This is a genomic window from Thermosulfuriphilus sp., from assembly GCF_054026695.1.
Window position 1 is genome coordinate 1 of sequence record NZ_JBPMLP010000007.1, and the last position, 57671, is coordinate 57671.

Here is a 57671-nt window from a genome sequence, read left to right on the forward strand (position 1 = left end):
CCTGTGTACCCAGTGCCATTCCACTACCACCCAAAAAGCTAAGAAACCTTCAGCCCCTGTCCGCAGCAAACACCAACCGGCTGAAGATGGTGACTGCCTGGCCTGCCATCTTGGCCATGTCTCCCAAGAAAAACCCCTTTTGGCCAAGGAAGAGGGAAGCCTCTGTCTCTCCTGCCATCAAAGGATCAAGACCGGCCCTGTGGCCCATCCCCCCACTTCTCAGGGCAGATGCCTCAATTGCCATCTTCCTCACGAGGCTGCAGAGCCAAAGCTTTTGGTAGGTAAGGAAAAGGAGTTATGCTTTTCCTGCCACCAAAAAACAGCCAAAGAAGAAAATTTTTTTAGTCTTCACACCCCTTTTGGCAGTGGGCGCTGTTCGAACTGTCACAATCCCCACTACGCCCAAAAGCGGCATCTTTTACCAGAAGATGCCAACAAGCAATGCCTTTCATGCCACGAAAAACAGATCCAAGAGCTCAAAGGTCAAAAGATGCATGCCCCCTTTGGCCGAAAAGAGTGCCTCACCTGTCATGATGCCCACGCTGCTGAATACGCTTTTCAAATCAAAAAGCCTCTAGATACCATCTGCTATGAATGCCATAGCCAAGTTGGTCGCTCAGTCCGACGAGAGGCCGTAGTCCACCCTCCGGCAGAAAAGGGAAACTGCCAGCAATGTCATCGCCCTCATGGGGGGAAACGGCCCTGGTATCTCCGGGAGGATCTCAAAGATCTTTGTCTAGCCTGCCACCAAGACATATCCAGTTTTTGGCAGCAGGGAGTGGCTCATCCCCCGGCAGAAGAAGATCAGGGGTGCCTTATCTGTCATCAAAGTCACGCCGGTCCACGAAAGGCCTTACTCAAGGCCCCTTCGGGGACAATCTGTCTTAACTGCCATCAGATAGACCAGGAACTAATTACGGCCCACAATGACATCTCTCCCTCACCAGAATCTTGTACATCTTGTCACAATCCCCATGGAGCCCCAGATGAACGGATGCTCTGGCCTGTAGAGCATTCCCCTTTTGAGAAGGGACAATGTGCTCCGTGTCATGGAGGTGGCCGATGATTCGCTGGTGGATATTAAGCCTGATAATCATTCTATTTCCATATTCTGGGCTAAATGCCCAGGAGGTCTGTTTCAAATGTCATTCCCAAAAGCCTTTTCTTAAAGGGCGCCCCCATAGGCCCGTGGCTGCTGGAAAATGTGACCAATGTCATCTACCCCATGTCTCCCGTTATAAAGGTCTTCTAAAGGAACCTGCTCCAGGGCTTTGTTTTTCATGTCATGCAGAGCTCAAAAAGACCTTGGCCACCTCCGAGATCGTCCATCCCCCCGTCGCCAAGGGCTCTTGTCTTCGTTGCCATGAGGCCCATGCCTCGGCTCAAAAAGGCCTTCTTAACAAAGAGGCTAAGACGGTCTGCCTAAACTGCCACAAAGATCTGCGTCAGAAATTTAAAATCTCCCACCAACCATTTGCCCAGGGAAAGTGTTTATCTTGTCATGAGGCACACGCCTCTTCCGATCGTCGTCTCTTAAAAAAGACAGGGGCTGACCTTTGTCTCTCCTGCCATAAAGAAAGCTCTCGTCTGTCCCAAAGCCATCAAGGTAGGAGCTTTAAGAAGATGGATTGTCTTTCATGTCACAATCCCCATGGTAGTGACCGCAAAAATCTCATCCGAGAAAAAGGACACCCACCTTATGAAGAAAATGACTGCCAAGTCTGCCACCAACAGGGACCAAAGGGGGCTGAACTCTGCTTCTCCTGCCATAAAGACCGAAAGAAAAGCTTTGAGTACACCCATAATCATCTCCTGGGGGGCATCAAGGATAACCCCTGCTTGGTCTGTCACAGTCCTCATGTCTCCGACGCCAAGGCCCTTCTGAGGGATACTCCGGGAAGACTCTGTCAGGAGTGTCATCCAGAAACATCTAAACAAAAGGAAAAAAGCCTCTATGTCCACCCGCAGTGGGGTAAGTGCCTTGATTGTCATGTGGGCCACGGCTCAAACCATCCCGCCATGCTAAATGGCGATGGCAATGCCGCCTGCATCCAGTGTCATGAGACCCAAGGTGAGTTTACCCATCCTGTGGGAGAAAAGGTCATTGATCCCCGTAACGGACAGCCTGTTACTTGTGTTACCTGCCATGATCCGATGGGAACCAACTTTAAATACAATTTAAGATTGAGTGGAGAGGCGACCCTATGTCTAGAATGCCACAAAAACTATTAGTCATTGGTCTCTTCGTAAGCATTTTAACTGTTTGGGGAGATCAGGTAGGGGCTGTTTCCTTTAAACTAAAAGCCTCTTTAGAGAAAGACAGTAATGGAGTATCCCTTCACTATCCCCTGGCCCTTTACTTTGATCAATCTTCAGGGCGTCTTTACGTTACAGATACTGGAAATAATCGTTTGGTCTCTTATGATCGTAGCTGGAACCCCCTCAAGGAGTTTGACGCCGCCGGTCAGCTTAAGGGACCGTTGGCCATGGTAAGAGACAAAGGGGGGAGCCTCTGGGTGGTGGAAAGACCACTTAATAGCCTTACCTTTATCGATCTTAAGGCCCAACGTCTTAAAAGACACCAGCTTTCTTACCAAGGACAAACAGTCTTGGTCGATAGACTTTTAGTCTGGAAAAAGAATCTGGTCGTCCTTGATCGAGCTACAGGTCAAGCCCTCTTGCTCGGAGACACCTTGAAGATTATTCGCTCTGTAAGGCCCAAAAATAAAGATTTCAAGGGTTTTTTCGATATTAAGATCAAAGGGGATTGGCTCTGGGGGCTTGAAAATATCAGTGGCCGGATTTATGGCCTCAACCTGAAAACAGGAGAAGAAAGAATTATTACCCCTGAGAAGAAGTTTTCTCTTCCTGTGGCCATTGAAATCGATAAAGAGATGAATTTTTACATCTTAGATCGTTACTTAAAGAAGGTTTTTGTTTTTGACAAAAAGGGTCGTTTTCGCTACTCCTTTCTCGAAGAAGGAGCAACGCCGGGGCATTTAAGTTATCCGTGGCAACTACTCTTTGTGGGTAATGACTTATTGGTTTTGGATGAAGGAAACGGTCGTATAGACATCTGGGGACACTAATTTTGAGTAAGGCTAGGACGTTTTTTATAGCCATAGCCCTTTTGGGTCTGATGTTTTTTCCATTTTCCTTAGCCTTTGCCCGAGTTTCGGGTATATGTTCTAACTGTCACACCATGCACTATTCCCAAGGAGGTACGGCCCTCAGCCAGTGGGGTAGTTCTGGCCCTTATAAGGCTCTCTTAACCAACGACTGCCTTGGGTGCCATACTGGCCTTAACAACGGAGCCAATAAAACACCCTATGTACTTTCTACCAGCGCCCCTACCTACGGAAATACAGGGACTGAAGCTAATACCAATACCTTGGCCGGAGGTAATTTCTACTGGGTTAGTATTGATGATGCCTGCGGGCACAACGTTGCTGGCGTAGCCGGAGTAGATGCTACCCTAGGGACTACTCCTCCAGGGGGAACTGACCTTGGCCAGCAACTTAGCTGTGCCGGCCAGTATGGTTGTCATGGTGACCGGACGGTAGCCAGTGATGTAGAGAGCCTTCTGGGGGCCCATCATACCGATGACTCCACTATTGATGGAACTACTGTAGGTAAAAGTTATCGTTTCCTAAAAGGCATTGTGGGCTATGAGGACTCTGATTGGGAATATCAGCCCACCGCGGTCGCCCACAACCAATATAAGGGGAGAGATCGAACCGCCGAGACTGATGTTGACTCTACTACTATTAGCGCCCTATGCGGTCAGTGCCATGGAGACTTTCACGCCGGCACTAATATCAGTAATGGCACCTGGGGATCTCCCTGGCTCAGACACCCTACAGATTATGATCTTGGGAACACCTCTCTGAACTCAGAGTATCGAAACTATCCGGGCAATTATGGCTCAGGAGTGGGAACCTATTCTGTGATTGCTCCAGTAGCTAGTGAAGATGTCTCCACCGTTAAATCTACCGTCAACTTCAACAAGGATACGATCGTCACCTGTATTTCTTGTCATCGAGCCCACGGTACTCCCTACAAAAAAATCCTGCGTTGGAATTATCAGGGTTGGCCAGGAGGGACTTCTATCAATGGATGCAATGCCTGCCACACGGCAAAAGACTAAGCCTTTGAGGTGGGGAGTTTTTCTCCTGGCTGGGGTAGCCATCTTCGGTTTGGTGGCCTTGGCATTTGCTGGAGATTATCTCAACTCTGCCCATGGAAACGCCTCTTCAGGCGTCAAACGGACCCAACGGACAGATACTTATACCCAGGGAAACTGCGGCCATTGTCATGAACAGCACGGAGTAATCAATGGCTCCTCAAATAGCGGTCCCTTTCCTTTTGACCTTTTTAAAAATTTCTTCAACACATCTGCTACTACTGGCCCCTATACCCAGAATGACAACTTCTGTTTCTCTTGCCACGGTTCTCCGTCTCTCCAGGCCAATGGTATAATTAACAATGATTATGCGCAGACCTTTGGAGGCTACACCACTCAGGGGCCAGCTACCATCTTGGAGGCCTTTAACCAGACTTCTTATCACAATCTCTATGATATCTGGAACTTTGCCAGGACTAACTTCTCTTCTTTCTTTAAGGATCAGTCAAATCCTTGTGTGGCCTGCCACAATCCTCACTTAGCCAAACGGATTAAGGCTAACCCCACTAATCCGGCAGCCGCAACCGCTGTCTCCCGGCCGACAGACCATGGCACCCTTTGGGGAGATGGGACAGGTGAAAAAATGTCTGATTTTTCTTCAGGAAAGTATCAGGCTCCCCTACACTATTCCTCTGGATATGAACCAGGAGGAAGTAGCACCTATAATGGTTCTAACCTGCCAGATTACACCACTTTCTGTACTGATTGTCATAATTCTAGCAATACCATCTATAGCACGACCCTGGGGCGCAATCTCCGCCCTATAGATTGGATTAGCCAAGGTGGAGAAAGTGGTCCTGGAGACAAACATGGTCTTAATGCCGCTACTGATGCCATCAGTATGAATTCTCCCTTTGCCTCGGCCCCTATCGGAATATCCATTGGTTTTGTCCTCTCCTGTCTTGATTGTCATGAGCCCCATGGCTCCGCCAATCCTTTCCTCATAAGAAGAGAGGTAAACGGAGTCGTGGTAACCATTAATGACCCTTATAGTAAGGATATGGGCAATCTCTGTCGGGCCTGCCACATGGATGACAAAGCAGCAGGATATTCTTCTACAGCCAATCGTTGGGAGTATATCCACCACAAAGCAAGCGATCGCCCTTATGCCCAGTTTCAATGTATATGGTGTCACAGTAGTGGAGGAGTCTCTAACTGCCTTAACTGTCATATGCATGGGAAAGACGACAGTTGGGCCGGTAGTAGGGCCACGGGTAGAATATGCTTCTGAGAGGTCTGCTGTTTTTACTGATCTATTTTTCCCTTTGGGGATCGGCGTCTGCCGCCCGGATTAATGTCTTTCTTAATATCGTAGCTCCTCCTCCAGAAGAGGTAAGCTTCCGGATAAAAAATCTCTATCTTATCAAATCAAGTGGCCAGAAAATCCCTCTCTCTGAAGGGGGAAGTCGGGTCTTTTCAACGGCCAATTTTGCTCAAGAATTTTTGGCAGCCAAGAATATCTCTCCAGGAGAATATCAAGGGCTTATTTTAGAGATAAGTGATACCTGTCTAGGAGAAGAGCATCTTGATTCTCCGGCCGCTCCCTTAAAGATAAGAATTCCTTTCCGGATCAGGGGCAAAGAGAGCCTTTCTCTTTTTGTCTTCTGGAATGTCAGGGATTCCCTTCAAGGAAGAAGCTTTATTCCTCAATTCTATGGTCGTCTCCAAGGGCGTCCCTTACGAGACGAGACCCTTTATGTTACTTGCGATGACATAGACACTCTTTTTGCCATCAGGGCTGATACCAACCAAGTAGTGGCATCTTTGGGGCTCGAAGGAGGGCCCAAAGACCTTGCCATCTCCCTTACCGGAGATCGTCTCTATATTGTAGCCTCTAAGGCCAAAGCCTTAAATGTTGTTGAGCTCTCAACCTTCAGAACAATTGATACCTTTTTTCTCCCGTTAGCCATAAGCCCTCAATTTATAGCCCTACTAGGGGGAAACCAAGCAGTAGTTACTGATCCACAGGCTCACTACCTTCTTCTGATTAACCTTGTCTCCGGAGGGCTTATTTCCTCGAGACGTTTGGGATATCAGCCCTCAGAAATCCTCTATTGGGAGGAAAAGGGACAGATTTTTGTCTCCTCCCCAGCGGATCAGGTAGTCTACATCCTTAATGCAGATCTCTCCCAGGGGGGGAAACTCACTGGCATTATGGATCCTCGAGGGCTCTGGATAAAAGATGGACGACTTTATGTTGCGGAATACCGGCCAGGCACAGTCAGTGTTTTTAATCTAGACAATGGCGAACTGGTAGGCCGCATTCGTAGTGGTCGGGGAACAATTAGAGTTTCTGGATCTGGTAGCCGATTATATATAAGTAACGAGGAGGAGGGGACAATAGGTGTTATCTCCCCAGGGCAACTTACCATCTCCAAGAAAATCCGGGTAAAGGGTTCTCCTTTTACCATGGCCACCTATAAACAGAGAAGATGGCTGTATGTGGCTGATCGGCGTAACAAAGGAATAATTGTTATCGACATAACTTCAGAGAAACCTGTTGGCAGGATAATTTTAGGCGGAAAACCTTTTGGAATGATTGTAAATCAGTAAACAATGAAAGACAAACACCAAAAGAAAAACATCGATAAAGTCCTATTTTTAGTGGTATTCCTAAGTTTGGTATTTCTTCCCGGTCTGGCCCAGGCCGCCAGATGTCGCCAATGTCATCCATTGGAGGATCAATACAATTCCTCTGTCCATCCTCCCTTTATTGAGGACCGTTGTGATGTGTGCCACGGTCAAGATAGGCCGAAGGAAGGCAACCAAACTATTAATACCAAGAACGTAAAGTGGTTTCTGGAAAGATATCAGCCGGGGGGAACAGCTTATATCCTTTTGCCTGGTCGGCTAAGGAGATATGATCTGATCTTTGAATCAAAGGATCCTCTTTTCCAAAAACGTCTTAGCCTTAGTTCCTTACCTGATGCCCCTAGAGGCCCCAAACCCAACATATTAGAGGCCAAGTTGTGTGGGCTAGAGCATGGCCCCTGGTGGGAGGCCAAGATTTGTGTCAAGACTGACATCCCTACTGAAGCGGAGATAAATTGCCAAGATGTTCAGGGATTCAGCGAGGGAGATTTTTTTACCTATCAGGTGATCTCCCTCACCGGTCTAAAGGATGGGAAGACCTACCAATGTCTGCTTACGGTAAGGGACCTATATGGTCAAAGTAGTCAGACCAAGATCTCCTTCAGGGTTGGTCACCCCTTTGCTCTTCCTTCTCCCCCAAAGGCCCATATTATCTCTGTAGAGATCTACCAAACAGCTGATGAGGAACCCCTTCTGGCGGTTAAGAGTGATGGAGCCCTTAGTTGGCATCTGGGGACAGTCCCAAAACAGACCGCCTCAAAGAATAATTCTTCTGCCGGCCACCATAAAAACCTTAATCCTCCAGTAGTCGCCGGGCTTGATGCCTGTTTTAAATGTCATGATTCCCATAGCCTCGGAGCAACACACCCGGTAAATGTCCATCTCCGCCAAGGGATGCTCGCTGAGGGGATTCCGGTCTTCAACGGAGTAGTCACTTGTGCCAGTTGTCACAATCCTCACTCCGCCAAGGAACCCTATCTTCTTCGCAAACGAGGCCGTAGCCTCTGCCTTTCTTGCCATGGTCAACGCTATCGCTAAAATTTAACGAGGGGCCTAAAAATGCCAACCAAAACAGTGCATAAGAGAAAAAAGCTCAATCTAAGTGTTAAACGAGATCTTCAGCTCTGGATTCTAAGTCGAATCGTATTTGTAGTGGCAGTCTCCATATCCATCGCTCTGTTGATTATGTATTTCTTCAGCCATAAAAGGATCGATGAATCATTCTACCAGGCCCACATTACTATCAGGCGAGTCAGTGACCTACTTCTTCCAGTTATTCTGGCCTCAGGGGGAGTCTGTCTGGGAGCCGGAATACTCTTCGCCATATTCTTCCCTCAACAGATTGCAGGTCCTATCTACAGGATTGAGGAAGACCTCAAGAATGTAGCTCAGGGTAATTTCTCTCAGGTATTTCGATTGAGGCGAGGAGATCGCTTCCATTCTCTAGCCGAAGCTGCCAACCAAGCCCTGGATCGAGTAAGAAAAGAACTCAAACAAATCCAAGGAGATCTTGAACTCATCGACCAAGATCTTGAACAAGGTCGAATTGAAAGGATCCAGGAGCGGGTTAATCAGATTCAAGAAAGGATCAAGGCCCTTAAGGTATAAGGGCCTTCCTTATCTGGCCGACCAGATAAAGAGAGCCGCACACGAGAAGGCCCCCTGAGGGGGAGAGGTTTGCTTGGGCAAGTCTTAAAGCCTTTAAAGGATTTTCTTCCAGGAAGACCTGTTTTTCAGAGACAATAGACGGCAAAGCCATCTTCCAGATCTTAAGGGATACTGGTTTGCGGGGCCCTTGAGGCACAGTAATAACTATTTTTGAGGCGATTTCTGCTAAAACTTTAAGCATCTTAAAATATGGTTTATCGCCCCCTTCATCAGTGGCTCCAAACAGAAGAACCAGATCCCTAGAGAATCCCTGGGCCAGGATTTCTTGTTTCAAGGCCCGGATACCATCGAGGTTATGGGCCCCATCGAGGATAATCCTTCGCCCTTTATTTTCGACAATTTCGAATCTGCCAGGCCAGCAAGCTCTCTCTAGGCCTTTCTTCACCCCTAAAGGACTTACATTTTCATACCCCTTCTCTTTAAGGAGATGGATGGCCGCCAGGGCCAAAGATGCATTTCTAAACTGATACCTGCCTTTAAGCCCCAAATTCAGAGGCCCTAGTCGAGAAACACCCAAATCGGGGAAAGAAAAATAAAGGCGTTTCCGGCCCCAGGCCCTAAAATCACATCCAGCCACGTAAAGTCTAGCCTTAGAGGCCTGAGCACAAGAGGCGATCTCCTCAAGGGCGGCTCCCCTGGCCCCCGTTATCACTGAAGAGCCTTCTTTGATGATTCCGGCCTTGTCTCTGGCGATCTTTCGCTTATTGTTTCCAAGGTAGGCCTGATGATCCAGCCCTACATTGGTAATTATACAAAGGACAGGCCGGACGATATTAGTGGCATCATAAGTGCCTCCCAGGCCACACTCCACCACCGCCAGCTCGACTTCCATATCCGCAAACCACCTGAAGGCCAAAGCCGTGGTCAACTCAAAATAAGTGGCCTTGTAGCCGGAAGCAATAAGTCTATGTAGTTCCCCCATAATCCGGGCAAAACTATCTGGAGAGATCTCCCGGCCATTGATTCGAAAACGTTCCCTTACCGAAAAAAGATGGGGAGAGGAATAAAAACCCACTCTATAGCCAGATTCCTGAAGCATTCGGGCCAGCATGGCCCCGGTAGATCCCTTACCATTGGTCCCAGCAATGTGGATCACCGGATAAGAAAGATGCGGGTTGCGAAGAGCCTTACAGAGAGCGGTAATACGCTCCAGACCTAGTTTCATCCCATGAAACTGAAATGAATTAAGAAAAGAGCAGGCCTGTTCAAAGGTCATGGGGCCAGGCGTTCTAATTTGACGTATTTAAGATGAAGGGTCTTGGTTCCGGCCGCCTCAAAATTAACGATTACCTTATCTTGATCGGCCATTCCTCTCACCTGACCGGCCCCAAAGACAGGGTGTTTGACCCATTCTCCCGGCTGGAAGGCCGGAGCAGAGGCTTCCAAAAACGGTGGGCTCTCTTTCAAAACAGCCGGCTGCCTCTCGGAGAGATCATGCCAATTGCGGCTCAGTTTGGCTGGCAATTCGACCAGAAAGCGAGATGGTTTAGCAATGGTTCGTCCCTCTCCTGGGATATAAATGGTTCCCGGATAGGTAAGGAAAAGACGTTCTCGGGCCCTGGTTACCGCCACATAGAAAAGCCGACGTTCTTCTTCAAGATCTTCTTCTCGGGAAAGGGAATAGCCCGAAGGGAAACGGCCTTCGACGAGCGAGATGACAAAGACCGTATGCCATTCAAGCCCCTTGGCAGAATGAATAGTCGAGAGCACGAGACATTCTTTATCAGTCTCGTAAGGCTCTACGGCGGCCACGCTGGCCTCAGGGGGTTCAAGGGCAAGATCTGCTAAAAAATCTTCCAGAGTCTCGTAACGGCCTACAATGGAGAGGAGATGTTCGAGATCCTTCTCTCGTTTGGGATAATCATCATGATAGACTCGAGAGAGAATTGGCAGATAATATTCGGACAAAATCTCTAACTGTTCCTCTGGCGAAAAGCCCTTTTGGGCCATGGCCGTAAGGGTTCGGGAAAGACGCAAAATTCCTTCTCGAATGGCGGCCTTAGCCGGATATCCGGCCAAAGCCTCGATGGGCTCAGAGCTGTAGCGGAGGTAGTTAATGATCTGCTGACTGGTTTTAGGCCCCACCCCCTCGATAAGGAGAAGGATTCTGTTCCAGGAAAGCATATCTAGGGGGTTAAGGATCACCCTCAGATGGGCAATGACATCTTTTATGTGGGCTGTCTCGATAAGTTTCATTCCCCCATGTTTGACAAAGGGTAGATCCCGCTTAGCCAGCTCCAACTCAAGATCAAAGGAGTGATAGCTTGAGCGAAAGAGAACAGCAATATCAGAGAGGTCAATCCCTTCTTCCCGAAGCTCCAGGATCCTCTGGGCGACAAAGCGACTCTGTTCAGCCTCATCCCGTCCCCTAAAAACAACGGGAGGTTCGCCCCCAGAATTTTTGGTAAAAAGACATTTGGTGTATTTTTCCTTGGCCTTGGCGATTACAGCGTTCGCCAAATCAAGAATGGGCTGGGTGCTTCGATAATTCTCCTCCAGTTTGATTATCTTGGCCCCGGGAAACAGCCTGGGGAACTCGAGAATATTGCGAAAGTTAGCCCCCCGAAAAGAATAGATGGACTGGGAATCATCCCCTACAACCATAACATTCTCGTGGCCTTCGGCCATAAAACGTACGATTTCAGCCTGAAGAAAATTGGTATCCTGATACTCATCCACCATAATGAAACGAAACCGTTCGGCAACAGCCTCCCGTACTTGAGGAAATTCAACCAGAATTCGCCGCCAGTAGACAAGAAGATCATCATAGTCTAGTAGCTGATGTTCCAGTTTATATTGGACGTAATGGCGGAAAAGGCGGGCCAGATCTTCCACATCGCCTAGAAGATGAGGGTATTCGGCCTCGATGATCTCTCCTAGACTCAGCATTTTGTTGACAGCCTTACTGAAGATGGCGGCAATGGTCTCCTTCTTCGGGAAACGACGCCCCCGTTCGGAAAATCCCAAGGCATTTCTCAAGAGATTAATGGCATCCTCGGCATCCCCTCGATCCAGAATAGTAAAGTGCCGCGATAGACCCAAAAGACCGCCGTATTCACGAAGCATAAGGTGGGAGAGGCTGTGAAAGGTACCCCCAATAACCTCCTCACAGCGGCCCTCAGAAAGAAGGGCCGCCGCCCGACGGAGCATTTCAGTGGCCGCTTTCCGAGTGAAGGTAAGGAGGAGGATATTCTCCGGGGCAACACCCTCTTCCACCAGCCGGGCCATCCTGTAGACCAAAGTCCTAGTCTTCCCTGAACCGGCCCCGGCAATCACCAAAAGCGGGCCATAAAGGGTGGTTACGGCCTCGTATTGGGCCGGATTAAGGAGGTTTTCGTAATCAATCCTGGCCTTCATGGCGGCCCCAAACTAACACGCCTCTCAAAAAGCAGCAACCAGAGGGAAAGGCTCAAGATGGACAGTCCCCAGCCAAGACGAGGTTATCTCGATGAATAATCTCCGGGGGAGACGTTTTTAGACCCAAACGTCGACAGACCTCGGAACTTCGACAACCGAGAATCTTTCTTATCTCCGCGGCTGAATAATTGCTAAGGCCAAGGGCCACCCTTCGTCCCTGTTCATCACGACATTCAACACAAGCTCCCCGAGGAAACTCTCCACTTACGGCTTTGACCCCAACGGGAAGCAGACTGGCCCCTTCCTCTTCTAAAGCCTTACGGGCCCCAGAATCAATGACGATTACTCCAGATGGCTTAAGATTATAGGCAATCCAGTACTGGCGGCTAGATAGCCTGCGTCTGGAGGGGGCAAAAAAGGTTCCTATATCCTCGCCGGCAAATATCCTCTCCAATATTCCGGGGATCCGGCCACCGGCAATAATCATAGGAACCCCAGCCGAGGTAACCATCCGAGCCGCCCGAATTTTGGTCCCCATACCCCCCCGGCCAAGCCTTCCTGGTCTGTCCCCGGCCATCTCGACAATCCTCTGGTCTATTTTTTCAACTAAGGGAACCGGCCGGGCTTGGGGCGAGAGACGGGGATCCTGATCATAAAGGGCCTCTACATCAGAAAGACATATCAGAAGATCTGCTCCGATAAGATTAACTGTCAGGGCCGCTAGGGTGTCGTTGTCGCCAAACTGGATCTCTTCCACTGCCACGGTGTCGTTTTCGTTGACAATAGGGATTATCTTCCAGTCAAAAAGAACCTCAAGGGTATTCCGGGCATTTAAAAAGCGGTGCCGACTTTCTAGATCCTCGCGGGTGAGCAGGATCTGGGCCACCTTTTGATCATATCGCTCAAAGGCCTCTTCGTAGGCCTCGATAAGGCCACTTTGACCGATGGCCGCCAAGGCCTGCTTCTCAGGAAGACTACGGCCGTGAAAACCCATCTTCCGACGTCCACAGGCTATGGCCCCTGAGGAGACCAAGGCAACCTCATAGCCCTGACGGACAAAACGTGAAATTTCGGCCGAAAGATTGTCTATTACTTGGCGGTTAAGACCGGCCTCAGCGGTAATAACCGCACTGCCCACCTTAACCACCAAGCGCTTTACAATCTTAAGATATTTAAGTCTCAACTCTCTACTCATACGAGGGCCTCCCGGTCTTCTTTTATTTCCTTAAGGATCCGGTAAAGGCCAGAAGTAAGCTCTTTAAGACCTTCTCCGGTAGCCGCAGAGACCAGAAAGACCGGATAGCCTTCTTTTCTCAATTTTTCAATTATGGAGGCCAAGACCTGTCTTTCGAAAATAAGATCAATTTTATTCAGAGCCACAGCCTGAGGTCTTTTGAGAAGACTAGACTGATAAGAGGCCAGCTCCTTTCTGACAACCTCAAGGTCCTCAAGGACCTCTTCTCCCCGGCTGGCATCAAGGACGTAGAGGATTATTTTGGTTCGTTCAATGTGCCTTAAAAAATCAAGCCCTAGCCCTACTCCTTTATGGGCCCCTTCGATCAAACCGGGGATGTCGGCAACAACAAAGCTCTCGCCTTCATCAAGGCTGACCACTCCCAGAACAGGGTAAAGGGTTGTAAAGGGATAATCGGCAATCTTGGGACGGGCTGCTGATAACCGAGCAAGAAGGCTTGATTTTCCAACGTTGGGAAGGCCCACAAGGCCAACGTCGGCAATGAGTTTTAGCTCAAGGAGGAGATCTTTTTCTTCCCCCGCCTCACCTGGTTCGGCAAATCGGGGAGCCTGCTTGGCGGGCGTGGGAAAAGGAGCACTTCCACAGCCGCCCCTCCCCCCGCCCCCCTCGCCCCCCTCTGGCAGCCACCCAGGACTGACCAGGTCGGGTAAAATCCTTAAGGACAACCCCGGTTTCCGAATCTTTGACCACCGTCCCTACAGGAACATGAACAATAAGATCCTCACCGTTGGCCCCAGTCTGCCTCTTACCCCGACCATGTTGACCAGGGCGGGCCTTAAAGACCGCCCGGTGACGGAAGTCGTAAAGGGTCTGGAGCTGTTCAGTGGCCACTAAAATGACATCTCCCCCCTTACCTCCATCTCCCCCATCTGGCCCTCCTTTAGGGACATACTTTTCCCGTCTGAAACTCACACAGCCATCTCCACCACGGCCGGCCTTAACCTTGATCTTTACCTGATCTACAAAGCGCATCGTCTCTAACGCCTAGACCCTTTGGCTTCAAAAAGCTGACAGGAAACCCCGGAACTCTTAAAAACCAGCTGACTCGGAGGACCAGCGGCCTTAAAACCAAAGGCCCGACAACCATGGGGGAAACGAGGATCCCAGGTCAGATAATAGTGACGACATTTAAGACAGCGACCTGTAGCCTGAGTTGGATCCTTTTTCCCAGCCATCTCCAAACTAAAATGGCCGCCCGAAGGCGGCCATTTGATCTCAACCTCCCAAGGACATTACCTAGGCTGCCCGTTCCTGGATCTTCTGAAGATACTGCTCCATGGGGTAAACACTTACTACTCGGCGTCCACGATAACTCTCGAAGGTAACCACTCCATCTATTTTGGCAAACAGGGTAAAATCACGCCCCATACCGACGTTGAATCCTGGGTGGAATTTGGTCCCCACCTGACGGACGAGGATATTGCCGGCCTTGACATACTGGCCACCGAAACGTTTGACCCCTCGACGTTTGCTCTCGCTATCCCGACCATTGCGGCTGCTGCCACCTGCCTTTTTGTGGGCCATAGTCTGCCTCCTAGCCTAAGATGATCTCTTCTATCTTCAGGGCTGTATAGGGCTGGCGGTGCCCGTATTTCTTCTTGTAATTTTTACGCCTTTTTTTCTTAAAGACAACCACCTTTGGATGCCGCCCTTGTTCAAGAATGGTAGCCTTGATCCGAACGGATTCCAGCAGAGGCTGACCAATCTTTACCTCTTCACCTTCGGCTACCAGAAGGATCTCCGTAAGCTCAACACTTTCGCCAACCTCGCCAGGGAGCTTCTCTACCTTGATCACCTCGCCTGGAGCAACTTTATACTGTTTACCACCTGTGCGGACAATGGCGTACATGGACACAAACCTCCCAGGAAAAATCGCGGGCATAAAATAACATGGAAAGCTCCCCTGTCAAGGAAAAGGCTCTATTGATTGATCTTGTCTCCCTTTATGTAAGGGGTAAAAACGTCAGCAGCATGCCTCAAGGCGCACATGTCTCCACACATCGAACAGCCCTGCCCTCCAATAGAACGCCTTTCTTCAACCAAACGTCGAGCATCCTGGGCAAAGAGCATGTTGTCAAACTGGCGTCCCCAGCGGAGATCTCGTCGATCCTTGCTGATCTGTTTGTCGACTAGATCCGCCCGGCCACGCAGTTTGACCACATCGCCAGCGTGGGCTGCCAAACGGGCCACCTTGACTCCAATGGCGACATCCTCCTCGTTGGGTAGGGCCAAATGTTCAGCGGGGGTAATGTAGCAGATGAGGTCTGCCCCATACATGGCCGAATGGGCTGCTCCGATGGCAGCGGTGACGTGGTCCCAAGCCGCCCCCACATCGGTGGGCAATGGTCCCAGCATATAATAAGGAGCCTCCCCAGACATCCGCTTCTGGACGACGATATTGGGACCAATCTCATCAAGAGGAACGTGACCTGGACCTTCAACCATCACCTGACAGCCGGCCTCCCGGGCCATCTCCGCCAACTCACAGTTGATAATCAATTCCGCCATCTGGGCTCGATCTAAAGAATCATGGATAGCGCCAGCCCGGATCCCATTGCCTAAAGAAAGCACGGTGTCGTAGCGACGAAGTATAGAGACCACCCGATCAAACTGTTCATAGAGAGGGTTCTCTCGACCGTGTTCCAACATCCATTGAACCATCAAGGTCCCACCTTTGGAACAAAGCCCACCGTAGCGGTATCCCTGGCGTTTGAGTCTTTCAAGGCTCCAGAGGTTTATGCCACAGTGGATGGCCATAAAGGCAATCCCATCGGCACACTGTCTTTCAATAAGTTCAAAGAGTTCCTCGGGATCAAGCCGAAGAGGAGAACCATATTTCCTGGCAGCCTCACAGAAGGCCTGATAAAGAGGAACATTACCCACCGGAAGCGAAACTTCTTTTAGAATTTCCTGACGAATGCGGTCAAGATCTCCGGCCGCTGAAAGCTCCATCAAGGTATCAGCCCCGGTGGCCTCCGCAATCCGGGCCTTGCGGCGCTCAAGCTCAAGATCGCAGACCTCGCTGGAGGTACCAATAGAGGCATTGATCTTTGTCCTCAGACCTTTACCGATTCCTACCACCTTTTTTTCATTAAAACGCCCCTTCAAGATGACAACCTTGCCTTCGGCCACCAGACGCCGAAGCTCTTCTATGGATACCCCCTCTTCATGGGCAACGGCCTCCATCTCCGGAGTGATCCTCCCCTCGCGGGCTATCTCTAACTGGGTAGGCATAGTCAACTCCTTTCCTCGGCTGGAATCTATAAGTGGGGCAAGATTATCGCTCGATCCAGGTCAAGACAAGGGGAAAGGCCTGAAAGAGATACCTTAGACCCACTGTCAAGACGACCAACATCAGGCCAAGTTTTATAGGACGCTCGGGGATATAGCGTTGGGCCCGGGCCCCGAGATAGGTTCCTAAAAGGCCTCCTAGGCCAAAAAGGGCTGCCAAAAGCCAGTCAGGTCTTGTCTGGGGGCCGGAGGAGGGGCCAAAGGTATAAAAGATCACCCCGGCAATAGAGCTCATCAGGGTAGTAAAAAGAGAGGCCGAGGCTACAGCATAGACCGGAACCTTAAGCACGGCCACACAGAAAGGAGAAAGGATGGCCCCACCCCCTATTCCGTAAGCCCCACCGATAAGCCCCACCACCAAGGAGATTAAAAAAAGCGGACGCGGATCAAGGCTGTAGGTCTTCTGACCGTACTCAAAGACAATTCTCGAAAGGCCCATATGGACGGTCTCTACGCTGGTCACCGGGCCACGGTCCCCTGGCCCCCTTAGAAGATCACTTAAGAGCCGGCCAGCCAGATAAAGGAGGACTCCTCCAACCAAGGCCTTAAAACGGCGGGGATCGGGAAGATAAAAGACCCTGAGCAGATAGCCCCCAAACATTCCTGGGACCGTACCCGAGGTCATCACTAAGGCTAAAGGCCAGTTCATTCGCCCCTCTTTTATATAACGCCAGAGGGCCCCGGGAATGGCCCAAAGATTGTAGAGTAGATTGGTAGCCGAGACCGCCGGACTTACATAATTGAGGACACTCATCTGAAAGGGCAAAAGCAAAAAGGCCCCGGTAATCCCGGCCATAGCCCCAAAGAAACCCAGAAAAAACGTCACTAAAGGGGGCAAAAATATCCAAGTGGTTACTCCGCTAGCGGCAAAGGTGATCTGGAATAATTCAGGAATCATCGCCCCCTTCCTGAAGGCCTTCAGGTCTCTGAGAAAAAGGGGCCCTAATGGGCACAGGGAGAAGTATCTCCCAGAATCTTGGCCACTGCATGCTCTAGAGCCGGGAGGATCACCCTAAGAGATTCCTCTGCCGCCTTGGGGCTTCCGGGAAGATTGATGATCAGGGTCCGGCCGCGTACTCCAGCAATGGCCCGAGAGAGCATGGCCCGGGGAGTGGCCTTAAGACCTTCGGCTCTCATGGCCTCTGGTATCCCCGGGATCTCCCGTTCTATAGCGGCCCTGGTAGCCTCAGGAGTGACGTCCCGAGGAGAAAGCCCCGTGCCCCCACTGGTGACAATCAGGGCCAGAGCCTTTTGATCAGCCCAGTCAACCAGTTTGTTGACAATGACCTCATACTCATCGGGAATAATCCGTTCGGCCACAACATTAAAACCGGCTTCCTTAAGACAGACCCTAATCAAAGGAAGACAGGTGTCTTCGGCCTGACCAGAGGATCGAGAGTCACTGATAATCAGAATCCCAGCAGAATATCGCCCGGCAGGCATCTACTTCTTCTCCTTTTCCTGCTCCTCTTTGGCGGCGGCAATGATCTTTTCGGCCAGCGTCGGCGGGACCTCTTCGTAGTGAGAAAAACGCATGGTGAACCGCCCCCGACCACCGGTAATAGCGTTTAGATCCAGAGCATACTTCTGGACTTCCATCAGAGGAACCTGAGCCTTGATAACCTGGCAACCATCTTTGGCGTCCATTCCCAGGACCCGCCCCCGGCGGGCATTGAGGTCTCCGATGACATCTCCCATGTAGGCATCAGGAACAGTGATTTCAAGCTCCATAATGGGCTCCAAGATCACCGGATTGGCCTCTGAAACCCCCTTCTTGAAGCACATGATAGCCGCAATCTTGAAGGCCATCTCTGAGGAATCAACCTCGTGGGACTTACCATCATAGAAACGAACCTTGACATCCACCACAGGAAAACCCGCCAAGGGACCCCTCTCCATGGCCTCGCGAATGCCTTTTTCTACCGCCGGGACAAAGTTTCGAGGTACATTCATTCCTACCAGGGCCTCTTCAAACTCAAACCCCTCTCCACGAGGCAAAGGGGAGATATCGAAGTGGACTTCAGCAAACTGCCCCCGACCACCAGTCTGTTTCTTGTGGCGATAGATAACCCCCTTTTTGGCAGATTTGATGGTCTCCCGGAAGGGAATCTTGGGCAGAGAAAGATCCACATCCACACCATACTTTCTCTTAAGCTTTTCTACGGTGGCCTCGATGTGGATCTGCCCCAGTCCCGAGAGAAGAAGCTCCCTGGTCTCTTCATCTCGAGAAACTTGGATCGTGGGGTCTTCTTCCTGAAGTTTGGAAAGGGCCCCTGCAATCTTTTCCTCATCTTGCCTAGTCTTTGGATGAACGGCATAGGTTATTACCGGATAGGGCATCTCCGGCATAGGATAGATTATTGGGGCCTTGGGATCGCAAAGGGTATGTCCCGTCCTAGTTTCAGAAAGCTTGGCCAGGGCGATAATCATCCCCGGGCCGGCCTGCGAGACCTGTTTCTGCCCCTTACCCTCCGGGATAAAGACATTGCTGTAACGCTCCTGGAAATCTTTATTTGCATTTAGAAGAGTGCCATCGGGCCGAAGGACACCAGAGTAGATCCGGGCCAGAGAAAGCCTCCCAGCATAAGGGTCAATCGTAGTCTTAAAGACAAAGGCCGAAATCGGGGCCTCGGGGGATGGAGGACGTTCTTCCTCCTGGCCAGAGGCCGGATTCTTTCCCTTAAGCAAACCGCGATCCTCGGGCGAGGCCATAAAGGAAACCAAAAGATCAAGAAGGAGTTGAAGTCCTATGTTTCTGAGAGCCGAACCGCAACAGACCGGAACAAAGGCCCCCGAGGTAATCCCTGCCTTTAGGCCAGCGGCTATCTCTTCGGCTGTAAGGTCCTCTCCTTCAAGAAATTTTTCCAGGAGAACATCATCACTTTCGGCAGCAAATTCAATGAGGTTAGCCCGGAGCTCCTCTGCCCGGTCCTTGAGGTCACCAGGGATATCAACCACCTGAAACTTGCCCGATTCATCATCAGGATAAACCAAGGCCTTATAGGAGATGAGGTCAACGATGCCCTTAAATCCTGCCTCCTTACCAATAGGAAGAGCCACTGGAACCGTCCTTACACCAAAGGTATTACCAGCGGCTTCAAGGGCTTTGTCAAAGTCGGCCCTTTCTCGATCCATCTTATTGACGAAAAGGACACAAGGAAGCCCAAACTCTTTGACCAAGGCAAAGGCCTTCTCAGCCTGAACCTTGACAGGATCAGTGGCATCGATGACAAAGACGGCATTGTCCGCTACCCTGGCCGCCAGACGAGCCTCGGCCTGGAAGTTGTCCTCTCCTGGGGTGTCCAGCAGAAAAAGCTGGTGTTTCTTCCAATCAAGATGATGCACTGCCGTGGAGATGGTGATCTTGCGTTTCTGCTCCTCGGGCTCGTAATCTAGGATACTCGTAGCCTCATCAACCTTACCCAGCCGCTTGGTTACCCCGGCCAAAAAGAGCATGGCCTCAGCCAGTTGAGTTTTTCCGGCACCGCTTTGGGCAAGAAAGACGAAATTGCGGACCTTACCGACCTCCATAGGCGCCCCCTTTTACTGGGAATCTATTTCAGGCACCATAATGAATTGAAATTCAGGCGTCAAGGACAATGAAACGATGACATTAAAGACTAAGGTTGCTATATTCCGTGATTTGATCATTCTCAACACTATCCTGCTGAAAAGGAGGTCACGTTGAGTCCGTCGGAGTTACCCAAGGCTTACGATTTTCGAGGAGTGGAGGAGAAATGGTATCGCTATTGGGAAGAAAAGGGGTTCTTCAAACCCAGTCTTGATGAGAAGCGCCCCCGCTTCTCAATCGTTATCCCTCCGCCCAATGTCACTGGTTCCCTTCATATTGGCCACGCCCTCAACAACACCATTCAGGACATCCTGGTGCGTTATAAACGCATGGACGGCTATGATACCCTCTGGGTGCCAGGGACGGATCATGCCGGTATTGCCACCCAAAATGTAGTCGAACGCCAGCTAGCCAAAGAAGGGTTAAGCCGCCATGATTTAGGGCGAGAAGAATTTTTAAAACGGGTCTGGCAGTGGAAAGAACAGTACGGCCACAGAATCATCGAGCAACTAAAACGTCTGGGGTGCTCCTGCGACTGGAGCCGGCTTCGGTTTACCATGGATGAAGGCCTCTCTCGGGCCGTTCGCGAGGTCTTCTGCCGCCTCTATGAAGAAGGTCTCATTTATCGAGGCGACTATATCATCAACTGGTGTCCTCGATGCCTTACAGCCCTGGCCGACATTGAAGTGGAGTTTGAATCCCTCAAGGGACATCTCTGGTATATAAGATATCCTCTAATTGATACCCAAGGGGCCATTGTTGTGGCCACCACTAGGCCAGAAACCATGCTTGGAGACACGGCTGTAGCGGTTAATCCTGAAGACGAGCGTTTCCGGGGCTTTATCGGTTGCAAGATTAGGTTGCCAATACTTGACCGAGAAATACCTATTATTGCTGACCCGGCAGTGGATCCAGATTTCGGCACAGGAGCGGTCAAGATCACTCCGGCCCATGACTTCAACGACTTTGAAATCGCCCAGCGGCACCAGCTACCAGCCGTTAAGGTCATCGACGACCACGGCCGGATGACCGAAGCCGCCGGCCCCTATGCCGGCCTTGACCGTTATGAGTGCCGAAGACGCCTGCTTATGGATCTAAAAGACCAGGGATTTCTAGAAAAAGAAGAGGCCTATGAACACATGGTGGGCCATTGCTATCGTTGCAAGACGGTAGTCGAACCCCTTTTGTCCAAGCAGTGGTTTATCAAGATAAAACCTTTAGCCACTCCGGCCACGGCCGCTGTCGAATATGAACAAACCAGAATCATCCCCTCCATGTGGCTCAACACCTACTTTGACTGGATGCGCAACATCCGTGATTGGTGCATCAGTCGACAGATCTGGTGGGGCCATAGGATTCCAGCCTGGGAATGCCTGGCCTGCGGAGAGATGATCGTCTCCAGGGAAGATCCCTCAACCTGCCCCCGTTGTGGCCACAAAGAGCTTCGTCAGGAGACCGACGTTCTTGACACTTGGTTTTCTTCGGCTCTTTGGCCCTTCTCTACCTTGGGCTGGCCAGAGAAGACCAAAGATCTCCGGCTTTTCTACCCCACCAGCGTCTTGGTGACCAGTTTTGACATCCTCTTTTTCTGGGTAGCCCGGATGATGATGATGGGAATCCACTTTATGGGAACCGTCCCCTTTGGCGATGTCTACCTTCATGCCCTCATCCGGGACGAACAGGGCCAGAAGATGAGTAAGTCTAAGGGCAATGTAATCGACCCCCTGGTGGTGATGGAAAAATATGGCACTGATGCCTTTCGCTTTACCTTGGCCGCTTTGGCTGCCCAAGGAAGGGATATTCGCCTGTCTGAGGCCAGGATTGAGGGATATCGCCATTTCATAAACAAGATCTGGAACGCTTCCCGCTTTGTCCTCTTGAATTTAAAGGGTTTTTCTCCCTGTAAACTCAGCCCTCAACAGTTGAGCCTTCCCTCGGCCTGGATCCTCTCCCGGCTTGAAAGGGTCAAGGCCCGGGTCAGGAAGGCCCTTGAGGCCTATGAGTTCGATCAGGCTGCCCTGGCCCTTTATCACTTCTTCTGGCACGAGTTCTGTGACTGGTATCTGGAGATGAGCAAGGGACCACTTTCTGAAGAAGGGCCAGCTCGCCAGGAGGCCCAGAACGTTCTTCTTAAAGTTCTCGAGACTTCCCTAAGGCTCCTGCATCCTTTTATTCCCTTTGTGACCGAAGAACTCTGGCACCATCTCCCAGGCCGTGAAGAATCCATCATGATTGCTCCTTATCCTCGGACAGATCAGGCCTTTGTCAATGAAGAGGCCGAGGCCAAGATCGAAAGAATCAAAGCGATCATTACGGCCATAAGAAGTATCCGGGCCGACTGCGGCATCCATCCTTCAGCCTGGATTCAGGCCATCATTAAGGCCGAAAAAGAAGAACATCAAAGACTCTTTGCGGAGTTTTCCGAAATCATCAAATCCCTGTCCCGGGTAAAAGAGCTGGTCCTTTGGAAGACCGGACAAAGACCTAAAGGGGCAGCGGCAGCCATCCTTGAAGAGACAGAGATCTTTGTCCCCCTTGAAGGATTGGTCGACATAGAGGCCGAGCTCAAGAAACTTAAACGAGAGAAGGAAAAGATCCTCAAGGATCTGGCCAAATCGGAGAAGAAGCTGGCCAATCAGGACTTCTTATCCCGGGCTCCCAAAGAGATCGTGGCCAAAGAAAAGGATCGTCTGGCCGCCTTTAAAGAACGGCTTGAACGGATTGAGAAAAACATCGTTCTCCTTAAGGAGGCCGAGAGCTAAAGGTGGAGCAACCCGCCCCTGTCCTTTTTAAAGAACTGGTCTCCCAGGCCCTCAAGGAAGATCTTGGCCACGGAGATGTAACCACTATGGCCCTGATCCCCCCAGACCAAGAGGGGAAGGCCATCATCAGAGCCAAGGCCCCTCTGGTGGTCTGCGGCCTTGGTGTGGCCAGGGAGGTCTTTTGGCAGGTAGACAGTAGCCTTGAGGTCTCAGGCCCTGTCCGGGAGGGGGAGGAAGTGGTCGAGGGGGAAGGAATCCTTGAGATCCAGGGGAAGATTGCCTCCATTCTTATGGCCGAACGGGTGGCCCTTAATTTCCTGCAACACCTCTCCGGTGTGGCCACCCTTACCAGAAGGTTTGTAGAGAAAGTAAAAGGGCTTCCAGTAAGAATAGTTGATACCCGAAAAACTCTCCCCGGGTTTCGGATCCTGGAGAAACACGCCGTTCGGGTCGGTGGTGGGCACAACCATCGCTTTGGACTCTCTGATGGAGTCCTTATCAAAGACAACCACATCAAGGCCTGTGGCTCGGTAAAGAAGGCTTTGGAACAGGCCTGCAAGCGGCTCCCTCACGTCTATCTCATTGAGATAGAGGTAAAAAGTCTTCGGGAGCTAGAAGAAGCCATTGAGGCCCAGGCTCCAGCCATCCTTCTGGATAATATGGACCTTGATACCCTTAGGAAGGCGGTCTCCTTAGTCAGAAAAAGGGCCCCGGGGACCATCCTTGAGGCCTCAGGTGGAGTGGACCTTGAAAATGTCCGGGCCATTGCCGAGACCGGAGTAGACATCATCTCGATCGGGGCTTTGACCCATTCGGCCCCGGCAGTGGACCTGAGCCTTAAGATTGTTTGATCTCCAGGATGAGATCATTCTTAAAAACTGCCTGGACTCTATCCTTGTTCCTCTATTTTTGCGGTCTTTCAGCCTCTTGGGCCGGAGGAGGAGAATTTGAGCTCTTGAATGTCCCCCGGGTATTCTCTCCATCAAGGCTCCCCCTACCCCTTACAGAGGCCCCTTATGCCATCTCCATCATTGATCGAGAAGACATTGAATACTCTGGGGTCAGCGAGATCTTTGAACTGCTACGTTTCAGCCCAGGGGTAACCGTCTTTCAGACTGGAGCAGCCGAAGCAGCGGTGGGCATGCGAGGAGTAAACGGTATCCACGCCAACAATATCCTCATCCTTCTTGACGGCCGCCCCATATACAATGACTTTGCTGGTGACAATCTCCTGAGTTATCTTCCCGTTGATCTTGAAGATCTTGAAAGAATAGAGATAGTCCGTGGGCCGCAGTCCATTCTCTATGGAGCCAACGCTTACTCAGGTGTCATTAACCTTATCACCAGGAAGCCTCCGACCTACTCCCGTCTGACCTTAAGGCCGGGGATCCCTTACCGCCATCAATACAGCTTGGCCCTTACAGAGCAAAGGACCTGGGGAAATTTTTATCTATCTGGTTCCTGGGATGAGGTGGGATCTTTTTCGGATCATGAAGACCGGGCCCGGCGAATGAAAAAAATCTACGGCTATATCCATCGGGACTTAGGCTCTGGAACAGTCTCCCTCTCTGGGGGGCTCTCTCGAGGAGCCCTTGCCTATTTCGCCATACCCAACCGGGCCGAGACCGATCGCCAGGGTTTTAACTCCTTTCTCCGAGCCGAATATCATCAGGGATCTTTAGAATTGGAAGCCTCTTGGCAGACCTTTGAAGAGGAATTTCGCTACCAAGACTTCTTTAGGAACTGGATCAACATTGATTATCTTGATCTTTGTCTCCGAAAGGGCCTCCACCCGAGTCCAGGACAATGGCTCCTTTTGGGTCTAAATAGCCGCTACAATACCTACAGTACTGGCTATGCCTTAAGAAGATACAGCCAATTCATTTATAGCCTCTTTGGTGAATACAAAACCCATCTCGGCCAGAGATTTATTCTTTGGACCGGGCTGAGGCTTCGCCACCATCCTGAAACCGGCAACAAGGCCTTCCCACGGATAAGTATCATCTACTCTCTGGCCCCAGGGCAGTCCTTACGATTCTCAGCAGGCACAGCCTATAAAGACCCCACTTATCTTGAACTTTATGAAGATCTTCACCCCCGACCTTGGATCCATGAAGTTGGCAATCGCCATCTGCGTCCAGAAAGGCTTAAAAGTTATGAACTAGCCTACCAGGCCTGGCTATCTAAGAATCTTTATCTGGGAATAAGTCTCTTTCGAAACCGCTACCAAGACGTCCTGGGATCGACGGTAGAGGTTGACTCCGGCTCTCTCTACGTCCATCGGGCCAACCTTCTTTCCCTGGACCAATACGGGGGAGAAATGGAACTTTCTTTAAGACCAGGGGCCTTCTGGCTCTTTCGGGCCAACTATCAGTACGTCTGGGGAGAAAAGGTCAAAGAAACCGTCTTTGGCCCAGTTCCCCAGCATCAGCTAAATGGTCAGATCCGGTATTTGGCGCCCCAGGGTTGGTGGCTGGAAATCCTTCTGCATCTTCAGGATGACAGTGGCTACAGCATCCGAGACCGTCGTCTGAACCGCTACCTCTGGAAGGGACTCTCCCCTTATTTCTTGGTCAACCTCACCCTGGGCTATCAGCCCCACAAAGGCCCCCTAAAAATCTCCTTCACTGTCCACAATCTTTTTAACGACGTCCATAAGGAATATCCATCTGGAGAAAGGCTGGGAACCTGGTTTGAGGCAAAGATTGACTATCATTTCTAGACTTTGGCTCTTTTTGCCCCTGGGTCTCTTTGTCGTTTTGGCCTCCTGGGCCCGGGGGGAAGGACCGGCCTTTTTGATTATTAAGACCAAAGAAGCTCTTATCTATGACCGAGTAGAACACTACCTTATCTCCTGTCTTGCAGGAAGATCAGTGGCTGTGATCAATCTGGAAGAAGATCGCCAGATCCTGGAGGCCAGGATTCAGGAAAAAGCCCCCAGAGTAATCATCACCTTGGGGACAAAGGCCACTGAGGCCGTTGTCAACCTGGCCATAGATCAGCCGGTAATCTTTAGCACGGTTCTTGTAGCCAACGAAAAGATCCAGGCTTCCCGGGCAGCCCGAGAAGGAAGGCTCTTCGGCATAGAGCTCTTCTTTGATCCCCAGACCATCTTTATCTGGCTCAAAAAAATCTTTCCCGAAGTAAAGACTGTCGGTCTTCTCTGTTCACCTAAATCTTGTCCGCGGCTTAAAAACTTTGTCAAGAAGGCGCCCAATTTTGGCCTCAAGGTAGTCTTCATCGAGGTAAGAACCCTTCGGTCCCTCAATCAAGCCCTTCTGGATCTGGCCCGTCAGGCAGAGCTCCTTGTTGCCCTACCAGATTTCGAGATCTATAATCCGGCCACCATCCCCCGAATTATACTTTTCAGCATCGAACATGCCTTGCCCTTGGTGGGGATATCCCGCAACTATGCCGGGGCCGGAGCTGTGCTTTCCCTTGACTGGGACTGGAAGGATCTGGCCAACCAGACGGCTGAATTAGGTCAGATGATCCTCGAAGGTCGGATCCCTCCCCAACCCTTTCAGCCCCCCAGGACAACCCAGCCGATAATCAATATCAAAACGGCCCGTTTGATCGGCCTTAAAATGCCCCAAAAGATATTGAATAAGGTGGCTGTCATTGAGTAGATTTCTACGTCTTTCCTTAAGGACAAACTTCTTGATTCTCACCACGGCCCTTATTCTTATAAACAGTCTGATCATGAGCTCCTATTATCTCTACTATGAGAAAAAACACCGTTACCGAGATCTTGCCTCCCGCGCCCGAATCCTGGTCAGGGATCTGGCCCGAAGTAGCCTTTATGGGCTGGCTACCGGTGATCGCCAAAGCCTCGACCTCCTCTTGAAGAGTCTTCTGAGAGAAAGGGATCTCTCATTCGCTTTTGTGGCTGAGGACTCAGGGAGGATCATCGCCCATGTAGGCATTGTTCCTGGAGAACTGGCCTTAGCCCCAAGGGAACTCAAGGAGAAGTTTTTTTTGATCCGCCAATGGAAGGCCGGCAAAGAGAAATTCTTGGTATCTTATGCCCTGGTAAAGGCACCATTTGGCACCGGAGATGAAGAAGACCTTCTCGGAGTCCCTCCCCAGAGAACCGTCCAGCTTGGTTATGTGGCCGTGGGGCTTAGCTACTGGAGGATCCGGCAAGATCTTAAACACATCAGAAATACCGCTGGCCTTTTAACCCTTTCGGTCAATCTGGTGGCTATTCTGGTGGCCTATATCTTCTCCCTTTATGTCTCCTCACCTCTTAAAAAGCTGACTGTTGCCGCCCGGAGTATAAGCCGGGGGGTTGATCCTGGCCTTATTAACAATGAGGGCGGAGGGGAGATAGGCGAACTCACCCAGGCCTTCAACACCATGCTCGGCGAGATCCAGCGCTCCCGCAAGCAGCTTGAAACCTATACCCGCAGCCTCGAAGAACGGGTCAAGGAGAGGACCATAGCCCTTGAGCAATCGGTCCAGGAGTTACAGCGCGCCTATGAAGAATTAAAAAGGATACACGACATAAAGGCCCAGTTTATCCAGACGGCCTCCCATGAATTGAGGACTCCCCTTACTGCTATCAAGGCAAACGTAGATTTTATCCTCCAGTACGAAAAAGAGGACCTAACTACCGACCATCGAGAGATACTGGAAGCTATTCAAAGAAATGTCAATCAGATGCACAAGATGGTCGAGGACATGTTAGCCTTGGTCAGATTAGAAGAAAGATCTGACCTGGACCGGGAGAATATCAACCTGAAAGAACAGATTGAAGAATGTCTACTGGAGCTGTCTTCCTTAAGGGGACAAAGGAAAGTTGTCCTGGATATCCCCAAAGAGATGACTATTTTTGCCGATCCAGATCGTTTACATGCCGTCTTTGTTAACCTCTTATCGAACGCCTTCCGATTTACAGACAACAAGGGACAGGTCATAATCAAGGCAGAGAAAGGAACTGGCTTCATCAGGCTAGAGATCCAAGACAACGGGGTGGGGATTCCAGAAGAACACCTGGATCGGGTCTTTGAGCCTTTTTATCAAGCAGACCGAAGCCGGGGGGGCACAGGTCTAGGGCTGGCCATTGTAAAGAGGATAGTTGAAGGCCACGGGGGAAGCATCACAGTGAGTTCTTCAGCAGAGGGAACCTCCTTTGTGATTGTCTTACCAGATGAGGCCACAGGTGAAGGGCAGAGCCGGTAAGGTTCTGATTGTTGAGGATTATCTAGACACCGCTGAGATCCTTCGTCGGATCCTGGAGCGGAATGGTTTCTGGGCCGAGATAGCTCTCACTGGGGCCGAGGCCCTTAAAAAAGTCTCCAGTTGGCATCCAGAGGTCATCATCCTTGATATCAGCCTCCCGGACATAAACGGTCTTGACCTCATCGCTCCCATAAGAAGAGAACTCCCGGAGACGGCCATCATTGTCCTTACGGCCTATGCAGAGTTGGAGAATGCCATCCGTTCGGTAAGAGAGGGAGTGGCCGACTTTATACCCAAACCCTTTGAGAACGAATACCTCCTTCATGCTGTAAGAAGATGCCTGGAGACTAAACGCCTTCGGGAACGGCTCCGGATGGCCGAAAAGCTCCGAGCCCTTGGAGAGATGGCCGCCGGGATTGCCCACGACTTCAACAACATCCTCTCGGCCCTTAAGGCCCATCTGGTAGTCCTAAAACGCCGGATAGGCGATCAGTATGAAGAAGAATTCCGGAGCCTGGAGATGGCCCTTAAAGACGGGCTGGCCATTGTGGAACGGTTGAAGGGCTTTGGGAAAAAACAAGAACATCTCAGCCGCCATCCAGTAGACCTCAACGAACTCATCCGGGATACCGTAGCCATGACCCGACCCAAATGGCGCCACGAATCCCTCAAAAAGGGCTATCCCATCGAGGTAGAACTCACCCTTGAGCCCCTTCCTCCGGTTATGGTCAATCCTTCTGATATCCGGGAGGTCCTGGTAAATCTGATCTTCAATGCCGTAGAAGCCATGCCTCAAGGGGGGAAAATTATCATCTCTTCTGCCCTTCAGGGAGAGAGGATTGTCATCCAGGTAAGTGATACCGGCATTGGTATGGATGAGGAGACCCAAAGCCAGATCTTTGACCCCTTCTTCACCACTAAAGGGCATGGCTCTGGCCTAGGGCTTTCCCTCTCTTATGCCATTTGTCAACACCATGGTGGGGGCCTAGAGGTCTATAGTCAACCGGGCCAGGGATCAACCTTTACGATTTATCTTCCCGTTGCTCCCGAACCTTCAGGACAACAATAGGTATCCAGATCATCAGAGTGATGGAGTTAAAGATTATTATCGGCAAGGAATTGATCAGGAAGCCATAGATCGTCCAGAGGGATATCCCGATCAAAAAGAGAATCAGAAAACGAAGATCAAGGCCGCTCAAATTACCCTGACGGTAAGAGGTAATCAGCTGGGGAAGACCGGAACCGGTGGTTATCAAGCCAGCTAAGTATCCGAGAAGATCAACCCCGGTCATCTTCCGAGGATGAATTCAACAATGTAGGGATTGGTCTTCTTTTCCCGGGCCAAGGTGGAGGTGGGGGCCTCTCCATAGTCGTGTCCGGGATGAATGACTGTCTCCGCTGGGAGAGGAAGGATCTTTTCTTTGATGGACCTAAGTAGGGTCTCAAAATTGCCCCCTGGGAGGTCCGTCCGCCCCACCGCTCCCACAAAAAGGGTATCTCCAGTAAAGAGGACTCCCCTCCCGTATAAACAAATGGAACCTGGGGAGTGGCCGGGAGTATGGATTACGCGGAGCTCCACTGTCCCGACGATGAGACGATCTCCTTCCTTGAGGCGGATGTCGGCTGGCTCATTGGGACCAAATCCCCAGGCCTCGAAAAGACGATAGTTTTCAGGCCGACGGAAGAAGTCATCATCGTCCTCATGCATGGCGATGAGAGCTCCGGTGAGCCTTTTAAGGGGGCTGTTGGCCGCCGTATGATCAGCATGTCCGTGAGTGTTGACTATATAGCGCAGATTAAGTCCCTCTTCGAGCAGACGAGAATGGATGAGTTCAGGGGCTGCCGCCGGATCAATAACTAAGGCCTCTTTGGTCTCTTTACAGGCTACGATATAACAACGTACCTCAAACGGACCCAAGGTCAGTCCATGGATGATCATCCTTGCCTCCTTGATGCAAAGCACTGGGGATTTAGGGCCGGGAATATAGGCCTAGAGATCTCAAGAAGCCTCAAGGCCCCTTCATCAACCGCCCCCTTCTCCTTATGGGCATAGAAGAGATCCCTAAGCCACCAAAAGTTCTCCAGGGCCTCAAAGAAGAACTCCTTCATTCGGTCTATAAAATGGCCATTAGAGATCACAAAGGCCAGATCGCTGTTCATGGCCCAAAGGACCTCCCGGCTGGCCTGAACCAGGATACGTCTTTGGTACTCATCAGAATCTGCCTGTTCGTTCATCTGCCTAAGGGCGGAGATGGCCTCGTGGATATGGCGATACATCCAGGACACCGAACCGTACATCCATTTGTCAAAGGTGCCCTTATCTCCCCAGGAAGACGGCGGAGGAAATATATCCTGGTTGGTCGGATAACGGGATAGATAATCTGCCGGGGTGATCAGTTCTGTCTGATTTTGGTTGTAATAGATTTTTTTAAGGAGAAAATAGAGAAAATCAGGCCCCTCAAACCAGTGGTGCCCGAAGAGCTCGGCATCGTAAGTGGCCACCGTCAAGGGTTTTTTCCAATACCAGCCGCGAACATATTCAAACCGGAAATTGCGCCCTTCCATAAAGTGTTGGGCGTGATTAGCGGCCTTAGAAAGGGCCCAGTCCCGATTATAAGGCTCTTTTGTCTGGGAGCGCCGATCAGTGACCCGATTGTAACGCAAAGGGCCTCCCTTGATGTGGAACTCAAGATAATCTGGATCTCCCGGATAACCCTCCTCTCCACTCCAGACCTGCTTTCCCGTCTCAGGATCCCGGGGAAAGATAGCCACATTGGAACCCTTAATATAGACCGGGGCGTGGTAGCCAAACTCAACCGGGCTGTCGGCCAAAAGGACTGTGTGAGTCTCACTGAAAAAATAGCGCAGTCCAAAATGATCCAAGACCTCCTCTAAGCCTGGATGATAAGCACACTCCGGTAACCATATCCCCACCGGGGCCCGTCCAAAGGTCTCTTCGTAGTCTCTTATGGCCGTCTCCACCTGGGCATAAATGCCCTCCTTATGGGAGAGATAAAAAGGCAAAAAGGCATGGGTAGCCGCACAGGTAGATATCTCCAGATAGCCCCGATCCTGAAGATCTTTAAAAGCCTGGGTAAGGTCCCCGCCCCAGGAGAGAAAGACCTCCCGGGCCCTTTCAAAACGCTCTAGATGGACCCAAGCCGCATGAGTGTAATGAGGCTCTTCTCGCATGGTCCGCTCCACCTCGGCCCGGGCAAGGTTGATCAAAGCCTCGATGTAGCGGAGAAACTCTTCCTGAAGAAGGGGACAGCGCATCATATTGGAGAGGGCCGGAGAGATATCCATGGAGAGTTTGAAATCGACCCCCTCTTTAATCAGAGCTCCCAGGCGATCAACTAAAGGAATATAGGTATCTACCAAGGCCTCATGGAACCACTCCTCAGGGTAGCCCATGGGTTGCCAGTATCCGGCCTCTCCATAAACTATCCTTCGTCGAAGGTAAGGAAGATGAGCGTGGAGATGGAGGATAAGAAGCCCGATGGAATGGTTGGCCGGATCCATGGCCCCCTTTATAGGACGAATCGTCGGATGTTCTAGGGGACGATCAACCGTTTTATAGACTACCGGATTGCCTCCAGTGGCGAGCCTTCCTGTCTGGGCTGGATTTGAAGGAGGAGTTAGCTCCAAGGTCTTTCCGTCATCACGAACAGCCAGAAGCTGTACCCGCCAGCATTTATCCGGCTCAAGATGAAGATACCAATTATTGGTCAGCCCCAGGTGGACCTCAATGTCTTTTTCCGGACGCGGATAAAGCTCTCCGGCAAATTCTTCATAGAGACGAATAAAGATCTTAAGAGCATGGCCAGAGGCAAAACGGGAAAGTTCTGAGGCCAGCCTTTTCTGATCGAGATGCCAGTAGGTAAAAAGCCGGTATTCATCAATGGGCAAAAGAACAATCCTTTCTTCTGAAGGGGTGAGATAGCAGAAATTGGATTCCAAGACCTCGGCCAGCATCTGCCCTTCTTTGGTCTCCAAAGAGAGCTTGGCCTGATAGAGACCAGAAGGCATAAGGGGAAAGATCCAATCCCGAGCCAGACCGATGGCCCGTCTTTCTTCTGGACGAAACTCCTTTAAACCTTCTTCTGTCTCCCAGAAAAGTCTTAAGACAAAATCTACTTCGGCCAATGGAAGACCTTGTGGCTGAAGAAACTCAGCCTCCAGGGAGCGAACTAGAGATTCTGGAATATGCCAGAAGGCCTTAAGCTGAAGCTCATCAGGCTCAACTACCTTGCGGGTCAGATAAAGATAGGCCTCTTCCTCCGGCACCCTAATAAAGACCCGGTCAACTTCGGCCACCCTCTGAGGGGCTATGAGCCTAAGGCTAAAGAGGCGCTTGAGGCTTTGGCCTCTTTGATCCAGGAGATGGAGCTCAATGGCCTTAATGAGCCCTAAAACGAGGGCCCGATCGGAAAGACCCACTTCCTGCCATTCTTCTTCAGGGAAATTGGTCAGCGGATCAGGATGGCGAAGGATCTTAAGGCAGGCCCTCGTCTCCTCCAGGGCAAGCCCCAAGGTAACCTTAAGCTCGGCCCTGACGGCCCGCCAATCTATATTGCCCCAAGAGAGGTGATGCCGCCTTTCGTTCTCCGAGATAAAGACCACATGGGGGGTATAATGGAAGGTCGAGGAGACAGAGATCTCTAGGCGCCTTTTTCGCCAAAGGGCCAAGATGAGCTCCTGGCCGGAAGGGAGATCTATTTCCAGGTGCTGAAGATGGCTGACCCGGTGCTCAGCCAGCGTGGTTTCATCTTTTATGACCTCAAGGTAAAGGTCTTCGTCTGGAGAAAAGGAGACAGGGGGCCAGGAGACCAGTGCCTTGGGGCCTAGGAGCTCGACTCCCAAGAGCTGGCCAGAGAAAAGAACGACTTTGTTCATATTGATTCACCTCTGGACATCTGCGGCTGGCTTTTGTAAAGCGATGTCGTCCTGAAAGGGATTACCGGTATACGGCACCACCTTTTCTACCAGGTAATAGACCGACAAACAACTCTGTGGACGGAGGCCTTATCCTGAGTTATGGAAAATAAAAACAGGTGATCAATGTTTCGCCGCCAATACACCATCTATCTTTTGGTATTCATCCTGGCCCTCATTGCCATAAATTATCGGAGCCAAAAGATGAAAGCTGATGTGGAGGCTGAGGGTGAGCTTATCAGCCCCCGAGGGAAGATCTTGGGACGCTGTCAGTTGATAAGACGTCCAGACGAATCCCTGGCCCTCAGAATCCATCTCAAAGAGGCCCTCTCTGGAGAACCAAAGGTCCTTGTCTCTACCAAACCAGGGCTTTTTTTAATCCTGGGAAAGATGGAAGGAACAGCTTTTATTCTCACCCTGCCGGAGTCATTCAAGGCTCGAGAGATAAAAAAGATACGCCTCACCAACCAGGAAGGGCTAATCTTGGCCGAGGCCCGAATGGCCCCGGCAGTTTTGGCCCTAGAGAAGTCTAAGGAGTGAATCATGCCTAGAAGGAAAAAATTCAGTCAGACAAAGTTCATCTTCATTACTGGAGGAGTGCTTTCCTCCCTTGGTAAAGGCCTAGCGGCAGCGGCCATTGGAGCTTTGCTGGAGAGCCGAGGCCTGCGGGTCACCTTCCAGAAGCTGGATCCTTACATCAACGTTGATCCGGGAACGATGAACCCCTTTCAGCACGGAGAGGTCTTCGTCACCGACGACGGAGCCGAGACCGATCTTGATCTGGGTCACTACGAACGTTTTACCTCGGCCAAGATGGGCAAGCGCAACAACTACACCTCTGGTCGCATTTATTATTCAGTAATCACCAAAGAACGCCGAGGAGACTATCTCGGAGGCACGGTCCAGATTATCCCCCATGTCACCGACGAAATCAAAGCTGCCATCCGCCAGCTTTCCGGAGAGGCCGACGTAGCCATTATCGAAATCGGAGGTACTGTCGGAGACATCGAAGGCCTTCCCTTCCTTGAGGCCATCCGTCAGCTTCGGGCCGACCTGGGGCGAGACAACACCCTCTATATCCATCTGACCTATGTCCCTTATATTCGGGCCGCCGGCGAGGTGAAGACCAAACCCACCCAACACAGTGTCAAGGAACTGCGGGCCATTGGTATCCAGCCAGATATCCTCCTGTGCCGCACTGAACAGTTTCTCTCCCCAGAGATTAAGGCCAAGATTGCCCTTTTTTGTAATGTTGATGAAGATGCGGTCATTACGGCCAAAGACGTAGACTGCATCTACGAGATCCCTCTCGTCTTCCACAAAGAAGGCCTGGACGAAAAAGTTCTTGAGCTCCTCAATATCTGGACCCGGACCCCGATCCTAAAAGACTGGGAAGATCTCGTCTATCGTCTGCGTCATCCTAAAGACAAGGTCCGCATTGGAGTAGTTGGCAAATATGTCCATCTCAAGGATTCTTACAAGAGCCTCCATGAGGCCATTGTCCACGGTGGAGTAGCCAATAGCGCCTCTGTAGAGATAACCTATGTTGACTCTGAAGAGTTAACCCCAGAAAATGTAGCCCAAAAATTGGCCGACTGTCACGGAGTTCTCGTCCCTGGCGGCTTTGGCTCCCGAGGGATAGAGGGCAAGATCGCGGCCATCAACTGGGCCCGCGAGCACCAAATTCCCTTCTTTGGCATTTGTCTGGGAATGCAGCTGGCAGTTATAGAGTTTGCCCGCAATGTAGCCGGCCTCCATGGAGCCAACTCCACGGAATTCGATCCTACGACACCCTACCCGGTCATCTACTTGATGAAGGAATGGTTTGACTACCGGACGCAACAAATCGTCTTCCGGGACGAAGCTGTAAATAAAGGAGGCACCATGCGCTTGGGGGCCTATCCCTGCCAGCTCGTCGAGAGCACCTTCGCCCATGAGGCTTATCAGTGTCCAGAAATATACGAAAGACACCGCCATCGGTACGAGTTCAACAATCAGTTTCGGGAAACTCTAGAAAAGGCCGGTCTGAGGATTGCTGGCACTTCGCCAGATGGCAAGCTGGTAGAGATCATCGAGGTAGCCGATCACCCTTGGTTTTTAGGATGCCAGTTTCATCCGGAGTTCAAGTCAAGTCCCATGGAACCTCACCCACTCTTTAAAGCCTTCATCAGGGCTGCCTTAAACTATCAAAAAGATCTTGGCAGGGAGAAGGCCGCTTAGAGGTGTCTCTGTACGTCAAGGATATTGATCAGGATGAGGCACGAAAACGGCTCTTCCGGTGGACAGATCGTTATGGTCTAAAGCCACTTTCCCAAGGAGGCTTTAGGCTTATCTGGCAATGGTTACTTGCCTTTGAAAAAGCCGCCCCAAGGCTCAATCTTACCGCCGCCAAGAGACGTTCCCAAAGGCTCATCCAGATCCTGGACGCCATTGTCCTAAGTGCCACCATCTCCAAGGGTCCAGTTCTTGACCTCGGCTCAGGAGCCGGGATCCCCGGACTCCTAGGAGCCATCTATCGCCCTAAAATCCATTTTACTTTGGTAGAGGCTGTCTCTGAAAGGGTCTCTTTTATGAAAGAGATCATTAAACTACTGGGGCTCGCAAATTGTCAGGCCGAAACCTGCCACCTGGGCAAAGATTGTTGTCTACCTTTGGCTAGCTTTGCCACGATAATTTCCCGAGGATTTGGTTCTGTGGAGCGTTTTTTACGGCTGGCCCACCCCTATGTTCAGGAACATGGCAGGCTGATCTATCTCCTGAGGGCTGAGGTGGAAAGAGAAACCTTTCCGCCACCAGAAAGGCTTATCGCTTACCGACTCCCAGATGGAAGTTTACGCTATGTCCTTTTTTATGAAAGGCGGCGATAACCCTTATAGACAAGAATAAACTCCACGGCCTTCTTGATGGCGATAAACTCCTCGTGTTGCCCCCCTCGATCCGGATGATGCTTTTTGGCTAATCTTCGGAAGTATTTAAGAAGGGCTGCTTTGTCCATCCTCAGAGCCTCTTCTTCCCTAAGACCGATCCTCCGGCAGGCCTGTCTGAACTCTGGGGCCAGATGACGCCGGCGGGCCTCTTCTTGGGCCCGCTGAAAGCTGACCCACTGGCGCCGCAGACGATAGCCGAGATCATAGTACATGATCCGATAACGGGAGAGATAGTCCCTTAGGACTTCCTCCCGACCAAGTCCCATACGGTAGGCCTCGTCATTGGCCAGACGACAGAAAGCCTCCTCGAAGATCCGGTCCATATCCTCCTGGCCCTGAGCCTCAGGAACGAACCTAGTCAGGCGGGGAGCAAAGTAGTCTGAAAGCCCAAAAGAGGCATAAATATAGGCCAGGATTTCCTTGGGTTTGAGAATGGCCTCATCGGTTTCAATCATCTGTTCGATCTCATCTCGACTCTTCTCGGCCAAGACGTTAAGGAAGACCAGAGGCCTTTTAAGAAGGGAATCCACATTTACCTGACCAAACTTGAGGAAGACCAAGCGTCGTCGGTCAAAAATATGATAACTACTCTGCCGAGTCAGCTGCTCCCCTCGAGGCAGACGCCGAGATCTTGGAGCTGAGTACCTAGCAAAATCCTGGATGACCCGCTTGATCTCGGGCTTAAGAAAAGGGAAAAACAATTCCTCGAGCTCTATTTGATCGGTCTTGACTCCTTGAGCAGCCAAGCGTTCCTCAATGGTCTCATCAAGATAAAAACCATGTCCTCCAGGATAGATAATAAAGCGAGAGGGATCTTGACCGAGGGCAAAAAGATCCCGACTCCGCCACAGACCGCAGGCATTGTCCTGATAAGATTGGCGAATAAAATAGTAGGTCTTCGAACCAACTCTTTTTCGGGCAATGTAGACCCTGTTTTTCATTCCTCTAGAGATTTATCTCTTTGAGATCTATAGCCTGCCTGACGGATGATTACCTCCAGCCCCGGACGGCCAGGGAGCCTTAAAGCCTGACCAGTACGCCGAAGACGACCAGAGATAAACCAAGTCCGGGGATCGACATGCTCAATGATCATCATCCCCCGCCAAGTAAAGACCATAGCCGAAAGACGGCCGGAATTTATCTCCTCAAAGACATCCTTAAGGCTGGGCATTTACACTCCCGGAATTGTTCTTTTTGGCGACACAATCGGCGCTTAAGATCAGGGAAGGACACAGGAGCAGGAGCTTAAACCCAAATAAAATTTATACCGTTTCTAAATTAGCCCCCGACACTTGGGATGTCAAGCGCCGGGGGCCAGAAGAAACTAAAGGGAGTAGCCGGTTTCGCTATGCTGAGAGAGGTCCAGACCCTGGAGTTCTTCCTCTTTAGAGACCCTGAGCCCCATAAAGGCCTCAACAATCTTGAAGAGAATAACACTGGCCACAAAGGCATAGACCACGGCTGCCCCGGCACCGAGGACCTGGATAAAGAACTGCTTGATCCCACCGAAGATGAGCCCATCAGCCCCGCCTGGATTCCAGGCCGTAGAGGCAAAGATCCCGGTGGCCAAGGCCCCAAAAAGTCCCCCTACTCCGTGGATCCCTACCACATCAAGGGCGTCATCATAGCCGAACCTCCCCTTGGCCAAGACGGCCAGATAGCAGATCACCCCAGCCCCCAGACCAATAAGGACCGCTGAGGCCGGGGAGACAAAACCCGCCGCCGGGGTAATAGCTACTAGACCAGCAATGGCTCCTGAGGAGGCTCCCAGGGTGGTCGGTTTGCCCTGGATCATCCACTCCATGAATATCCAGGCCAGGACAGCCACACCAGTGGCGACCTGCGTAGTCATAAAGGCCAAAACAGCGATCTTATCCGCAGCCAGAGCGCTTCCAGCATTAAACCCGAACCAGCCGAACCAAAGTATTCCCGCTCCGAGGACCGTAAGGGGAAGATTGTGGGGATGGAAGGCCTCCCGACCATAGCCGTGCCTTCGTCCAAGCACCAAGGCCGCCGCCAGGGCCGAGGCCCCGGAACTTATGTGGATAACCGTGCCACCTGCAAAATCAAGGGCCCCCAGTTTTCCAATCCAGCCTCCCCCCCAGACCCAATGGCAGAGAGGAAAATAGACCACTGTTGCCCAAAGGGCGGTAAAGACCAAAAAGGAGGAAAACTTCATCCGTTCCGCAAAGGCCCCGGTAATTAAGGCCGGAGTAATAATGGCAAACATGAGCTGGAAGGCAGCAAAGAGAATGTGAGGAATACTATCCGAATAGGGACCTGGAGCAAGCCCTACCCCCCGAAAGAATAAATAGTCTGGCCCCCCGATTATCCCGGCAATATCCGGCCCAAAAGCCAAACTGTAACCGTAAAGAAACCAAAGAAGGGTAATCAGCCCCAGACAAACAAAACTCTGCATTATGGTGGCCAAGACGTTTTTACCCCGGACAAGCCCTCCATAGAAAAGGGCCAAACCAGGAGTCATTAACATGACCAGGGCACTGGCAATCATCATAAAGGCAGTATCTGCAGCATTCATAAAAAAACACCTCCGTCACGTTTTTCTCGATCCTGGCCTTATAAAGGCAAGGGTGATGCCAATCCCGACCCCACCCCAAAATCAGCACTTAAGGCCACAAAAATTACAAAAATGTAATAATGCCTCTGACAATCTTACAAAACTGAAACGTTCCGGCATGGAGTTCTTTCAACCCTTGGTCGGGAATGAAGGGGAATTTTAAGGAAAGCCCTTTTGAGACCGAAAACAGATTCAAAAAAGGACAGGGAGGTCCGTCATGAAGGTTGGTCTTTTTACACCCAAGGAAGGTTTTATCCCTTCGATCTGGGGTCAGATTGAGCGATCAGCCCCGAGTCTTAAAAAAATCCTTAAAGATTTTAAAAAGCCCCCCCCACCCCCAAAAACTCTTCCCCTCTATCAGCCTCGGCCATCCAAGAAGGGATTTAAGTTAGTCTCCCTTGACCTTTCGACCTTTTGGCAGAAGGTCGAGATAGCTCAGGGCCAGTTTAACCAAGTAATGGGTCTTCATTCTGGAGCCTCTGATAAAGTAGCCTCTAAGGTCCTTTCCCAGACCAGTTTTGAAATGGACCTTGACCTTGAGCTTGAATTCTCCTTGGAACTTGATCCTGAAAAAGGCCTTGGAAGCATCCATTTTGAGCTTTCTCTATCTCGGGAGGTGGCTTATAAGGGGCTGGTGGCCGAGATGGCTACTGATAGCCAGAAATTGGCCAAAGTAGCTTATTTCCGGCAGGAAGAATTGGAAATAGATCTTGACCTTACCTTTGCCCTTGAGGGGAAGCTCCGCCCCCTGCCTGGCCAAAGAGCCCTTGATACGGGGCGGTATTTCATCTCTTGGGCCAGGGAAAATATCATTGGAATCTATGATCGTCTAAGCGGTCTTTCCACCTCTTTAGAGGCCGGCCCGGTAGATCAGATCCTCTATACGGCCTTTGATCTCGCTGATGATACCCAGGTGGTTGTCCAACAGGGTCCCGAGGGAATCAAGAGGCTTATAGTCAGTCGGGACATGGAGCTCTCCTACATCTCCCAGAAGGAAACGAACTTCTCAGATCCCAAGCCCTTGGAGAACCATTGGGAGTCTCTTTTGAAGAGAATAAAGGCCCTGGGAAAGGAGCTCTCCTGAAGGACTTAAAGGTCGGGCCCACAGGGGCCCCGACCTTTAATGGAGACTTCCTTGCCAACTCTATGGTTAGCACGGTAATAAAATACCGTGCTTAAAGAGCTTCATCTTCGGGATTTTCTCATTATCAGGCAGGCCAATCTGAGCCTTACCCCGGGACTGGTGGTCTTCACCGGCGAGACCGGGGCAGGAAAATCCATCCTTGTTCAGGCCCTAAAACTCCTCCTTGGAGGCCGGGCTCCAGGGGAGCTCATCTCCCCCGGGGCCAAAGAGGCCAGGGTGGAGGCTATTTTTGAGGTCGACAGGGAAACAGTCGCTCGCCTTAAAGCAGCAGACCTTCCGGTCGAAGAAGAGCTTTTGGTCCGTCGGGTCATTGGTCAGGGACGCAGCCGGGCTTATATAAACGATACCCCGGTAACCGTGAGTCGTTTGGCCGAGATAGTCGGTCCTCTGGTGGCGATATCTGGCCAGCATGAGTTCCAACGTCTCCTTTCCCCAGAAGATCAGTTGGCCCTTCTAGATGCCTACGCTGGCCTGGGAAAAGAGCTTAAGGCCTATCGAGATCTTTTCGCTGCCTGGCACAAGGTGCTCAGAGAGCTGAAAGAGCTTGAAGGTCAAGAACGTCAAAGGGAGCTTGATTTTCTCCGTTTTCAGATAAAAGAAATCGAAGAGGCTGCCCTTAGGCCCAAAGAGGACGAAGAGCTTCTAGAGAAAAGAAGGCGCCTTAAGGCTTTAGGGCGTCTGAGGGACTTGTCTCAATTAAGTTATGATATCCTTTATGCTGGTGAGGGATCTCTAATCAGTCAGGCAGGGCGTCTGCGTCAGTGTATGCGGGAGCTCTGCCGTCTTGATGAGGCTACTTCTTCTCTGATCGATACCATTGAAGGACTATACTACCAGCTTGAGGACATAGCCTTAGAGGTCCGTAACTATCTGGAGGGCCTTCCGGAAGATGCCCACGATCTTGAAGCCATCGAGGAACGGTTGGCCCAAATAGAGACTCTTAAACGCAAATACGGTCCCACTTTGGAAGACGTCTTTGAGACCCTGACTAAGGCCAGAGAAAGACTAGCCAGCCTTGAAAACCTCGAAGAAAACCGAACCCAAATCCAAGGTCGTCTCAAGATCCTTGAGGGACGTCTTCAGGAAGAAGCCAATCGGCTTCATGCGGCCCGGCAGACGGCGAGCCAAAAACTCTCTAGGATTATCACCAAGGAGTTGGCCGATCTAGGTATGACTGAGGCCCGATTTGTCGTCCGGCTTGAAGAGGCTCCCTTAGGAGCCAAGGGCCTTGATCGGGCCTCTTTCCTCATCCAGGCCAATCCCGATCTCCCTTTAAGGCCTCTGGCCCAGGTGGCCTCTGGGGGAGAACTTTCCCGCATCTTTCTAGCCTTAAAGGTAGCCCTGGCCGAAAGATCAACTCCGGCTGTTCTCCTCTTTGACGAGGTCGATACCGGAATTGGAGGGACAGTGGCTCGAGTAGTGGGTCAGAGATTAAAACGACTGGCCCGTATCCACCAGGTCTTAGCCGTTACCCATCTTCCTCAAATTGCGGCCTTTGCCGATCAGCACTTTTTGGTCAGCAAGGAGCGGACAAAACAGGGGACTTCGACTATAATTCGGAGGCTTAAAGACGAGGACCGCTTGACCGAAATTGCCCGTATGCTCGGTCGCCCGGAGGGGACAGAAGCCGTTGAGTTTGCCAGAAAACTTATCACCGAATCCAGCCATGTCTAAAAACAAAAAGACTCTCTCCCCCAAAGCCCTGGTTCTTTTTTCCGGAGGGCTTGATAGCCTCCTTTCTTGCAAGCTCCTTGAGCAACAGGGGATCAAGGTCTTGGCCTTGCGTTTTGTCACCCCCTTTTCTGGATATAGTCTTCTGTCCCGAAAAGAGGCCTATCAGGATGAGGTCAAGAAGAAGTATGGCCTTGATCTAGAGATTATTGACGTCTCTGAGGAGTATTTAGAGATCCTAAAGGATCCCCGTTATGGCTATGGCCGAAACTTCAATCCATGCATAGATTGCAAGATCTTCTTCCTTAAAAAGGCTCTCTCTCTTTTGCCTCGATATGGAGCTAGCTTTGTAGCCACAGGGGAAGTCCTGGGACAACGCCCTATGTCCCAGAGAGGCCCTATACTTCGCCTGATAGAGAAGGCCTCGGGAGCCGAAGGTCGCCTTCTAAGACCTCTTTCGGCCAGACGCCTTCCTGAGACCCCCATGGAGAAGGAGGGCCTGGTTGATCGAGGGCAACTCTTAGCCCTTGCCGGTCGTAGCCGAAAAGGTCAGATGGAACTGGCCGAACGTTTGGGAATAAAAGACTACGCCAGTCCTGCTGGCGGTTGTCTACTTACAGACCCTATTCTGGCAACCCGGCTAAGAGAGCTCTTCTCCAAGAGGCCAATGTCTGTAGATGATTGTCTTCTGGCCCTCGTAGGCCGGCATTTTCTCCTCCCCGAGGGCTCCTGGCTGGTAGTCGGGAGGAACAAGGCTGAAAACGAACGCCTTAGATCCCTGACCAGGGCAGGCGATCTCATCCTTCGTCTTCAAGGTGCGCCTGGCCCTCTGGGGCTGATCCGTCAAGCTCGAGCTGAAGATCTTCCCCTTGCTGCGGGCATCCTTGTCCGCTATGCTCCCAAGGCCCGAGGGAAGGAGGTCCAGGTTGTGGCCGAGGGAAAGGACCTCCCAGAAGTCATCTCTCCACTTAAGATTAACCCTGAAAGTATCGAAAAACTCAGGATCCCTCAGGCCTCTTCTTGACGCCATGATCAGCCAATGTTATTTGGCCCAAAGTTCCGCAGGAGGTCGCCATGCTTGATTTTATCCGCAAAAATGCCCGTTCTCTCCTGGTAAAGATGATATTTGGGGCCATTGTCGTGGTCTTTGTCTTCTGGGGAGTGGGAACTTTTCGAAGCCAACGGGCAGACCTTCTGGCCAAGGTAAACGGTGAGGTCGTCACCTTCAAGGAATACCAGCAGGTCTACAATCAGCTCCTCCGCGGGGTGGAGCGGATGTTCCAAGGTCAGATACCAGAAGGATTCCTCGAACAGCTTAATCTCAAGGGGCAGGCCCTGGAGGAGGTCATCCGTCGCCATCTCATTGCCCAAGAGGCCTCCAAGATGAAGATCATCGTCACCGACGTCGAGGTGGCCAGGGTTATCCAGCAGATGCCAGCCTTTGCAGAAAGAGGCCGCTTTAGCCCGGAACGATACCGTCTTGTGCTTCGGGAGCTGGGGCTTCGGCCTGAAGACTTTGAGGATTCGGTAAGGCAATCAATCCTGGAGGATAAGGTCCGCTTGGCGGTAACTGGCCCGGTAGAAGTCACCGAGCTTGAGGCTAGGCAGTGGTATGCCTTTGAAAACGAAGGCCGACGTTTCGCTTATATAAAGCTTGACCTTAAGGACTGTCTTCCTTCGGTGAATCTCACCGAGGCCGATCTTATTACCTACTATGAGGCTCATAAGGAAAAATATCGAACTCCCAAACGGATCAAGGTCCGTTACGTCCTCTTCCCATATGAAGCCTTTCAAAAAAAGGCCCAGCCCACCGAAGAAGATATCAAGGCCTATTATCAGAGCCATAAAGATAAGTTTACTGTCCCGGAAGAGCGTCGGGCCAGACATATCCTTCTAAAGCTTCCGGCTACAGCCACTGTCGAGAAAGAGGAGATAGTCAAAAAGAAGGCCCAGGAAATCCTTGCTCGGGTCAAGGCCGGAGAGGATTTCGCCCGGTTGGCCAAGGAATATTCTGAGGATCTGACCACTAAAGATGAAGGTGGAGATCTTGGTTTCTTCTCCAGAGGGCAGCTGGTTGCCCCTTTTGAGGAGGCAGTCTTCTCCATGAAAGCCGGGGAGATCAAGGGCCCGGTGAGGACCCCCTTTGGCTACCATATCATCAAGCTTGAAGAGATAAGGCCTGAACATGTCAGGCCTTTGGCAGAGGTCAAGGAGGAGATCAAGGGGCGTCTTAGCCAACAAAGATTCCGAAAGCTGGCCGGAGAGGCGGCCAGTAAGGCCTACGATGAGATCATCATGGCCGGAGGGCTTGAAGCCTGGGCCAAGGCCAAAGGGCTCAAACTTAAAGAAACACCTCTTTTCTCTAGGGATAATCCTCCAGCGGGGCCGCCTTCGGCCCCTGAGTTCTTGAGGGCTGCCTTTTCCCTTGACGAAGGGGAGTTGAGCTCTATCATTACCACCCCGTCAGGTCCGGTAATCCTCAAAGTGACCAAAGTAGAAAACCCTCATATCCCCCCTTTTGAAAAGGTTAAAGATAAGGTGGCTGAAGACCTCCGCCAGGAAAAAGCGGCCGAGATCTGTCAAGAAAAGGCCCAACGTCTTCTTGATGAGGCCAGGAAGACCGGTGATCTAGAGTCTGTAGCCAGAAAGGAAGGATTAAAGATCGAAAAGACAGATTTTTTTCCCCGAAAAGATGAAACCGCCGGAGGAGCCTTGCCGACGACCATAGTGGCTCGCATCAAAGGGCTTTCTCCCCAGTCCCCCTTTCCGGAAGAGGTCTTAAACGACGGCCAGTCACTTTATGTTCTTCAGTGTCTGGAGGCCCGGCCAGCTGATTTTAGCCACTATGATCAGGATAAAAAGGCCTTTTTGGCCAAGCTTAAGACCCAAAAAAGAAAGGATATCTTTGACCTGTGGCTCAAAAATTTACGCGAAAAGGCAGAGATAAAAGTTTATCGAAGGCTCTAGGATCTTTGGTCCTTATTTTCTTAGGTATCCTTCTTTGCTTCAAACCGGCATTAGCCAGCGAAGAGGGGCTTCCAGTAGTCCCCGGGCCTCCGGCTCTTCCACCAGGCAGGTATCTCCTTGGGCCTCTTGATTTCGCCTCTGGCTATGCCGGTTATACCTATCTTCGACGACAGAAGGTCGATATCCATCAATATATCCTTAAGACCTACCAGGAAGTGATCTCCAAGGCCCGCCAGAGGGCCCTTAAAGAAAAATTTTCAGGAGTCTGCTACTTCGACCTACGATTTGAATTCACTGATGATATGGTGGTCTGGTATGGAAGGTGGACTTACTACCGAGAGGTATCCCTGCCTAGCTTTTAACCGTCTCTTTGATCACCCGATAGACGTCTTTAAAAACATCTTCAAAGGAGGCCGGAGAGACACGCCCCATCTCGATAAACTTGATAATGATCTCCTTGACCAGCTTGAGGATAACCTCATCCTCTGGAGAAAGGCGACTTTCCGAGCGGGAAGAGAACTTCTGAACCGGCTCTGGTCGTGACATCTGAGGCTCCTAACGAAAAAGGCCTCTTAAAAGAGGCCTTTGCTTTCTTTTTGGTGGAGCCGAGGGGACTTGAACCCCTGACCTCGTGAATGCCATTCACGCGCTCTCCCAACTGAGCTACGGCCCCACAGGGACGTGATCATAAATAACAACCCTTCTAGGGGCTGTCAATGTCTCCTGGAGAATATCCCCAGGGGGCGGAGGGGCACCCCCTGGGTGGCCGTTTAATCGGCCTTACGGCGCAAGAAAGTGGGAATTTCCAGCTCTTCTTCATCAAGGGGACGGGAGACAATCTCCTTTTTTCGTTCCCTGACGCTTTTGTCCTTTTTAACCTTAGACAACTTCCTGATTATGGGAAGCTCTTCGTCTTCGGAGCTGTCCGTGGAAACCGGCCGGATAACCGGCCCCTGCCTTTCCTCGACCTGGGAAACATCACCAATACCAGTGGCGATCACTGTCACCCGAAGTTCGTCTTCTAGGCTGTCATCAAAGACAATCCCCCAGAAGATTTTGGCATCTTCATGGGCCTCATCATGAATAAGGGTAGAGATCTCGTTGGCCTCCTCCATAGTCAGGGTCTCCGAAGAGGCAGTTATGTTGACCAGGATCCCTCGGGCCCCTTTGATAGAGATGTCTTCAAGAAGGGGGCTAGAGATCGCCAGACGGACGGCCTCAGAGGCCCTATCCTCGCCCTTGGCCACCCCGGTACCCATAAGAGCAAGTCCCATCTCGCTCATGACCGTGCGGACGTCAGCAAAATCAAGGTTAATATAACCGGGAACCATTATTAGATCCGAAATACCCCTTACAGCATAGTAAAGGACCTCGTCTGCCTTGCAGAACATATCAACTACCTTGGCCTTGGGAGAGGCCAGACTGATGAGCCGGTCATTGGGAATAGTAATGATAGTATCAACGACCTTGCGTAGAGAGGCTATTCCTGAGTCGGCAATTCTGGCCCTGACCTTGCCTTCGAATTTAAAGGGTTTAGTAACCACCGCCACGGTAAGGGCTCCGAGGTCCCGACTGATTTCAGCCACTACCGGGGCCGCTCCTGTACCAGTCCCTCCGCCCATTCCGGCGGTAATAAAGACCATGTCTGCCCCGCTAAGAGCCTCCTTGATCTCATCGGCAGCTTCGAGAGCCGCCTGACGACCTATTTCCGGATCCCCGCCGGCCCCAAGCCCCTTAGTCAGTTCCTTACCAAGCTGGATCTTGATTGGGGCCCGACACTGATCCAGAACCCCATAATCCGTATTGGCCGCCACAAATTCCACTCCCTGAAGCTTGTGGACAATCATGTTGTTGACGGCGTTTCCACCAGCACCGCCCACACCAATAACCTTAATCTTGGCGGCATGTTCGGATTCGATAAGTTCAAAGACCATGGCCTCCTCCTTTTGCTCCTCATTAGCCAAACCAGCGCTTCATGCGCTGCATAACCCGATTAAAGATGTTGCCATCACGAATGCGAAATTTTCTTTCTGGCTGGTTTTGGACTCCATAGAGCACCAAGCCCACAGCGGTGGCAAACTTGGGATTCTCAACCACGTCAGCAAGGCCTTTGAAGCCTTTCGGATATCCAATCCTAGTCGGAAGCTCAAAGATCTGATCGGCCATCTCCGGAAGCCCAGGAATGAGGGCCGATCCCCCGGTAATGACTACTCCAGAGGAGATGAGCGCTTTGAGACCACTTTTGCCTAATTCGGCATCCATCAGGGTAAGAAGTTCTTCCACCCGGGGTTCGATTATCTCGGCCAGAATCTGCCGTGAGAGTTTGCGGGGGCGTCGATCTCCAACACTGGGAACCTCAATGGTTTCCTCCGGGGGCACCAGGGACGCCAGACAATGACCATGGCGTATCTTGATCTTTTCGGCCTCACTCATGGGGCACCGGAGCCCCACAGCGATATCGTTGGTCACATTGTGGCCACCAATGCCCAAAACCGCGGTGTGTTTAATCGTCCCCCCTGAAAATATGGCCAGATCCGTGGTTCCCCCACCAAAATCTATCAAGGCCACCCCCAGATCTTTTTCCTCTTCTGTAAGGACAGCCTCCGCTGAGGCCAGAGGCTGAAGGACAATATCGATAACGTCAAGGCCTGCCCGGTTGGCACACTTGATAAGATTCTGGGCAGCAGTAACCGCCGCAGTGACAATATGGACCTTGGCCTCAAGCCTCACTCCGCTCATCCCTACTGGATCCAGAATGCCGCTTTGATCATCGACAATGTATTCCTGGGGCAGGATATGGATAACTTCCCGGTCAAGAGGGATGGCTACTGCCCGAGCCGCATCTATGACCCGAGCGACATCTTCCTCGGTTACCTCACCACTTTTGACCGCAATGACTCCGTCGGAGTTAAAGCCTTTGACGTGGCTGCCGGCAATACCCACATAGACTTGGCTGATCTCATAGCCGGCCATAAGCTCGGCCTCCTCCACCGCCCGACGGATGGAATTGACCGTGCTTTCGATATTAACCACCACCCCTTTCCGGAGTCCTACCGATGGATGGGTCCCCAGACCGATGATATTGACCTCCTGGTCATCAACCTCGGCCACCACACAACAGATCTTGGTGGTCCCGACATCAAGCCCGACGATAATCTCTTTCTCAGTGGGCATAAGTTCTCAACTCCCCTTAAACTGGACGGCAGCCTGACCATTGGGATAATCAAGCCTTATGGCCACCACATCTTGATACCAACCTTTGTTGTATAAATGGGCCAGAATCTTTTCCAACCGACGATACTGACGCTCAAGGTCGTGGAGAGAAAAGGTCACATAGACCTTTTCTTTGGTAATGAGGATCAGCTCGTCTTTGCGGACAAGGATCTCAGAGACTTTATCTACCGGTAGGAGACTGGTCGCCCGGCGCAGATCGGAAAGAAGTTTCAGGACCGGACGTAAAGAGGAGGCCAGCTGGCCATCGCTGACCATCTCTGACCTGATACCAGTTATAATGGGATAACTGGCTGGTTCTTTGGGCTCCAAAACCTTAAAAAGCCTTCCCTGGGCATCAGTGAGATAAAGCCGTCCATCTATGGCCGTAAGGGCTATAGGGGTCTCCTCCCAGAGCTTGATCACCAAGGTGTCTGGGAGACGCCGCTTGACGGTAGCCCGACTTATCCAAGGATGGGCCTCAAGACTCTGGCCGATCTTCTTTACATCCAGGGCAAAGAGATTGTCATTTACGCCAATGTCGGCCACCTGAAGGACCTCTTCCTGGCTGAGACGGTTGAGCCCCCGGATTTCTATCCGATTGAGCCGAAAAAGACTCCAGTGGGCCAGGAAGTACCAGAAAAGGAGAAACGACACCCCAAGGCCACCGATGGCCAAGCCGGCTCCCAAGAAGGGACGCCAAGGAAGGGTGAGGTGCCTTCGAGCAGTCACCCTTGATTTGGGTCTCCTAACCTTGGCCAAGGATCCTCACCTCCGTCTCAAGCTCTAAGGAAAATTCCCTAAAGACAGCCTCACGGGCCAGATCCATAAGCCCTAAGACATCGCTGGCCCGGGCCGAGGAACAATTGACGATAAAGTTAGCATGTTTGGGAGAAATCATTGCCCCTCCGAGCCTCCTTCCCTTAAGACCGCAGAGATCAATCAGCCGGCCAGCCGCCTCCCCCGGAGGATTTTTAAAGATGCAGCCTGCGCTGGGATACCTGAGGGGTTGGGTGCGGACCCGCCGCCGACAGACCTCCCTTACCGCAAAGGTTACAGTCTTTCTCCCCCCTTTGGGGAATCTGAAGACCCCTCCCAGAATTAAAGCCCCATCAGGCAAAAGACTTCTTCGGTAAGAAAAGGATAGCTGCCGACAATCAAACATCCGTAAAACATGACCGGGAAAAGCCAGAATCACCTCTTCAAGCCATCCTGAAACACTACCTCCACTGACTCCGGCGTTCATAAAAATAGCCCCGCCGACGGTCCCTGGAATCCCGGCCAGATATTCAATCCCTGAAAGTCCGTATCTTAGCCCTAAAGAGACCAGGCTTCTTAGGGGCTCACCGGCCATGGCCTTAAGGACCAAACTGTCGCCTTCATCCCTGATTTCAAGGCCCCGGAGCTCCTTGAGGCTAAGACCAATACCGGCAAAGCCGCCGTCTCTCAGAAGAAGGTTAGTCCCCGCCCCAAGGAGGAAAAAGGGAAGTCCTTCCTCATGGAGGAGATTCCAAACAAAAAGGACTTCTTCCAAGGTCTCAGGGGAAATCAAGACCTTGAGCGCCCCCCCAAGGCGGAAAGAGGTCAATTGGCTCCCCGGGACATCCTGGGCCACCTTGACCCCCCGGCGCTGACATTCTTTCATGAAGGTCTTTAGCCTGCCTGACACAGTTCCCCCTCGGTAAGGCGTTGAAGGATTTCCAGGAGAAGACGGCCGATATCCCCGGCTCCGAGGGTAACCACCACCTCGGCCGGTCTTATTCGGGAGATAACTTGCCCCACCAGCTTCTCTTTGGGGATATAGGTCACCGAACCATGACCGTGATCTGCAATGGCCCGGGCCAGGGCTTCTCCGGTAACCCCCGGGACCGGGAGTTCGCTGGCAGGATAGATATCGGTAACCACCAGACGATCGGTCTCGAAGAAACAGGTGGAAAACTGATCCCAGAGGGCCTGGGTGCGGCTGTAACGATGGGGTTGAAAGATGGCTAGAAGAGGCCTTTTGGGGAACATCTCCCGGATGGCCGCAAGGCTGGCTCTGATCTCTGTGGGATGATGGGCATAGTCATCGATAAAGACTGTTCCCTTGATTTCGCCTTTGATTTCCAGCCTTCTGGCCACGCCGGAGAACTGTTCAATGCCTTCCCGGATCTGCTCAAAGGGTATCTCCAGCTCAAGGCCTACAGCCACGGCGGCCAAGGCATTTAAAACGTTATGGATCCCAGCCAAGGGGAGGGTGATCCGACCGAGAAGTTGGCCGTGAAAACGGACTCCAAAGCTCATCCGTCCCCCTAGGGGGACAATATCAGTGGCCCGGACATCGGCTTGGGCTGAAAGCCCATAGGTCAGAAGTCTCTTTTTAAGCCTAGGCCTTAGGGCCGAAAGGTAAGGATCATCAAGACAGACAATAGCTACTCCGTAGAAGGGAACCTTGTTTATGAAGGCCACAAAGGCCTCCTTGATCTCTTCAAGGCCTTCATAGTGATCCAGGTGTTCGGCATCGATATTGGTAACTACCACAATACTGGGGGTAAGGAGCAGAAAGGAGCCGTCGCTCTCATCAGCCTCGGCGACGATAAAATCCCTCTGACCAAGCCGGGCATTGGTCCCCAGGCCGTTGACCTTGCCTCCAATGACACTGGTGGGATCAAGACCACCGGCTGCAAGAACGGCCGCCACCAGGGAGCTGGTGGTCGTTTTGCCGTGGGCCCCGGCCACGGCCACCCCGTAACGATGAAGACGCATGAGCTCGGCAAGCATCTCCGCCCGGGGGATAACCGGCACCTTGGCCTCTAGGGCGGCCTTAAGTTCAGGGTTATCCGGCCTAATGGCTGAAGAGACGACGATCACCTGGGCCCCGATGATATTTTCGGTTCGGTGTCCATAAAAGATGGTTCCCCCCAAGGCTTCAAGCCGTCTAGTAATCTCGGTAGCCCTGAGATCAGAACCCGAGACCTTATAGCCAAGCTTAAGGAGTAAGGCGGCAATCCCGCTCATGCCGATACCGCCGATTCCTATAAAGTGGATATGCTGTTTCTTGTACACCTTGCCTCCCCAAAATCTGCCAGGAGATTGAAAAGTTCTCTGACAATGTCCTCAGGGTCACCCCAAAGTCGGAGTTCTCTAGCCTTTTGGGCCATGGAGTCAAGCCTATGTTTGTCCGTCAGGAGTCCCTCCAGGACTTGAGCCAGGTCTGAGGGAGTTAGATTGTCTTCTTCCAGCATTAAAGCCCCCCCGGCCTCTATCAAGGCCCTGGCGTTCTCTCTCTGGTGACCTCCAGCATAGGGATAGGGGATTAACACGGCTGGCTTCCCGAGACAGGAAAGCTCGGCCACAGTGGTGGCCCCGGCCCGAGAGACCACAAGATCGACCTGGGAGTAGGCCCAGGCCATATCGGCGATAAAGTTAAAGATCATGACCCGCTCAATCCCTAAACGGCTATAATTCTGCCGAACTTCTTCTTCGTCTCTCAGGCCCGTTTGATGGATCACTGAAAATACTAGGCCCTTTGAAAAGAGAATTTTTAGGGCCTCAGGGACAACCTGATTAAGCCTTCTAGCCCCTTGGCTGCCCCCAAGGACGAGAAGGCTTGGAAAAGCTGTCTCCCGAGGACAAGGAGACAAAAGCTCTTGACGTACGGGATTCCCAGTAAAGACCGCTTTAGAGGCCCCAAATTCGTTCACAGAGGCTTGGAAGGAGACAAAAATCCTCTGGGCCAGACAAGCAGCTAGGCGATTGGCCAGGCCGGCAACAGCGTTTTGTTCATGGACGGCTACAGGTAACCCCAGGGTCCTGGCCGCCATAACCACCGGAAGGGCAGTATAGCCCCCCAGCCCTAAAACAACCTCGGCCTTAAAAGAACGAAGCACCCCCCGGGCCCTTAGGGTCTCCCTGGTCAAGGCCCAAATGGCGGCCACCTTACCAGAGAGGCCCTGTCCCAAAAAGGGCCGCGGATAGATCTTGGCCGTCGGCAGACCGGCTTCTTTAAGGATTCCCCGCTCAAGGGCTCGGCCTGAAGAGATAAAGAGGACCTCTATCCCCTTTTTCTGGGCCGCCTTAGCTACCGCCACCCCGGGGAAGAGATGGCCTCCGGTACCTCCTCCAGCGACAACTAGCCTCATCAGTGGTAAATTACCTCGCGGTTTTCCAGCCCCCCTTTGGGAGCGATGATCTGGGGGGCCAACTCAAAGACTAGGCTTCGAAAGATCTGCCCCCTCTCTTTATAGCTTTCAAATTGGTCAAAACTGGCACAGGCCGGCGACAAAAGAACGGTGTCTCCTGGATTAGCCAAGCTCATGGCCACCTCTACCGCTTCCTCTAAGCTCTCCACCTGATAGGTTTCAGTAATCGTCCCCAGGTCTTGGGCCATCTTCTCCCGGGCCTCACCCATGAGGATCAGGGCCTTGACTTTATGACGGACAAGTTCCACCAGGGGCAGGTAACTTCCTCCCTTGTCTTTGCCGCCGGCAATAAGGACGATAGGGCCCTCGAGGCCCTCTAAGGCCTTGACCGTAGCATCAACATTGGTGGCCTTGGAATCATTAACAAAATAAACTCCGCCCACCTGGGTGACGAACTCCAGGCGATGGGGATAGCCGACAAAAGATCTAATAGTCTCCGAGATTCCCTCGGGGCTGGCTCCACTAAGCCGAGCCGCCAGAGCGGCGGCCAGGAAATTCTCCCGGTTATGACGCCCTAAAGGTCTAAAAAGAGAAAGGTCGTAAAATTCGTCACCACCGGGTAACTTCAATACAGCCAGAGGCTCCTTAAGATAGGCTACTGAACCCTGAGAAGGCCCGTAAATGAAGACCTGGGCCCTGATACCCGATAGGTGCCGAAGGATCTCGGGATCCGCCCCATTGACAATGGCTATATTTTCAGGACCTTGATTCTCAAAAAGACGAAACTTCGTCCGGGCGTAGTCCTCAAAGGAGGAATACCTTTCCAAGTGATCCGGAGTAATATTGAGAAGGACAGCTACCTGGGGACGAAAATCATGGATGGTCTCTAGTTGAAAGCTTGAGACCTCAACCACTACCACATCGGCCATTTGAGGGCTGGAGACATATTCAGACAGGGGGATGCCAAAGTTGCCCCCAATGAAAACCTTTCTCCCAGAAAGCCTGAGCATATCTCCCACCAAGGCCGTAACTGTTGTTTTGCCATTGGTCCCGGTAATAGCCACCATGGGAGTTTTAAGAAAAGAGGTGGCCAATTCGAGCTCACCGACCAGCGGAATCCCACGCCGGCGGGCCTCATCAAAGGCCTTTCCTCTGGGATCAACCCCCGGACTGACCACAATCATATCAGCCCAAGAAAAGGTCTCCTCTCGATGCCCTCCGGTCTCCAAGAAAACTCCCAGCTGCTCTACAAATTCCTTCTCTTTAGTCTCGATGGCCTCCAGGGATCTCCTCTCCGAGACCAAAACCTCGGCCCCCTTAGAGACGGCCAGCTTAGCCGCTGCCATACCTGAGCGCCCCAGGCCAACGATTACGATCTTTTTGCCTTGAAGCTCCATAAGGATCACCTCAATTTAAGAGTGCTGATAGCGGCCATTCCTAAGATGGCTGAAACTATCCAAAAGCGGACGATCACTTTGGGTTCAGGCCAGCCTTTTAACTCAAAATGGTGGTGCAGAGGGGCCATACGAAAGATACGCCGTCCGGTCAGCCGGAAAGAGGCCACCTGAAGCATGACCGAGATGGCCTCGGCCACAAAGACCCCACCGACAATGGCCAGAAGGATTTCCTGCTTGACCAACACCGCCACCGTCCCTAAGGCCCCCCCCAAGGAAAGGGCCCCCACGTCCCCCATGAAAATCTCGGCCGGGTAGGCGTTGTACCACAGAAATCCCAAGCCAGCGCCCACCAAGGCTCCACAGAAGACGGCCAATTCCCCAGTCCCAGCCACGTAAGGAATCTGGAGATAAGCGGCCAGTTGAGCGTGACCGGCCAGATAAGCAAAAAGCAGATAGGTGGCGGCAGAAATGATATAAGGACCGATGGCCAGTCCATCCAGGCCGTCGGTGAGATTGACCGCATTTGAGGCCCCCACAATAACCACCAAGACAAAGATAAGGTAGAGAACTCCCAACTCCGGCCGAAACCCTTTAAAGAAAGGAACTGCCAAGGTGGTATCAAAACCGTGATAATAGAGATGGCCGCCGATGGCTAGAGCCGCTAGCGCCTGGAAGAAAAGCTTCACCCGACCGGTAAGACCCAGGTTTCGTCTGCCGGAGACCTTCCGCCAGTCATCATAAAGGCCAATGGCCCCAAAAGCAAAAAGGGAAAAAAGGGCCAACCAGACATAGACATTGGTCAGATTGGCCCACAAGAGGGTGGAGATGGCCACAGCCAAAATGATGACAATACCTCCCATGGTCGGCGTCCCGGTCTTGACTCTGTGGGATTGAGGCCCCTCCTCCCTCACGATCTGCCCAATACGCCAAGCCCTCACCTTGGCAATAAACCAGGGCATGAGGGCAAAGGTGATAAAGATGGCCGTAATAGTGGCGTAGATAGTTCGAAAGGTGATATAGCGAAAGACATTAAAGGGACCAAACCAGTCGTGGAGGGGGTAAAGAAGATGATAGAGCATTAATCCCCCTCCTTGAGCCGTTTACAGAATTCATCCAGCCCCATGGCCCGTGAACCTTTGGCCAGGATTACAGCCTGAGGCCGGTCTTTAAGGGCCTCCCGGACCGAAGAGACAAGCTCGTCTTTGGTCTCTAGGTGTCTGGCGACCAGGCCCAGTTCTTGAGCCCTCTGGTTTGTCTGCCGTGAAAGTTCCCCGTAGGTAAACAGCAGGTCAGCCCCCTGACGGAAGACCTCTTCAGCCAAGGACTGATGGAAAAAGGAGGCCCTTTCACCAAGCTCAAGCATGTCGGCCAGAACAACAATCAATGGCCGGCCATTGGCCAATCTTCGGGCCGCCTTAAGGCCTGCGGCCACCGAGGCCGGATTGGCATTGTAGGTATCGTCAATAAGGATGGCCCCGGTGGCCAGCCGCTGAGGATAAAAGCGACCCGCTCTCCCTTCTATATTTTCTAACCCCTTGATAATGGTCTCAAGGGAAATCCCGGCGGCCAGGCCACAAGCCGCTGCGGCCAAGGCGTTCAAAACATTATGGCGACCATAGAGCCGGAGCTTTACTGGAAGGCTCTGACCTTCGATCCTTAAAAAAAAGCCCAGGCCTTCTTCGGTCTCTTCAATGGAGTCTGCAGTTACGTCTGCAGCCCCTGAGAGGCTGTAGGTAACCATCCGGGCCGCATAGGCGGCAGCCTTTCCATAAAGAACCTCATCATCTCTACACACCACCGCCGTCTTTCCGACCAGGGCCTCATAAAGTTCCCCTTTGGCCCGATAGACCCCCTTAAGATCACCAAAGCCTTCGAGATGGGCCGGGAATACGTTGGTTACCAGACCCACATCCGGAGCGGCAATCTCACACAGGCGGGCGATCTCTCCGATTCTATTGGCCCCCATCTCTAAAACAGCCCAAAGCTCCTGCCGGGCCTTCAGAAGGCAGAGAGGAAGACCAATGAGATTGTTGAGGTTGCCTTCGGTTTTAATGGTAGGCCAGACCTGAGAGTAGATGGCTGCCGCAAGGTCTTTGGTGGTTGTCTTTCCACAGGAACCGGTAATGGCCAGAACCTTAAGCCCTAGCTTCCTCCGCCACCAGCCGGCCAGATCCCCCAAGGCCTTCAAGGTGTCCTGGACTTTGATGACCGTGACCGCCTTGTGAAGGTGAAAAAGGTTGAGACCTTCAGGCCAACGTTCAACCAGGGCCCCCGAAGCCCCAGACTCAATAGCTGCAGCCACAAAATCATGACCGTCAAAGCGGGGCCCTTTAAGAGCAACGAAGAGCTCTCCGGGGATCACTTTTCTGGAATCCGTCCCTACCGAGGAAAAAACCACGCCCATGTCTCCAGAGAGGAGACTACCCTGGGTGGCTTCAACGACATCTCGAGCCCTCAATTTGACGTCTGTGCCTGTCATCAGCCTGCTGCCACCTCTTCCATGACTTTTTCCCCAAGGGCCCTAAAAGCCAAAGCCGCCTCCAGAACCTTACGATCGTCAAAAGGATACCGTCGGCCAGAGATCTCCTGGTAAGTCTCATGTCCTTTACCGGCTATGAGAAGACAATCCCCGGAGGAGGCCTCGTTTACGGCCATATAGATGGCCTCTTTACGAGAGACACAGATCCTATGGGCCGTGTCTGGATGAAGGCCCTTTTTGATTTCAGCAATGATCTTTTCAGGATCTTCACTTCGAGGATTATCGGAAGTAATGATGATCAAGTCTGCCAGTCGAGAGGCCACCTCTGCCATCAATGGTCGCTTACCCTTGTCCCGATCCCCGCCGCAACCAAAAACCAGAATAAGACGCCCCACGGTCATCTCTCTGAGGGTCTTCAGGGCCCTTTCCAGGGCCTCGGGGCTGTGGGCATAGTCGACTACCGCCGTAAAACCCAAAGGGCTCTCCATGGTCTCCAATCTCCCCGGGGCTCCTGAGGCCTCAGAGAGGGCCAGGATGATCTGCTCTGGTTCAAGCCCTAAGGAGTAAGCACAGCTGAAGGCAGCTAGGAGATTTTCCGCCTGAAAGGCCCCAACCAGAGGGCTTTTGAAGTTCAGCACTCCAAAAGGGCCTTTTATCTCCAGACGGATCCCTGAGAGGTCGACCTGGAGAAGACGCCCCCGGATCTTGCCCCTTTTTAGACCAAAGGTGATAACTTCTCCTCCAAGCTCCCTGGCCAAACGTTGTCCGTAGGGATTATCGAGGTTGATAATGGCCGGCCCATCAAGATAGTCGGTAAAAAGACGTTTCTTAGCCTGATAATAAGCCTCCAAGTTCGGGTGGTAGTCCAAATGGTCCCGACTGAGGTTGGTAAAAATGGCCGCCCGCACCCGAAGACCATTTAATCTCCCCTGAACCAGACCATGAGAGGAGGCCTCTAAGACCACAGATCTAACCCCTCTTTGTCTAAAGGTGGCCAGGATCTCCTGGAGCCTTATGGGCCCTGGGGTTGTCTCGACAGCAGTCACCCTCTCTCCTCCACCGCGATACTCTATGGTCCCAATGAGTCCAGGGTTTAGCCCCGCATCATCCAGAACTTTCTCCAAAAGATGGGTTACGGTGGTCTTTCCGTTGGTCCCGGTAACTGCCACCGAGAGGAGATCATGGCCAGGATGATCATAGAAGGCTGCAGCCAGAAAACCAGCCGCCTCCCTAGTATTAGGGACCACCAGGGCCGCAGAATCCGTTGGGACCTCCTCCGGCCTCTCTACGGCAAAGGCCACTGCCCCCCGGGCCTTGGCCTGGGAGATAAAGGCATGGCCGTCGGCCCGATGGCCAACAATGGCCACAAAAAGGCTGCCTGGAGCCACCTTTCGGGAATCATCGGTGATGGCTGTAATCATCACCTCCGGCCCCAAGACCCTTGCCCCTGGCACTTCTAGCCCTAGATCTTGGAGTTTCTTTAGCCTTGTTGGCCGAGAATGATCTCGCATTCTTTTATCTTTTCGATTTTGGTTCCTGGTTTGGGCTTCTGCCCCACCACAACGCCAGTTCCCCGAAGACGATAAGGAATACCTAAAGGCTGAAGCCTTTCGACCGCCTCCCGTAGGGTCAGGCCTACAAGGTTGGGAAGCCTGGGGGAGCCAGGCTTTTGGGCCAAGGACTCGGCCCGGGAAGGTCTTTTTTTGGTCTTTTGGACCAGCCCAAAGGCCTTAGGTGGCTTGAGATAGGCGGCATAAAGGGCTTTCATAGCCCGAGGAAGCGCCCGAGTTAAAAAAGGCTCTCTTTCTTTTTTGATCTCCGAGAAAAAGAGCACCTCCACCAAGCGCGGTTTCCCGACTGGAAAGGCCGAGGCCGCAACATAGATGTGTTGCCTGGGGCCAAAGGAGTAGCCAGAGGCTACCGGTTGAGGCTCTATCTCTAAAAGGCTTTCCCCAGAGAGGACTTGCCGACACTGAGGACTGTTTTCCATCAGGGTTTGGTTACCATCGAGGATCTCTTTGGCCACATAGGGCCGACACAGAAGCCCTCCATTGACCAGGGCGGCATAGGCCCTAGCCAACTGAAGAGGAGTCGTTCTTATCTCAGCCAGATAATCAGCCCCTGGCAGGGATGGAGGGAGCCCTCCAGGACTCTCACCAACGAGATCAACCCCGGTCTCTTTGCCAAAACCAAGCCGCCAAGCAAACCCCAAAGGGTCCTTGGCTCCACTGACCAAAAAGGCCTTAAAAAAGGGAGCCATGACCGGCCTCAGAGGAAAGTTCCCAGCAATGACCAGGTTTCTGAGCTCTCCTTCCTGGGCCTGCCAGAAACGGTTAGGATCAAAGGCCGGTAGGCTAGCCATGGCCACAATGGCCCCTG

The 57671-nt window shown here is 51.8% G+C and carries 52 protein-coding genes and 1 tRNA gene (1 of these 53 running past the window's edge); 22 read left to right on the plus strand and 31 right to left on the minus strand.

From position 1 onward, the window contains the following. The 8 genes from ACXJJX_RS00980 to ACXJJX_RS01015 form a co-directional block, all read left to right on the plus strand. Window positions 1–1066 (plus strand): cytochrome c3 family protein (locus tag ACXJJX_RS00980; RefSeq protein WP_456430994.1); only part of this gene is annotated, 1066 nt, incomplete at its 5' end. After that, complete coding sequence (locus ACXJJX_RS00985) at window positions 1063–2232, plus strand: cytochrome c3 family protein (protein ID WP_456430996.1); 1170 nt, start codon at window positions 1063–1065, stop codon at window positions 2230–2232. The genes ACXJJX_RS00980 and ACXJJX_RS00985, both read left to right, overlap by 4 nt. After that, window positions 2205–3089 carry an NHL repeat-containing protein gene (locus ACXJJX_RS00990; RefSeq protein ID WP_456430998.1) on the plus strand — a complete coding sequence of 295 codons (885 nt, stop codon included), beginning with the start codon at window positions 2205–2207 and terminating at the stop codon, window positions 3087–3089. The genes ACXJJX_RS00985 and ACXJJX_RS00990 overlap by 28 nt, the downstream gene beginning before the upstream one ends. 50 nt (window positions 3090–3139) lie before the next feature. Next, complete coding sequence (locus tag ACXJJX_RS00995; RefSeq protein ID WP_456431000.1) at window positions 3140–4147, plus strand: cytochrome c3 family protein; 1008 nt, start codon at window positions 3140–3142, stop codon at window positions 4145–4147. Then, on the plus strand, window positions 4122–5414 hold the full coding sequence (locus tag ACXJJX_RS01000; RefSeq protein ID WP_456431002.1) for a cytochrome c3 family protein: 1293 nt from the start codon (window positions 4122–4124) through the stop codon (window positions 5412–5414). Before ACXJJX_RS00995 ends, ACXJJX_RS01000 begins: the two co-directional genes overlap by 26 nt. Next, complete coding sequence (locus ACXJJX_RS01005; protein WP_456431004.1) at window positions 5405–6736, plus strand: YncE family protein; 1332 nt, start codon at window positions 5405–5407, stop codon at window positions 6734–6736. The genes ACXJJX_RS01000 and ACXJJX_RS01005 overlap by 10 nt, the downstream gene beginning before the upstream one ends. A 66-nt stretch (window positions 6737–6802) precedes the next feature. Next, window positions 6803–7813 carry a cytochrome c3 family protein gene (locus tag ACXJJX_RS01010; RefSeq protein ID WP_456431006.1) on the plus strand — a complete coding sequence of 337 codons (1011 nt, stop codon included), beginning with the start codon at window positions 6803–6805 and terminating at the stop codon, window positions 7811–7813. Window positions 7814–7834: 21 nt separating this feature from the next. Then, on the plus strand, window positions 7835–8383 hold the full coding sequence (locus ACXJJX_RS01015) for a methyl-accepting chemotaxis protein (protein WP_456431008.1): 549 nt from the start codon (window positions 7835–7837) through the stop codon (window positions 8381–8383). On the opposite strand, the gene ACXJJX_RS01020 is transcribed toward ACXJJX_RS01015, so the two are convergent. From ACXJJX_RS01020 to fusA, 12 genes are all read right to left on the minus strand, one after another. Then, window positions 8373–9659, minus strand: coding sequence for a bifunctional folylpolyglutamate synthase/dihydrofolate synthase (locus ACXJJX_RS01020; protein ID WP_456431010.1), 1287 nt, complete (start codon window positions 9657–9659; stop codon window positions 8373–8375). The genes ACXJJX_RS01015 and ACXJJX_RS01020 overlap by 11 nt on opposite strands. Further along, a complete protein-coding gene (locus ACXJJX_RS01025) occupies window positions 9656–11800 on the minus strand; it encodes a DUF3553 domain-containing protein (protein WP_456431012.1) in 2145 nt (714 codons plus the stop codon). Before ACXJJX_RS01025 ends, ACXJJX_RS01020 begins: the two co-directional genes overlap by 4 nt. 52 nt (window positions 11801–11852) lie before the next feature. Next, window positions 11853–12983, minus strand: a complete 1131-nt coding sequence (gene proB, locus ACXJJX_RS01030; protein WP_456431112.1) for a glutamate 5-kinase — start codon at window positions 12981–12983, stop codon at window positions 11853–11855. An 8-nt stretch (window positions 12984–12991) separates the two neighbouring features. Beyond that, window positions 12992–13696 carry an Obg family GTPase gene (locus ACXJJX_RS01035; protein ID WP_456431114.1) on the minus strand — a complete coding sequence of 235 codons (705 nt, stop codon included), beginning with the start codon at window positions 13694–13696 and terminating at the stop codon, window positions 12992–12994. After that, window positions 13578–14027 (minus strand): Obg family protein, encoded by a 450-nt coding sequence (locus tag ACXJJX_RS01040; protein WP_456431014.1) that lies wholly within the window; start codon window positions 14025–14027, stop codon window positions 13578–13580. Before ACXJJX_RS01040 ends, ACXJJX_RS01035 begins: the two co-directional genes overlap by 119 nt. A 5-nt stretch (window positions 14028–14032) precedes the next feature. Further along, window positions 14033–14230 (minus strand): uracil-DNA glycosylase, encoded by a 198-nt coding sequence (locus ACXJJX_RS01045; protein ID WP_456431016.1) that lies wholly within the window; start codon window positions 14228–14230, stop codon window positions 14033–14035. A gap of 61 nt (window positions 14231–14291) precedes the next feature. After that, window positions 14292–14579, minus strand: coding sequence for a 50S ribosomal protein L27 (rpmA, locus tag ACXJJX_RS01050; protein WP_456431018.1), 288 nt, complete (start codon window positions 14577–14579; stop codon window positions 14292–14294). 10 nt (window positions 14580–14589) lie between these two features. Next, window positions 14590–14904: a 50S ribosomal protein L21 gene (gene rplU / locus ACXJJX_RS01055; protein ID WP_456431020.1), complete on the minus strand. Its 315-nt coding sequence runs from the start codon at window positions 14902–14904 to the stop codon at window positions 14590–14592. 71 nt (window positions 14905–14975) lie between these two features. After that, a complete protein-coding gene (thiC, locus tag ACXJJX_RS01060; RefSeq protein WP_456431022.1) occupies window positions 14976–16289 on the minus strand; it encodes a phosphomethylpyrimidine synthase ThiC in 1314 nt (437 codons plus the stop codon). A gap of 43 nt (window positions 16290–16332) precedes the next feature. Then, the gene (locus ACXJJX_RS01065; RefSeq protein ID WP_456431024.1) at window positions 16333–17244 is read right to left on the minus strand and encodes a sulfite exporter TauE/SafE family protein; all 912 of its coding nucleotides are present in this window, start codon (window positions 17242–17244) and stop codon (window positions 16333–16335) included. Between the two features lie 44 nt (window positions 17245–17288). Next, a complete protein-coding gene (locus tag ACXJJX_RS01070; RefSeq protein WP_456431026.1) occupies window positions 17289–17789 on the minus strand; it encodes a MogA/MoaB family molybdenum cofactor biosynthesis protein in 501 nt (166 codons plus the stop codon). Then, window positions 17790–19877, minus strand: a complete 2088-nt coding sequence (fusA, locus tag ACXJJX_RS01075; protein WP_456431028.1) for an elongation factor G — start codon at window positions 19875–19877, stop codon at window positions 17790–17792. A gap of 153 nt (window positions 19878–20030) precedes the next feature. On the opposite strand from fusA, the gene ACXJJX_RS01080 reads away from it, so the two are divergent. The 6 genes from ACXJJX_RS01080 to ACXJJX_RS01105 are packed head-to-tail and all read left to right on the plus strand — an operon-like array spanning window position 20031 to window position 28932. After that, window positions 20031–22679 (plus strand): valine--tRNA ligase, encoded by a 2649-nt coding sequence (locus ACXJJX_RS01080; protein WP_456431030.1) that lies wholly within the window; start codon window positions 20031–20033, stop codon window positions 22677–22679. Between the two features lie 2 nt (window positions 22680–22681). Then, a complete protein-coding gene (gene nadC / locus ACXJJX_RS01085; protein ID WP_456431032.1) occupies window positions 22682–23530 on the plus strand; it encodes a carboxylating nicotinate-nucleotide diphosphorylase in 849 nt (282 codons plus the stop codon). Between the two features lie 44 nt (window positions 23531–23574). After that, window positions 23575–25401 (plus strand): TonB-dependent receptor plug domain-containing protein, encoded by a 1827-nt coding sequence (locus ACXJJX_RS01090; RefSeq protein ID WP_456431034.1) that lies wholly within the window; start codon window positions 23575–23577, stop codon window positions 25399–25401. Continuing rightward, the gene (locus tag ACXJJX_RS01095) at window positions 25385–26308 is read left to right on the plus strand and encodes an ABC transporter substrate-binding protein (RefSeq protein ID WP_456431036.1); all 924 of its coding nucleotides are present in this window, start codon (window positions 25385–25387) and stop codon (window positions 26306–26308) included. The genes ACXJJX_RS01090 and ACXJJX_RS01095 overlap by 17 nt, the downstream gene beginning before the upstream one ends. After that, window positions 26301–27863 carry a sensor histidine kinase gene (locus tag ACXJJX_RS01100; RefSeq protein WP_456431038.1) on the plus strand — a complete coding sequence of 521 codons (1563 nt, stop codon included), beginning with the start codon at window positions 26301–26303 and terminating at the stop codon, window positions 27861–27863. Before ACXJJX_RS01095 ends, ACXJJX_RS01100 begins: the two co-directional genes overlap by 8 nt. Continuing rightward, window positions 27844–28932, plus strand: a complete 1089-nt coding sequence (locus tag ACXJJX_RS01105; RefSeq protein ID WP_456431040.1) for a sensor histidine kinase — start codon at window positions 27844–27846, stop codon at window positions 28930–28932. The genes ACXJJX_RS01100 and ACXJJX_RS01105 overlap by 20 nt, the downstream gene beginning before the upstream one ends. Here the strand turns inward: ACXJJX_RS01105 and ACXJJX_RS01110 are convergent. The 3 genes from ACXJJX_RS01110 to ACXJJX_RS01120 are packed head-to-tail and all read right to left on the minus strand — an operon-like array spanning window position 28886 to window position 32759. Then, window positions 28886–29155 carry a SemiSWEET family sugar transporter gene (locus ACXJJX_RS01110; protein WP_456431042.1) on the minus strand — a complete coding sequence of 90 codons (270 nt, stop codon included), beginning with the start codon at window positions 29153–29155 and terminating at the stop codon, window positions 28886–28888. The genes ACXJJX_RS01105 and ACXJJX_RS01110 overlap by 47 nt on opposite strands. After that, entirely contained in the window at window positions 29152–29802 is a 651-nt protein-coding gene (locus tag ACXJJX_RS01115) for an MBL fold metallo-hydrolase (protein WP_456431044.1), read from the minus strand. The genes ACXJJX_RS01110 and ACXJJX_RS01115 overlap by 4 nt, the downstream gene beginning before the upstream one ends. Further along, window positions 29799–32759 carry a 1,4-alpha-glucan branching protein domain-containing protein gene (locus tag ACXJJX_RS01120; protein ID WP_456431046.1) on the minus strand — a complete coding sequence of 987 codons (2961 nt, stop codon included), beginning with the start codon at window positions 32757–32759 and terminating at the stop codon, window positions 29799–29801. The genes ACXJJX_RS01115 and ACXJJX_RS01120 overlap by 4 nt, the downstream gene beginning before the upstream one ends. 165 nt (window positions 32760–32924) lie before the next feature. Between ACXJJX_RS01120 and ACXJJX_RS01125 the strand changes: the two genes are divergently transcribed. From ACXJJX_RS01125 to ACXJJX_RS01135, 3 genes are read left to right on the plus strand one after another with little or no spacing between them, the layout of a single operon-like run. Continuing rightward, on the plus strand, window positions 32925–33338 hold the full coding sequence (locus ACXJJX_RS01125) for a hypothetical protein (RefSeq protein WP_456431048.1): 414 nt from the start codon (window positions 32925–32927) through the stop codon (window positions 33336–33338). A 3-nt stretch (window positions 33339–33341) separates the two neighbouring features. Then, window positions 33342–35018, plus strand: coding sequence for a CTP synthase (gene pyrG / locus ACXJJX_RS01130; RefSeq protein ID WP_456431050.1), 1677 nt, complete (start codon window positions 33342–33344; stop codon window positions 35016–35018). A gap of 2 nt (window positions 35019–35020) precedes the next feature. Then, on the plus strand, window positions 35021–35665 hold the full coding sequence (locus ACXJJX_RS01135) for a 16S rRNA (guanine(527)-N(7))-methyltransferase RsmG (RefSeq protein WP_456431052.1): 645 nt from the start codon (window positions 35021–35023) through the stop codon (window positions 35663–35665). Here the strand turns inward: ACXJJX_RS01135 and ACXJJX_RS01140 are convergent. The 3 genes from ACXJJX_RS01140 to ACXJJX_RS01150 all read right to left on the minus strand — a co-directional run bounded on the left by ACXJJX_RS01140 (window position 35647) and on the right by ACXJJX_RS01150 (window position 38264). Then, window positions 35647–36666, minus strand: a complete 1020-nt coding sequence (locus ACXJJX_RS01140; protein WP_456431054.1) for a hypothetical protein — start codon at window positions 36664–36666, stop codon at window positions 35647–35649. The genes ACXJJX_RS01135 and ACXJJX_RS01140 overlap by 19 nt on opposite strands. Further along, complete coding sequence (locus ACXJJX_RS01145) at window positions 36663–36896, minus strand: hypothetical protein (protein WP_456431056.1); 234 nt, start codon at window positions 36894–36896, stop codon at window positions 36663–36665. The genes ACXJJX_RS01140 and ACXJJX_RS01145 overlap by 4 nt, the downstream gene beginning before the upstream one ends. Before the next feature lie 153 nt (window positions 36897–37049). After that, window positions 37050–38264: an ammonium transporter gene (locus ACXJJX_RS01150; RefSeq protein ID WP_456431058.1), complete on the minus strand. Its 1215-nt coding sequence runs from the start codon at window positions 38262–38264 to the stop codon at window positions 37050–37052. Between the two features lie 256 nt (window positions 38265–38520). On the opposite strand from ACXJJX_RS01150, the gene ACXJJX_RS01155 reads away from it, so the two are divergent. The 5 genes from ACXJJX_RS01155 to ACXJJX_RS01175 all read left to right on the plus strand — a co-directional run bounded on the left by ACXJJX_RS01155 (window position 38521) and on the right by ACXJJX_RS01175 (window position 44447). Further along, entirely contained in the window at window positions 38521–39387 is an 867-nt protein-coding gene (locus ACXJJX_RS01155; protein WP_456431060.1) for a hypothetical protein, read from the plus strand. An 87-nt stretch (window positions 39388–39474) separates the two neighbouring features. Further along, window positions 39475–41121 carry a DNA repair protein RecN gene (gene recN / locus ACXJJX_RS01160; RefSeq protein ID WP_456431062.1) on the plus strand — a complete coding sequence of 549 codons (1647 nt, stop codon included), beginning with the start codon at window positions 39475–39477 and terminating at the stop codon, window positions 41119–41121. Continuing rightward, window positions 41114–42142 carry a thiamine biosynthesis protein gene (locus ACXJJX_RS01165; protein WP_456431064.1) on the plus strand — a complete coding sequence of 343 codons (1029 nt, stop codon included), beginning with the start codon at window positions 41114–41116 and terminating at the stop codon, window positions 42140–42142. Before recN ends, ACXJJX_RS01165 begins: the two co-directional genes overlap by 8 nt. A 50-nt stretch (window positions 42143–42192) precedes the next feature. Then, a complete protein-coding gene (locus tag ACXJJX_RS01170; RefSeq protein ID WP_456431066.1) occupies window positions 42193–44085 on the plus strand; it encodes a SurA N-terminal domain-containing protein in 1893 nt (630 codons plus the stop codon). A 5-nt stretch (window positions 44086–44090) separates the two neighbouring features. After that, window positions 44091–44447, plus strand: a complete 357-nt coding sequence (locus ACXJJX_RS01175) for a hypothetical protein (RefSeq protein WP_456431068.1) — start codon at window positions 44091–44093, stop codon at window positions 44445–44447. Here ACXJJX_RS01175 and ACXJJX_RS01180 read toward each other — a convergent pair. From ACXJJX_RS01180 to ACXJJX_RS01240, 13 genes are all read right to left on the minus strand, one after another. Continuing rightward, window positions 44437–44631, minus strand: a complete 195-nt coding sequence (locus ACXJJX_RS01180; protein ID WP_456431070.1) for a hypothetical protein — start codon at window positions 44629–44631, stop codon at window positions 44437–44439. The two genes, ACXJJX_RS01175 and ACXJJX_RS01180, sit on opposite strands and share 11 nt — an antisense overlap. 51 nt (window positions 44632–44682) lie before the next feature. Beyond that, window positions 44683–44758: transfer RNA gene (locus ACXJJX_RS01185), tRNA-Ala, on the minus strand. Between the two features lie 97 nt (window positions 44759–44855). Beyond that, window positions 44856–46019, minus strand: coding sequence for a cell division protein FtsZ (gene ftsZ / locus ACXJJX_RS01190; protein WP_456431072.1), 1164 nt, complete (start codon window positions 46017–46019; stop codon window positions 44856–44858). 22 nt (window positions 46020–46041) lie between these two features. After that, window positions 46042–47259, minus strand: coding sequence for a cell division protein FtsA (gene ftsA / locus ACXJJX_RS01195; protein ID WP_456431074.1), 1218 nt, complete (start codon window positions 47257–47259; stop codon window positions 46042–46044). A gap of 6 nt (window positions 47260–47265) precedes the next feature. After that, window positions 47266–48057 carry a cell division protein FtsQ/DivIB gene (locus ACXJJX_RS01200; protein ID WP_456431076.1) on the minus strand — a complete coding sequence of 264 codons (792 nt, stop codon included), beginning with the start codon at window positions 48055–48057 and terminating at the stop codon, window positions 47266–47268. Continuing rightward, window positions 48044–48964: a UDP-N-acetylmuramate dehydrogenase gene (gene murB, locus ACXJJX_RS01205; protein ID WP_456431078.1), complete on the minus strand. Its 921-nt coding sequence runs from the start codon at window positions 48962–48964 to the stop codon at window positions 48044–48046. Before murB ends, ACXJJX_RS01200 begins: the two co-directional genes overlap by 14 nt. Next, window positions 48949–50292 carry a UDP-N-acetylmuramate--L-alanine ligase gene (murC, locus tag ACXJJX_RS01210; RefSeq protein WP_456431116.1) on the minus strand — a complete coding sequence of 448 codons (1344 nt, stop codon included), beginning with the start codon at window positions 50290–50292 and terminating at the stop codon, window positions 48949–48951. Before murC ends, murB begins: the two co-directional genes overlap by 16 nt. 17 nt (window positions 50293–50309) lie before the next feature. Next, complete coding sequence (murG, locus tag ACXJJX_RS01215) at window positions 50310–51416, minus strand: undecaprenyldiphospho-muramoylpentapeptide beta-N-acetylglucosaminyltransferase (RefSeq protein WP_456431080.1); 1107 nt, start codon at window positions 51414–51416, stop codon at window positions 50310–50312. After that, entirely contained in the window at window positions 51416–52813 is a 1398-nt protein-coding gene (gene murD, locus ACXJJX_RS01220; protein ID WP_456431082.1) for a UDP-N-acetylmuramoyl-L-alanine--D-glutamate ligase, read from the minus strand. The genes murG and murD overlap by 1 nt, the downstream gene beginning before the upstream one ends. 5 nt (window positions 52814–52818) lie before the next feature. Continuing rightward, window positions 52819–53892 carry a phospho-N-acetylmuramoyl-pentapeptide-transferase gene (mraY, locus tag ACXJJX_RS01225; protein ID WP_456431084.1) on the minus strand — a complete coding sequence of 358 codons (1074 nt, stop codon included), beginning with the start codon at window positions 53890–53892 and terminating at the stop codon, window positions 52819–52821. Then, window positions 53892–55292 (minus strand): UDP-N-acetylmuramoyl-tripeptide--D-alanyl-D-alanine ligase, encoded by a 1401-nt coding sequence (locus tag ACXJJX_RS01230; protein ID WP_456431086.1) that lies wholly within the window; start codon window positions 55290–55292, stop codon window positions 53892–53894. The genes mraY and ACXJJX_RS01230 overlap by 1 nt, the downstream gene beginning before the upstream one ends. Continuing rightward, window positions 55292–56803 (minus strand): UDP-N-acetylmuramoyl-L-alanyl-D-glutamate--2,6-diaminopimelate ligase, encoded by a 1512-nt coding sequence (locus tag ACXJJX_RS01235; protein ID WP_456431088.1) that lies wholly within the window; start codon window positions 56801–56803, stop codon window positions 55292–55294. The genes ACXJJX_RS01230 and ACXJJX_RS01235 overlap by 1 nt, the downstream gene beginning before the upstream one ends. Then, a protein-coding gene (locus ACXJJX_RS01240; protein WP_456431118.1) for a penicillin-binding transpeptidase domain-containing protein crosses the window boundary here: on the minus strand, window positions 56773–57671 show its 3' portion. 676 nt of this gene lie beyond the right edge of the window; only the last 899 of its 1575 coding nucleotides appear in the window; its start codon lies off the right edge, out of view — the gene reads right to left on this strand; the stop codon is at window positions 56773–56775. The genes ACXJJX_RS01235 and ACXJJX_RS01240 overlap by 31 nt, the downstream gene beginning before the upstream one ends.

Coding starts and splice junctions, on each gene's coding strand:
- ACXJJX_RS00985 (WP_456430996.1), top strand. CDS start 1,063: ATGATTCGCTGGTGGATATTAAGCCTGATAATCATTCTATTTCCATAT.
- ACXJJX_RS00990 (WP_456430998.1), top strand. CDS start 2,205: ATGTCTAGAATGCCACAAAAACTATTAGTCATTGGTCTCTTCGTAAGC.
- ACXJJX_RS00995 (WP_456431000.1), top strand. CDS start 3,140: ATGTTTTTTCCATTTTCCTTAGCCTTTGCCCGAGTTTCGGGTATATGT.
- ACXJJX_RS01000 (WP_456431002.1), top strand. CDS start 4,122: ATGCCTGCCACACGGCAAAAGACTAAGCCTTTGAGGTGGGGAGTTTTT.
- ACXJJX_RS01005 (WP_456431004.1), top strand. CDS start 5,405: ATGCTTCTGAGAGGTCTGCTGTTTTTACTGATCTATTTTTCCCTTTGG.
- ACXJJX_RS01015 (WP_456431008.1), top strand. CDS start 7,835: ATGCCAACCAAAACAGTGCATAAGAGAAAAAAGCTCAATCTAAGTGTT.
- ACXJJX_RS01020 (WP_456431010.1), bottom strand. CDS start 9,659: ATGACCTTTGAACAGGCCTGCTCTTTTCTTAATTCATTTCAGTTTCAT.
- ACXJJX_RS01025 (WP_456431012.1), bottom strand. CDS start 11,800: ATGAAGGCCAGGATTGATTACGAAAACCTCCTTAATCCGGCCCAATAC.
- ACXJJX_RS01040 (WP_456431014.1), bottom strand. CDS start 14,027: ATGCGCTTTGTAGATCAGGTAAAGATCAAGGTTAAGGCCGGCCGTGGT.
- ACXJJX_RS01045 (WP_456431016.1), bottom strand. CDS start 14,230: ATGGCTGGGAAAAAGGATCCAACTCAGGCTACAGGTCGCTGTCTTAAA.
- rpmA (WP_456431018.1), bottom strand. CDS start 14,579: ATGGCCCACAAAAAGGCAGGTGGCAGCAGCCGCAATGGTCGGGATAGC.
- rplU (WP_456431020.1), bottom strand. CDS start 14,904: ATGTACGCCATTGTCCGCACAGGTGGTAAACAGTATAAAGTTGCTCCA.
- thiC (WP_456431022.1), bottom strand. CDS start 16,289: ATGCCTACCCAGTTAGAGATAGCCCGCGAGGGGAGGATCACTCCGGAG.
- ACXJJX_RS01065 (WP_456431024.1), bottom strand. CDS start 17,244: ATGATTCCTGAATTATTCCAGATCACCTTTGCCGCTAGCGGAGTAACC.
- ACXJJX_RS01070 (WP_456431026.1), bottom strand. CDS start 17,789: ATGCCTGCCGGGCGATATTCTGCTGGGATTCTGATTATCAGTGACTCT.
- fusA (WP_456431028.1), bottom strand. CDS start 19,877: ATGGAGGTCGGTAAGGTCCGCAATTTCGTCTTTCTTGCCCAAAGCGGT.
- ACXJJX_RS01110 (WP_456431042.1), bottom strand. CDS start 29,155: ATGACCGGGGTTGATCTTCTCGGATACTTAGCTGGCTTGATAACCACC.
- ACXJJX_RS01115 (WP_456431044.1), bottom strand. CDS start 29,802: ATGATCATCCATGGACTGACCTTGGGTCCGTTTGAGGTACGTTGTTAT.
- ACXJJX_RS01120 (WP_456431046.1), bottom strand. CDS start 32,759: ATGAACAAAGTCGTTCTTTTCTCTGGCCAGCTCTTGGGAGTCGAGCTC.
- ACXJJX_RS01125 (WP_456431048.1), top strand. CDS start 32,925: ATGTTTCGCCGCCAATACACCATCTATCTTTTGGTATTCATCCTGGCC.
- pyrG (WP_456431050.1), top strand. CDS start 33,342: ATGCCTAGAAGGAAAAAATTCAGTCAGACAAAGTTCATCTTCATTACT.
- ACXJJX_RS01140 (WP_456431054.1), bottom strand. CDS start 36,666: ATGAAAAACAGGGTCTACATTGCCCGAAAAAGAGTTGGTTCGAAGACC.
- ACXJJX_RS01145 (WP_456431056.1), bottom strand. CDS start 36,896: ATGCCCAGCCTTAAGGATGTCTTTGAGGAGATAAATTCCGGCCGTCTT.
- ACXJJX_RS01150 (WP_456431058.1), bottom strand. CDS start 38,264: ATGAATGCTGCAGATACTGCCTTTATGATGATTGCCAGTGCCCTGGTC.
- ACXJJX_RS01155 (WP_456431060.1), top strand. CDS start 38,521: ATGAAGGTTGGTCTTTTTACACCCAAGGAAGGTTTTATCCCTTCGATC.
- ACXJJX_RS01165 (WP_456431064.1), top strand. CDS start 41,114: ATGTCTAAAAACAAAAAGACTCTCTCCCCCAAAGCCCTGGTTCTTTTT.
- ACXJJX_RS01170 (WP_456431066.1), top strand. CDS start 42,193: ATGCTTGATTTTATCCGCAAAAATGCCCGTTCTCTCCTGGTAAAGATG.
- ACXJJX_RS01180 (WP_456431070.1), bottom strand. CDS start 44,631: ATGTCACGACCAGAGCCGGTTCAGAAGTTCTCTTCCCGCTCGGAAAGT.
- ftsZ (WP_456431072.1), bottom strand. CDS start 46,019: ATGGTCTTTGAACTTATCGAATCCGAACATGCCGCCAAGATTAAGGTT.
- ftsA (WP_456431074.1), bottom strand. CDS start 47,259: ATGCCCACTGAGAAAGAGATTATCGTCGGGCTTGATGTCGGGACCACC.
- murC (WP_456431116.1), bottom strand. CDS start 50,292: ATGAGCGGGATTGCCGCCTTACTCCTTAAGCTTGGCTATAAGGTCTCG.
- murG (WP_456431080.1), bottom strand. CDS start 51,416: ATGAGGCTAGTTGTCGCTGGAGGAGGTACCGGAGGCCATCTCTTCCCC.
- murD (WP_456431082.1), bottom strand. CDS start 52,813: ATGGAGCTTCAAGGCAAAAAGATCGTAATCGTTGGCCTGGGGCGCTCA.
- mraY (WP_456431084.1), bottom strand. CDS start 53,892: ATGCTCTATCATCTTCTTTACCCCCTCCACGACTGGTTTGGTCCCTTT.
- ACXJJX_RS01230 (WP_456431086.1), bottom strand. CDS start 55,292: ATGACAGGCACAGACGTCAAATTGAGGGCTCGAGATGTCGTTGAAGCC.
- ACXJJX_RS01235 (WP_456431088.1), bottom strand. CDS start 56,803: ATGCGAGATCATTCTCGGCCAACAAGGCTAAAGAAACTCCAAGATCTA.